This is a genomic window from Blautia sp. An81 (genome assembly GCF_002161285.1).
In the GTDB taxonomy this organism is placed as follows: Bacteria; Bacillota; Clostridia; order Lachnospirales; family Lachnospiraceae; genus Blautia; species Blautia ornithocaccae.
Genome location: NZ_NFHH01000025.1, coordinates 1 through 55,467, shown reverse-complemented (window position 1 = coordinate 55,467; position 55,467 = coordinate 1). Strand labels below are relative to the sequence as shown.

The window sequence follows — 55,467 nt, the reverse complement described above, 5'->3', positions numbered from 1 at the left end:
CAGAGCGCGCTTCTCTCTCTTTATTTGTTTGACTATACATCAAGTAACTATTATTTAAGTAATTAGGGGATACTTTTCTATCCCTCACAGGGACAGGTTTCTTTCCCTCATAAGTATCATTTTCTTTCCCTTTGAGGGACACTTTTCTTTCCTTCACAGGGAAACTTTTCTTTCCCTCTGCCGGAATTCTGACATACAGCAGATTCGGTTTTGAAAATCCCTGCTTTTTTCTTACCAGAAGTCCGGCTTCTTCCAGTTCATTCAATGCCTTTTTTACAGTCATGGGACTCTTTCTAAGATCGTCAGCCAGATAAGCAATGGGATAAACCACAAAAATGTGGCCTTCCTCATCCTTCCACCCTGTCTTCCTAGAAAGACTCGCCCGATCCAGCAATAGAGCATACAGGACCTTGGCTGTCTGAGTCAGATCCATCCCCAGCAGAAACCGTGGGTAAGGAAGATATACCGGAATCTGGGTCTGATCCGTCATGTATGCCATCTGATCTTTATTCTTAACATCCATCCTTTTGTTTCTGTCTGATCTTCCGCCGACGGCTTCGCTTGGATTCATAGCAGGGGCAACAGACAATCACCGTCCGGAAACTCTGCTTGCAGTCTCCAACACATTTCCGGCAGGTGTCATTGTGGGCAATGCGCCTTCTTTCATTGAGAAAAAAAGCCAATTCCTGTTTTCTTTTCTTGCTCATTCTCGGCACAGACATTCCTCCTTCCTGCCATCCTGTCAGTACCTGATACAGGACAGCGAAATATGGTCACGTTTCGGTATCATTTTTTGCATTTTTTGCCCTTTACGACAGGCTTTTTTGACCTCAAATATATTTGCCTGGGGTTTCTCCTGTCTAGCAGTCAAAAATGCAGTTTGGTCGTGTTTCGGTATCATTTTAGAACAATTTGTCTGGACTACTTTACCTGCGACGATAATCCCGTTCAAAATCCCCTGCCATCTTCAACACTTCTTCCCTGAGTGCAAACAATTCCGCAATGCAGTGACGGATTTCATCTTCCATAGCCAGCGAACGCTCCCCGCCCGTATTGAAGTACCGTGCGATCTGATTCAGGTTCACACCGATCTTTCCATATGCCCCCACCAGACTTCTCAGTTCTTCCATATCGGCGACCACTTCTACCCGATGCACAATCTCCTTTTCCACCAGCAATTTCCGCAGGCATTCGGATCTGGACACCCCCAGAATCTCCGCCTTCCTGTCCAGAAGTTCCAGCTCAATATCCGAAAGCCGGACTCCGACAAAATGCGGATGGTTCAGTTCTTGTTCCATTCTCTTTTTTCTCATGACTTCATCTCCTTTTTTCTTTCAGTTACTTCAGTAACACCACAAAGGGGAGAACCGGCAGTCCTGCCGGAATCTTCCTTTTGTGCTGCGTCCCACTTTCCAGTGGACGCCAATATCTGCCAGATCGGCAGATCATCGAGGGTATGGGGAATCGAAATCCCAGGCAAGAGCCCTACACAGGAAAACACGATAGTGTATTACGGGGTGGATCTTGCTCTGGAAAAATCCCCATCAAGAGCTCAACCTGTAAGTTAGAGGACTGCCAGGAATGGCATAACCGCTTAACACGGGTGGATCTTGCTCTATAATATCTACCCCCTCACTTAACGTAACCGGGAGCGGCTATTATACAGGGTCAAAAAGAAATAAATTTTATTCTTATCAACTAGATCCACTCTTATCTTTTTTATTCTTTAAAGATCCCCTCACTTAACCCAATTGTCAGAGGCAGAAATACAAGGAGATTCGAAAAATCTTTTAATTTTCTGCTTCAAAAAATATTTCCCCTCACTTATAGAAAGGAAATTCGAGGATTATACAGTGTTTGGAGATAGGATATTTAAAAAAGGCAAAAAAAACGCACCCAGTTTCAAACTGAATGCGTATCGGCCATATTCGACTTATGATTGAAAATACATTTTATTATATTGCATCTTCTCCGTATTTTTCCCGGATTCTTTGACATAGATCTTCCCAGCCAGCATCTAATTCTTCCGGGGAAGATTCTGGTATATCTATATCTGCATATTTCTCGTTTACTTCATCTTCTATTTTCTGGGCGTAAACAGACAGAAAGTCCGGATACTCAAGTAACATCCTATAAAACAAATCATCAGCAGCCGTTCCCAGTTCCATGCAACAATCCAGGATAGAATCATAAATCTCTTGTGTCATGGGAATTTGACAATCTATCGCTGCTAATTGTTCATCTGTGAATTCAAATATCTCAATAAAAAATTTACATAGTCTCTTATTTATTTTTTCCCCTTCATGCATAATAGGATCCTCCCGTTCACATATCTATTATATAGTATTGTGAATATCTCCACAATACTGTTTTCCAACGGTAGCCCCTATAATTGAATTATCTTTAAACGGAAAGGGGTGTTCAATATGATAGATTTTAGTCCACTATGGGAAACCATGGAACAAAAAGGGATCACTCAGTACCAGCTTTTAAAAAGCGGTATCGATAATAAAACCTTGGATTCTCTGAAAAAGAATAAGAACATTACACTGAACACCCTGGAGAAACTTTCAAGAATTTTGGAATGTGATGATTTGAATAAAATCGTGAGATTTCATAATTAAATTAACAGCTACTAAATAATATATTCAAAATCCTTTTCTATATTCTCCATTCAATAATTCGCTAACTTAATGGATTTTTCTTGTTCATTTTACCAATTGCCTATGAATAAACATCACGACATTATTGCAAAAAACTTTTCTTTCTCTTTTTAGGATCTATCCATTCCCTATTTTTACTCAAAACTTTCTCAAGGTATTCAATTTCAATATTGTACCCATCTCATTTTTCTGCACTCCTCATTAAATTTGCTTCATATTTTATCGGTTTAGCAATTAATTTGCTTAAATTCTTTAATGAGAATATACATGCCTGGGGCAATTCAGGAAAATTTTGTTCTGATAATAATTCATAATACTTAAACGGTGCAAACCAAAAAATAAAATCCGCACTCACCCGTTTTATAACTTCTACAAAAGCCTGATCAGCAAACCAATAATGTGGGTACCCTTTAATCACATGCTGATTTATAAGAGATTCAGATTCAATATAGCCACTCGACTCATCAAAAACCAAAAATATCGTCTTGTATCCCGGATGGTTTTTACGATACAAACCAATGCTTTCATTGTGTTGCATAACTACACGTCTAAAGTTGTTTAAGTAAAAACTATAATTATGATCTTCATTTGTAGGTAAATCAGTTATAGCATTCACCATTATAGATTTTACATTTGGAAAAACATCAAGTATTCCACTCTGTTTAATTTCTTTTTGTATTCTACTTTCCCGCATATTTGTAGGATTAATAATCTTACCGTCTTTATTTACAAATGCGTGATCATCTATCCTCATCACATCCATCATAAATCCTAATCTATCATTATAAAAATCAGGTGGCGGATCAGACTTTCCAGAAGAATTAATCCAATCTTTCCATTTGTCACTATTATATATTGACTGAAAAACTTCCGCTTCTTCGTCACTGGATGTTGCAAGTAAAACTGATTCTGTTTCTAAATTTTGTACTTTCTCTATTATTTTTAACTCATCATCAAAATAATTCATAATACTGGTCTCCTATACTCCAGTTCTTTCGAAAACTCTACTGACTTGTCAATCGCTGCCTACTTCTCTATCTCAATTTCCTAAACTTCCTCTTTCACAGTAACTTAAATAAACAAAGAATACACAGAACTTTGGGATTATACCAGTAATCCTTACAATTCCTTTTTTATCTTTTCAATTAATCCCACATCTGCTGGCAACCACTCTACACTGTACAACTTCTCTTTTGTCAGCCATTTAGCTGCTTCATGCTCTTTCAACTCCAATCCACCTTTCACAATATCACACCAAAAGCAGTCCATAGACAGATGAAAGTTCGGATAGTCGTATTCGATTGTATCAATCAGTTCTCCCACATTGATATCGGTATCCAACTCTTCTTTGATTTCTCTGGCAAGGGCCTGTTCAGGTGATTCTCCAGCCTCAATCTTTCCTCCAGGGAATTCCCATCCATCCTTGAATTCTCCATATCCTCTTTGGGTGGCAAAAATTTTATCATCTTTTCTAATTACCGCTGCTACTACACGTACAGTCTTCATCACATTTCTCCATTCTGTTTCTTTTAGTTATTCTTACGTTTTCTACCATCAATCACTCACAATATAATCATAGATATCACTTCTTACCGGCACGTCTAATCGATAGTCTATCTCAAAGGCATTGTCCTTTGTTTTTTCCATGTAAATCTGTCTCGGAGTTCCCTCTGCAAAGATTTCCCCCAGAAAATAGAACTCTTTTGCTTCATTATCATCCTTATTTTTTCTGACAAACAGAAAAATCCGATTATTTTTATCCTCTTCAGACTGCTTGTAAATATGAACAGCATCGCTGGATGTAATTTTTCTTGGATGTTTGGAAAGTGCAATTAAATGACTTTCCGATACAAAACGATCTTCATAAGCAATTGCATCTTCTGTTTTGTAGTAATTAATAAATACAGGAAGCGTCTTCGTATCACTATCATAATAATAGCCTCCAATATTCTGAGCATTTAAGTTTTTGTTCCAGTTAAGCAAACGACATACATCTTCATATGTATATTTTTGATATAATGTGAAATTGGTATCTCTATAAATTTGTCCATACTTTTCCTTCCACTGTTCTATACCAAAATCCAACAATTCCAAGATCATCTGCCTAAAGTTTTTATTCAAGAGTGCCTTCTGAAATTTTGAGGAAAGAGAATAGCTTCCATCTGTATTTTTTTCTACAAGATCACAGTCCGAATATTTACGCCGCTCTTCTTCTTTCGGAAATTCATTTTTCAGATTGCGGATCACCGATCTCTCTACCTGTTCATTCATGCCAACATGATATTTTTCCTGCAGGAGCTTCCGATATTGCAAAAGACGATTTTCCCTACTGATCAGCATTCTCAGCATTTCCAGCTCATGAATTCTTTTGTAAGCTATCAGTTTCTTTGAAAAATATTCTATTATAATTTCTTCCTGATTCGTCAGATGCACCTGATATTCTGTTTCATATTTTTTCAAAAAGTTATGATAAGATCCGCACTTTTCAAAAATTTTTGTCACGTCTACAGATCCGAATTTTTTAAAATCCCCTATTGTTGGAATCCTTCCCAACTTATATTTCAAAGTTTTATAAGATTCTCTAAGCAGCTTCATATCATTGGTTCTTGCTGTATCAATAGACGCATAGATTCTCTTTTTTGATATTTCATCAAAGTGAATAGTAGAACTTCCCGGAATAACTCTGGCTCCTTCTCTGATGTAACGGCGCATTGCGTCTTTGTTATAGCTTCTGTCCCCAGACAAAGCGATAGGAATCATAAAGTTGTTCATATAATTCCCAATGAAATCAAGAATCACTACATATTCTTTTCCTTCATATTTTCTGAGTCCTCGGCCTAACTGCTGTATAAACACTACCGGAGATTGAGTCGGTCTTAGCATAATAACCTGATTGATTTCCGGGATATCGACACCTTCATTAAAAATGTCTACGGTAAAAATGTAATCCAGCTGATCCTCACCATCTTCATCATTTGTCAGTCTGGCAATCACACTTTCACGTCGTTCCTGAGTATCTTCTCCAGTCAGAACCTCCGTTCTCAATCCACGCTCATTAAACTTTTTCGACAATTCTTTTGCCTCATCTTTTCGGCTGCAGAAAATCAGCCCTTTTACTCGGTCTCCGCTAAATCCATAATAATTTGCCTTGTCAATCACATAATCGACTCGGGCATCAGAAATCAGATTCGAAAAGTTCTTTACGCCCGCATTATCATCAAATACTTCTCCATTTATTTCCAAATCTGTAATTCCAAAATAATGGAAAGGGCATAGTAAATCTTCCTCAAGAGCCTGCTGAAGACGTATTTCATAGGCAATATGATGATCAAAAATCGAATAGATATCATACTGATTGGTATCCGGACTAGCAGTCATTCCCAGCCAGAACTTTGGCTTGAAATACTGCATAATCTTCTGGTAGCTCTCTGCACCCACATGATGACATTCGTCCAGAATAATAACATCAAAGTCCTCTGGACTATAATGAGACCTAATTTCTTCTTTCGACATCATCTGCATAGTGGCAAATAAAAATTCTGCCCCCAACTCTCTGCTATTTCCTGATAAAAGTCCGTAAGTTCTTGATGATCCAAAAACTCTTTTGTAACTTTTCAATGTCTGCTTGGCAATCTGCTCTCTGTGAACAATAAACAGAGCCCTTCTTGTCCCCATCTCCCGCAGCATAAATGCGGAAGCCAGGGATTTTCCTGTCCCTGTACTACTTAAAAGAAGGGCTTTATCTATGTTCTGTGCTCTCATTTCCATTACATTTTTCACAAAAGCGACCTGCATCTTATTGGGCTTTAACCGATAATTTTCAAGCTCTACGACCTGCTCTGATACCGCCTGCTGCTTCTGCTTACGAATCATTTTTTCATTCAGATACTCTTGACGGTAAGCATCAATAAAATCTTCAAATGCTAAGGAATGCTCATCCCGCCATAACTCATCGAATTCCTGTAAAACTGACTGCGTCAACTCACCCTGTTCTGTAGAGACAATTTTGGTATTCCACTCTTTGTTCTTTGTAATGGCACTGAGTGTCATATTGGAACTTCCGATAATAATCCGATAAATTTCTTCTTCACGAAAAATATATCCCTTTGTATGAAATCCGCCGGTTTCTGCACCAGTAACAAACATTTTCAATTCGATGTTTTTTAATCCTGCCAGCTTTTCCAGGGCCTCTGGTTCACTGAACATAAGATAATTTGTCGTCAGGATTTTCCCCGGAATATTTCTTTGTTCCAGATCTTTTAAAGTCTGAAGAAGTGGCGTAATTCCGCTCTTGGTAATAAAAGCGACACTGATAAAAAATTCTTCACATCTTTGTAATTCTTCTTCAATTGAAACAAGAACTTTTTTCCCAAGCTTATAATTATTTGAAATAAATTCCGGTCGATATGCCAGATTAGAATTTATAGTATGATCCAGATATGCTGTCTGGATTGCTGTCTGCAATGTTGTTATTTTATCATTATGTAACTGCATTACCAGTAACCTCCTCGAGGTTTTATAGTTGTATATATTGTATCACAATTTACCTTTTCTCACTAATGATATAAATTCTGCTCTTGCATAGCTTGTTTTATCTCATTAATCAGTGTTTGTTCCAATGGAATATAATGCAACTCTATATCAAATTGCCTGATTGCCTCTGCCACAAATGAATTTCCACTCAACTGAGTGTATTCCTCAATATCGCAAACGACAATCATTTTTCTATATTGTTCTCCATTATGACACTTCTCAAAAAGAAGCATTTTTAAAATATCGCCTTCTATTTTATGTAATTGCGCAGACTTTAATTTCCCAAGATGGGTATGAATCTCACCTATTATATGTTTTTCCTCTGAATAAAAATCGGGACAAATCCATATACTATTCTCCTTTGAAATCAGTATTCTTACATTACTCTGTAAATCATTACATTTTAACTTGCTTTTTAAATTTTCAAATATTATTTCTTCCGCTTCTCTTTGAACTTTTGAATCTGACAAGTACCTTTTCTCCATAAATCCCTCACTATACCTCTGTGTCACATCTTCAACAACAGATTTACTAAAATAATGATTTCGCCCATTCTTCAGAAATACGATTTTCTTTTAAGACAAGTTCCTGCCAGATCCCGGCATAATAAATACCTTCATCAATACCCTTCTCAGAATTCTTTCGATTGCTTTCGATGTTATCAGTATCATATGCTTTGCAATATTTCCAGGTCGCTTTTGATTTTCCAGGCATCGTCAGCACACGTTTTTTATCATACAGAAATGTACCTGCACCCGGCATTTCGGGAGCAAAGGAAAGTTGTTTGCTTGCTGTAAAAATCACATTATTCTTCTCTTCATAAATACGTTTATCACAGGCATGTGGATGCCAAAACAATTTCTTTTGCTCGTCAGGATCAGTGATAATGCCCCCAACCTGTAAATATCCCCATACGACCTGCAGCGGCATTCCCAGATAAGTATCCTCTGTTTTATCCGTTCTTCGAACATATTCATACTTTCCATGATTCTGCTTTATATGACGAAAATTGCCAAAGAAAAGAAATAGATCTCCTTCAGAAATATGTTGATTCTTTAGATAAGTTGCAGCTTGATTAATCTGTCCAAAAGCCGGTGTCCACTCACGAATTGATTCCCGCCTTCTGTCTTTCACCAGATCGGGATCCAAATGGCAATGCTCTACTCCCCGATACCCAAGCGCATTCAAAATTGTTTTCATACATATTCCATCACAAAACAATTCGTCATACCGAATGTTGTCCTTCTCCATATCTTTACTTGGGATAGGGAATGAAACCATTGTCCCATCTTCAAAAATAGGACTCATGATACCGCCATTAGCGCTATCAAATCCTTTACGACTTAAAACTACTTTCATTGCTCTCACCGCTTATCATTAAGAGTTATTTCTTCTCAATCTTAAAACCACATTCAGCCACCGAAATCCCCGTCTCCCGCTTACATCTTCGGTATACCACAGCTGCTCCAGCTGCAATTGTTTATTTACCGTCAGGATTTTCTCTACCAGCTGTTCAGTAAACTCAAGAAAAAAACGTCCGTCCTCCACTTCTCCTGTGGAAATTCCACTTTTCCCGGAAACATATACAATTCCATTGTCATTCAGATACATGTCAATCTTCTTAAAAAAGCAAAGTATTTCTTCTTCCTGCAGATGAATCAATGACGCACACGCCCAGATCCCATCGTACCGTTCCGTCGTCTGATAACTCTGGATATCCGAACATACAATTTCTCCAGAAAACACTTTCCGGATTTCTCTGCCTAGATTCTTCGACGGTTCCAATGCAGTCACCTGATATCCTTGTTTCTGGAAATAACATGCATCACGTCCGCTCCCGCTTCCCACATCCAGAATCTTTGCTCCTTTTTTTAACAGAGGCAGAACGCTTTGATACTGTTCTGACATATCAGCGTAAATTGTTTCTGCCGCGTAGTGTTCTGCATTGCTTTCGTAGTAATTACACATCATCTTATGTCCTCAAGCTCCAACTGGAAAATCCCATACTTTTTGCCGACTGATAGACCGGAAACATAACCTCCTCCAAACGCCCAGAAAACTCCCTTTCCGACAGACCACTCTGATAAAGTTTATGCCTGATCTCCTGATTGTTCAGATGCTCCTTCGCACATTTGTCAAAGGCTTTATGTACTTCCGGATATTCCCACATCAATTCATAGGACAGATATTCCATTTTACATAATAATGGGAAATACATATTCCAGTCCGGAAGGCTATTGCTTTTACTGCTGTTGATACTCCGGGTTGTAGGCGTCAGATTCCACAATTCATCATGTGCCACATACGACCAGGGTACAAAATGATCAATGGAAATATTCTTTTCATTGAGTGGATTTTCCCCATAGATTTCGCAGACAGGTTTTATGGAAACAAGCATTTTCCAATACTTTTTCACCTTTTCCAGGTTCCGCTCTTTCGGTGGATAAAGCTTGTCCACGATTCCCGGGACGCTGGGGTTCCTTCTCTGAAGATACTGGATCAGATTTAATTCCACCCATCCCTGTATAATTTCATAATTACGGTCAATATAATCCACCCATTCTTCCTGTATCTGGATTTGAGTGTTCAGGCCACTGAATTGCAAAAAATAATACATCAGCCTTTGTTCCTGATTAATTCTTTCCGCAAGATTTTCCCCGGATCTGTTCCATTCTTTTCCTTTCATAGATTCCATAAAAGGCGCCTGTAAACGATACGGAACATTGTAAGATAACGTCCGTTTCATGGCTAAAACTTCTTTATCTTTACATGTCTTCACATACTCCAGAACAACGTCTTTCTTCTCACAGGATTTCATATTACTGATCTCACCCAGCCGGTGGACCACCCGTTCCAGTGCATCATTAGGGCCAAGATTCAACCGGTACTCCAAAACCATATACCAGGCATCTGCTATCATTTCATCAATCAACGTTTCAAATGTAATTGTTTTCTGTCCTTCTTTTATTTTCCGTGCAATCGCCTGAAACCAAAATAATTTGTAACACTCGCTTTTGTTATCAAACAATCTGGAAAAATGGGCAATATCCAATATATCAGAATGTGGCAGCTGCATGTCATTCTCCCAGCTCCGTATATTTTTCTTTATGTCCGTATGCTTTTTCTACCGGATACTTTTCAGCGTTTTTCTTCACCTTTTCCTGAATGATCTCGTCCAGATCCAACCCGCAGGTATCTGCCATTAAGATACAATAATTCAGTACATCCGCCAGTTCTTCCCTGACCTTGTCTTTTTTCTCATCACACCAGACATCATCTGCACTCCATTGAAATACTTCCAACAGTTCGGCCGCCTCCAGACTGATGGAAATTGCCAAATCTTTCGGGTTATGAAACTGTTTCCAGTTCCTATCGTCTCTAAACTTCAATACTTCATCTATTGTCTCCTGTTTCATATAGACCTCCCCTTTTTTCTTACTGTACATCTATATACTGTGAAAAATATTCTCTCAAATCAGGATCACATATATAAAGATATGTGCCTTGAATTCCTCTGGTCATCAGTACATAATAAATATGTTGAATATACTCTAATAGTTCTCCATAATCTGCTGTTTTTTTACCGTTTTGATCAAAATACTCTTGTGGTCGAATGATGATACGTTTTTTATCTGTATCATAGCCTATTTCATTTCCCATAATTATAAAGCCATAATTCAAATCGTATCCCTGAGTAGAATGTATACAGCCCACTTCATCAACGGCTTCTTTCGAAAGGACCCATCCCTCTGTACAATGATTCCATTGTTTTTTTATTCCCTGAATTTCAATATCGTATAATGACTTATTTTTTTTACTGATCCAATCCCAGGCATATCCTGCCGCCATTCTTACTAACTGAACTTCTTTTTCTTTCTGATACATCAGCTGATTAAATTTTTTAAAGTCTGTCACTATTTTCAGATCATAATTTGAGAAATTCTTCTTCTCTTTCACAGTTCCAGATAATAATTCTTTGACATAAGAAATATAGTCATTTCCACATCTTACTCTCATCTGGGTAAGGAGATTAAAATACGTTAAAATACGTTTTGATTGATCATTCTTCATCTTCCTACGAAATCTTTGTACATCAATTCCCGATGGTCCTACCACTTGCATTTCGTCATAAAATAGTATGGGACATTTGCATTGGTGCAGAATCCAGTCTAATTCGTCACTTTCTGTAGTTAATCCTATGCGCTCACAACATGCCTTAAAGGGGCCCATATATGAAATATTCTTATATTGATGAAGCCTATGCGCTTCATCCACAAGCAAAATATCGTAATTCTGTTTTGTTACATCCGACGGAGATAAGATATCTGATGCTTTTAGTCCATAAATGCTTTTAAAAATCCCTTTCAATGTTTTTCTTAATGAAGTCTGAGGTACTACAAAACCAATTTTTTTATCTCTAAACTCATCACTGTCTCTCAAATATTTCATTAAAAAAATTGCAACGATTGTCTTTCCACTTCCAGGCATCCCATTTACAACAATTGTTTGATTATCTTCCTTTTTTAAGGAATCCATAATTTTATCCACCGCTGCTCTCTGATCATTATTCAGCTCCTTGAACGGTGAATATTTAAACAAATCAGAATTTTCAAGTTCTTCCAAAGAATGCTTAACTAATTTTGAGCGCTGAAGACTTCGCCACAAAACATGGAATTTTTCATCATATTCTTTTTTTCCGTAATATTCTTTATCAGCCATCCCAGCATTTTTATTACGAACCTCATATAGTTCATCCGCAACAATATACTGAATGAGTTTCGATTCATAATCGAACGTAACTGATTGATTAAATTTCGAAGAATAGATGAAATGTACTTTATCAAAAATACGCTTATCTATAGAATGATAATGTTGAGACATGCGATTTATCACATGATTAGATTGCCCGATATATGCCTGTTTGCCATTTTCTAATATGTAAAGCATTGGCCAGTTTGACAGATAACTTTCTTCTCCATATTTTTGTTTTTTAAAATCACCTTCTGTTATCTTAAACATACTTACCACCTTGTTCCAGTATCATCTTTCGTTAAAAAAATAATAACTCTCTTGTAATATTTTCTCCGAGAGAGCCTCCTATTCTACGTGAATATATATCTTAAATTTTATCATAATAACCATTATTTTTCTATATAACTGAATGCTATATTATATACTTTATACACGGTAAATAGTAGGTACCGCAATACCTGCTATTTACCGTGTACTTTATTTTTTCAAAAAGATGAAAGATAAATGGAATCAGGATAACTACAGAGGAAAAGCCCCGGATCAAGCCGGGGCCTTTATCTACGGTCTGCGATTCTAATGAATATTCTATTGTCTTTGACGAACCTGATATTTCGTTTCGATATTATTAGTTGCATAACCTCTTTCTCTTAATCCATTAGTTATCTCTGAATAAATATCATTACCATTTGAATCTTTTATGGTAATAATTAAAACAAATTCTTGCGATGGTACATACAGCCCATTTCGTGGAGTTAAGTCAACTCTAAGTTTCCATCCGTCCTCTAGGCGTATTCCTCTGCTTAGTTTTCTGTAATAGGATTTTATAGGACTCCATTTAAACCCGTGTTCTACTCGCGCTGCTTCAAATTTTTCATCCCACTTTGTTTCAAGAGGAACTTGTCCTTTATAATCAGTTTTTCCGCCATCTATGTATGAATATGTTCCAAAACTAACATCAATATTAGTTCTACAATATTCACGACCATATTTCGGGTCAAGAGGCGGTAAGTAGGCAAGGGTCATTCCTATTTCACCAATATATTTGTTGTTTTTGATAAGAGACTTTGGATATGGGAAATCATACATTTCCAGATGTGAACCCTGAGATATTTTTTGTTTGAAAACAAGCGTTACGCAATCTTTACTGCATTGTAAAATATCTTGTGTATCAGCAGAAGGAATCCCAAATCCATAATATTTAATATTGTCAGGATGTTCATCCAACAACTCACGAGAGTTCATTCTGGCAGAATGTATTAACATTGCTTTAGCAAGGAGTAAATCAGGCTCGATCATTTCTTCATATATAGAGGCATATTTCTGTAACGATCGAGGAGTTGAATAACTTGTACCATTACCCTCAACTATTTTTCCGCCAGAATCTAATCCTTTTACTCCTAAACCATCAATTTTGTATGATGTAGAACAATTACCACCATAATCAACAATGTCAGGCTTAACAATATAGTTGGCGCCAGGTCCTCTTCGGCTAAAAGGTGAAGGCTCATTAAATTTAACAATCGAATCTGCGGAATCAAATAAGGCAACAGAACCTACTGTTATAGCACGAATAGAATCAGCTGGTGATATAAGGCGGTCATGCTCTCCAATACCTTTTTGAGGTGGCCAATTTCTAAGGGGCAGGCTATTTACATTTCCACTAGAAACAAAGACTTGTACATGGTATGTGTCTTGAATATAATCTAAAAACACTCCTAAATCAGACATTGAACCATCACAAGGTTTATTTTCAATGCCTAGAGATAAATTCCATATTTTAGTAGTAGACGAATATTTCTCCATTACTTCTTCAATAATCTCCATCAGATCATCTTCTGTAATGGAATCAGTTAATCCAAAATCTTTATCACTATTTGGAATGGCAACAATATCTACAAATTTAAAACGGTAAGCTGTGGATGCAGAAATATTATTTAAAACATTTCCATATTGTATAGTCGATGCAATAAATGTGGCATGTTGTGGATTTTGATAAACTTTATTTACATATTCTTCACGTGCAACAACATAAGGCTTTAAAAATGGATTATCGTCACTTATTCCACCATCAATAATTCCGATGGTAACATCGCTATCCCTGTACTCAGAATCCAATAAGGTTTGTAATTCAGTCGTCGAAAAATCACTCAGAGGAAGAGAGTACTCTTGAAAAAAACTAACAGTTTTTACTCCGTTAATAGAAGCCAGTTTAATAATATCATCATAAGAAGTAACTTCCATTTTCAAAAATTTAATCTGATCACCATATGAAATAATTTCATATTTATCTTCAAAATGGAGTAAACATAATTTTCGTGTCACATAGTCCCAAATTTGTGCATTATCAAAGTCATCATCAAAATCAAAGACTTTAAGTTTAATAACTTTTTTAATAGAGTTAAAATCTTCCTGTGCAATAGACTGGAGTGTTGGTGAAATTTTTTCTTCTGGCGTAATAGGTTGAATATCAACTATCGCGGTCATGTTGGCTTGAAATTTTTGTGATGGTGGGTTTTTTACCATCTCTATTGTTTCCTGAATGTTTTTTCTATTGACCTTAATATAGAGTTCATCTAAATCTTCGCTACCGATAATTGGACAATTCCTACACAGATCAGATGGTTTATGTGATTTTGCAATAGCTTCAGGTTTTACCGTTATTTTCCCCACAGCGGGAATTGCTTCATTCTCATTAAAAACATCTGAATAAAAAGATAGCAAAGTTTCAAATTTGTTAGTTATTTCTTTTTTCAACTCCGGAGTTACTTCTCCAAAAAATTTTATTTTTCCGCCCCCAGTATTCGGAACAATATCTGTTGTTTTGGGAAGAACTAACTTTATTGGTAGATTGTTTTCGCTCATAATTAAACCTCCTTCACAAGTTTTTGAATAGTTGTTTTTGAACTACCTAAGATGTCAGCGATTGTCTGTAAACTAAAAACTTTTGAATCTTTGTTTCGTAAATATTTTGCCTTGATTTTTAATAATTCTCGTGAATCATTACAGTTTTGAGGAATAATATTTTGGGTAATAAACAGTTCTTCATAAATACTAGATACGCTAAAAGGAGAGTTATGGATAACAGAATTTCTTATGGATTTGGTTATAATCTCTTCTATATCAGAACCACTTTGTCCATCCAGTAAAGTTGAAATTTCTAAAATTTCCTTTTGGCTAAATTCGTATATACCATTGGAAAATAAAGTGACTAATTCTACAATAGCGTCTTTATCAGGCAATTCTATTTCCAATTTATAGTCAAATCTTCTCCATATTGCAGGATCAAGTAACTGCTGATGATTGGTAGCTGCTAAAATTAAGCTGTCTTTGCTCATTGTATCGATATTCTGTAAAAGACTATTAACAACGCGTTTCAATTCTCCAAGCTCGTTGTTATCATCTCTAGCCTTGGCAATAGCGTCAAATTCATCTAAAAATAATACACAAGGCATTTTTTGTGCAAACTCAAACAGGCTACGAATATTTTTAGCAGTAGTACCGAGGTATGAAGAAATTAAACTATCTAACCTAGCAACAACGAGTGGCAAATTTAATTGTTTAGCAATTAAGTAGGCACATTTAGTTTTTCCACATCCAGGCGGTCCATATAACAGCAGTGAGTTAGATACATTTATTCCAAGAGAATTAAGTTTATCAGCATTTTGATAACTTAAAATAAATGAGTCTAATTTTTCCTCATTCCGTTTTGAGAGAATAACCTCAATATCATTTTGATATGGGTAAATAATATCAGCAAGGTTCATCCTTGATTCAGTATCTACAGGAATAGAAATAGGATTAGAAGTATTCATAGGAGTCAAGGCTGTCTCGGCTTGAGCAGATAATAAACGCTGAAATTTAGTTGCAGAGCGGGAATCATTATCCTTTTCCAATTTTGATACTAATTGTTTTGTATAATTAATAACTTTGGTTTGATCGTGCTTTAATGCACCTTCTATAATCTTGCCAATTTCAATAGAATATTTCATTATTACACCTCCCATCTTATTATAAAGGAACGAAACAGAAATGTAAAGAACGAATGATAGTAATTTCGGAACGAATTCAAATATGCATGTACTTTATATTGTATTCCAGGAACGTTTTCGAATAATGCATAGGCAAAATCCCTCTATAGTGGTCTGCCCGCTGAGAGGCATACAGAGGCAACAGAAAAGGGATACTGCTATAAAACAACATCCCTTATCCTGTCCAATATTCAATTTAAGCAAAATCCCTGTCTGTTGCTGTCCGCAATGCCTTGTTTTTACTGTTCTTTACGACTATCCTTATCAAAATCTTGCTAACTAAGACTTCATGGCTCTAATACGGTGGGACAAAACCACTCTAAACAATCCAAAATTCAACTACATTCCCCCACCACTGGATTTTACTCCAGTAGCGAGGCTTCTTTCTAAAATGGAAGAGATGTTCTCATTAAAAATTCTTGATCATCAGAAACTGACTCCACATTAAAATAAGGATTCTTATGATAAAAAACAGCTTTTTCTCGTTGAACATAGAACATACATGAGGTTCCCTGCACATTTTTATCCTTGATATACTTACGATAATGAAGCAGGCAATCATCTCCGATTTCTTCATCAGAAATATACCTACCAAGGACATTTATATTTGTATCTCCAGTTACAAGAATCGTGTTAAACGGGCTCTCATGCGCAAATACATCCTCTCCATTATCATTTACTAAAAGAACATAGATTTCATCCGGCATAGCATCGAATGTAGTTTCAGCACTAATATATGCATAGGATAAATCTTGACCTGGTCGATCTTTCAATTTTTGTTGACGTACCCCCGTGATGTTGTGTCGTCTGTTTTCTGTATAAATATCCTTTACATACTCAGCTTTAAATACATTCAGAAAATCTTTCCATGAATCCTTAAGAAACTTGAATGAGGCTTGCAATTGGTCATTTAGTTCCTTTTTTTCATGCGACTCACCCTTACGGAAAAATGAGCCAATTTGTGTTGTATTAGGGCTTCCTAGAATACCCATCGATAATTTATTTGCTATATCAGCTGTATGTTTAGTTCTATTGTTAATTGCTTCAATATACCGGAACTCTGTCGAATTACTTATATTATCTAGCCATGTGTGCATCTGTGGAAATGATGTGCTATATGTTTGCTGGTCAAAACATTTGATCATCATTTGGATATCACATGAATCTACTTTTTTACCTCGATTAGCAAGAAGTCCTGCATTAATTATTTGACTTATAGAATCAAAGCTATTCATGATGTACTGAAAAAAATCTCGTAAAAGCTTATCAAACAAAAACCAAGGGTCAACCTTTTCACCGGCTACTCTTACTTCATATGTAGGTGAATTTTCAGTTGTTACAGATAATCGCTTTACTGGTTTCCCTTCCTCAGTCACGTCATCCACAAGATCCGCTGAAATATCCTGTTGCCAACGAACAGTCTTCATAGTCATTTTCTTAATTAAACTATCGATAGTATTTGCACAGTACTCTACAGTAGCTATATTTTTTTCAGTGTATTCCATAAACTGCCATGCAGAGAATATTTTATGTTCTATTAGCTCTCTTTTTAATACATCATCAATCATGCTTAGTCCTCCTTCTTCATATCTTCCATTTTCATCCTCTAGCTACTACATCTTATCAAGCATGCGCTGCAAATGTCTTGATTGCATAGACTAGTACAACTGCTGTTGGTATTGAAATCAAAGTAGCTGCTGCTGGCCATCCATCAAGGGAAATAGAAAGCGAAGAATTCTTTGCAACCTCTGATGCACTTTGTGACCAATTTTCATATGTCCTTTCATTCATGTTATCTCACTCCTTCTACAGTCCTGTAATCTTGTCTTCTGTATTATTCAAAATAACCAAAATATGCCTGATGGCATCCATCGCCTCTTCATCTGACCTTTCTAATAATTTTGCAAATTTAGCAACTGCCTCTAACCGATCTTCCATAGGGAATCGATTGTCTGACGCATTTGGTGCTGCAACTTCTGTATATACCAACAATCTCTTTCCTACTACATACTGGTCATAACGTCCGTTACATCTCTTAAGCAAATAATTTGCTACACCCTTAAGATGTGGCCCAATTGAGAATGACTCAACTCTATCTTCCGGTATTTTCATCTCTACTACAACCTTATCCTCACCATAAATCATCGGTGTTTGGATTTGTACATCATGACGAGAATAAAGATTTAAAGATGCACTTCTTACTCCTTCTCGAATATCATGAATAGCATCGATAGCCTTCATTGAGGAATCTGCAAATTCTATCTGTATGTTTTTTGAAACTAGCATGTTAGTCTCCTTTCTATAATATTTATTACCAGTTCCGATAATCTTTCTACGCTCAGTATATCACCACGCCGCATAAGTGTCAATATCTTTTATTACCATCACTTGTAAAAATATTATTGATATTTTGTAACCAAAATAATATCAGCCAAAATCGACGTCTTAAGGGCTATACAACATTAAATTATATTAAACAGCAAGTCTTAATTTCCAATATTTTAATTTCTTTTCTTCCTTTTAGTTGATTTACCACAATTTCAGGCACAAGCAGAGACACCTCATGTGAATATAGAACTCAGCAGATTTTCCCATGCGTTAACGGCAAAAACACTGATCAGATTTTATATATACCCCAAAAACATCATAACCCTGCCATTCATCGGAATGTCTTTAATTAATAAGATGGATTAAATTACTAATGACTTTTGCCTACAACTCGACACTGTCACGTAGCATAGAAAACTCCATCTAAAAGGTATCAAAGATACCCTACAACACTTTCTTATCGTTTGGGTAATCAAACGGCTGAACGCTGACAGTGGATCTTTTACATCCTGTAAACTGAAATCATTTACTTTTGGATTTTATCAATATCTGATTGATTTAGGTTTCCATGCTTATTACTGCCCATTTTACTACACCATTTACTACACCATTTTAGCAAAAAATGACGAATTTTGACGCTCTCAGACAAAAAGTAAGAACCCGCAAAAACCTTGTAAAATAAGGCTTTACGGGCTCTGACACCACAGGACAAAACCACCCCAAACGAGCCAAGAGATGAGTGCTAATTGCAAATAGCCATTTTCCGCGGCCAGCAGGGCCGCATTTCCCGGCCAGACAGGGCCATATTAAACGGCCAGTTTTAGAGAGTGGTACAGGGGTGCAGGGCAGAGAGGGACTCCACCCTGCTAGCCTGTAGTGATTGTTGTTCCAGAAGGCTATGCCTTCTCAATCAGTACGGTAAAGCCTGTAGTCAGCCTGCGCCGTATTCCGTCAAGTTTGCCGTAGCACTCCTTCTCGTCACTCAGCTGGTTTCCCCACTCATCTGGTGAATACTGACAGGTGAAGAGGGTGGAGGTTCCAAGGTCATCCCGAAGTTTTATGAGATGGTATAGGATCTTGATCCCTTCCTCGGAATACCGGCTGATAGCAAAGTCATCAATGAACAGCAGCTGGATCCGCGCATAGTACCGGATCCTCTTACGGTACTTGTTCAGGTCTTCCTGCCGGTTGAGGACGATCAGTTCGTCCAACAGATCGCTATAGTCTACAAACTTACAACGGTAATTACGCCTGCACGCTTCTACACAACAGGCAGACAGGAAATAGGACTTACCAGCACCGGTGACTCCATAGACTCCCACATTCTGCCGGTTTTCAGCAAAGTGGAATGTCAGGACCTGTTCAACAGTGGCATCATTATAAATGCGTCCGTTACCGGTTTTCAGGTTCTCGGCTACCGCTCCTTTGTTGATCAGGCTGCTGAGTCGCAGATTGGTTTCAAACCGCTTATTGAGGGTTTCTATGTATTGAGGCTCCAGGACTTCACGGATGAACTGCAAAGCGGTATAGCTGCCCAATTCGGGGCTTTCAGACAGCTCCACAAAGCGCTGGGCAGCCACCGGCAGGGATAGTGTGTCCAACATCTCATAGATATCGGTAGTCTCATTCTTCATTGCCGGCCTCCGTTTCCTGACGCTTCAGCAGGTTTTTAAGGGAATACTTGCTGTCATCATCTTTGTAGGCGCCGGAAACGGCCGCAGCAGCCTCTTCTTTAGTTTTGCTCTGTGGTACCGTATTCTGCGCTGGCTCCTTATGGTAGGTTGAGATTGTGTTACAGATATAAGAGTAGTTGCATCTCCCAGCCAAGACAGCGTCTTTACAGCAGCGTTCGAGAGCTTCCGGTGAGTACTTTTCCGCATATCGCAAAATACCAAAGCAGCTTCGGAATGACTGTACCGGATAGGCATATTTCTGAATGACTGTATCGATCAAAGCCCGGGTTCTGGGGCCGATAGCAGATGCTTTCTGCTGGAAATAAGGGACTGTCCAATAGCCATAGTCTTTGTATTCGGCGGGCATATCCGAGGGGATGATCACCCAGTCTTTCGGCGTGTAGCTGCGCTTATGCGTCCGAATGAGATCTCCGTGTTTATTATAGACATAGATCTCTTTTTCCCCTGCCCGGATCTCAAGTTCCTGTCGCAGATATTTCCGCGGCATGCTATAATGGACCTTGTCGAAGGTGAAGGAGAAATCCTGTGCTACTTTAACAGTCTTTCGTTCAAGGTATTCGAATCGGCTGGGCGGAAGTGGCAGGAGAGACTCCTTCTCTTCTGTTGTAAAGAGATCGTACCGGGAATAGGTGAGGCCATCAAAGGGCTTCCGGTTCTCAGCATCCACCCTTTCCATCAGGACACGGTTTAAATCATCCAGCGAATAAAAGACCATATCCTCCATGTCCACGAGGATGTGCATGGTAATGATCTTTACGTGGCCTTCCACGACTGGTTTCCAGCGGGGTGATTTTACTTTGGCCGGGGTTAATACCGTATTGTTATGCTCTGCCCATGCCTGGAAATCTTTATTCAGGACAGGGCTGATCCAGTCCTTGTTCCGGGCAACTGCTACTTTACAATTATCCGGGGTGACTGTCGGCGTCACGCCGCCAAAATAGGCCAGCGCATTATTGTTGACCCGGATCCAGTTCCGGATATCACATTCGGTCATTCCCTCAGCGTAAAAGTAATCACTGTAGGTGAGGGCTGCGATAAAAATGGTTACCTTTGTGGTCTCTTCCGGGTTCCGGCGGCTATGCAGATAGAGCTGTTTTCCCGCATAATCCAGTTCGAGATTGACGCCGGGATAACGCTGGATGTGGAAGGTCAGCTGTTTGGAATCCGCCCATTCGCTGTAACGTCTGCAGTACTGGCGGTAGCTCATTGGCTTCTTTCCATCTACGACACCTACAGCATTGTATTTCTGCCACAGATGCTTCAGGGTTTCTCCTTTGCGGGCCAGAGCCTTATAGACAGCTTCCTTGTTGAAATCCCGGTAAAGGAGCTGATCCGCCGATACACCAGGCTTTTTATAAAGCATGTTTCCGATGTATTCATTCGTGACATCTGCCGGTAAAGGGTATGAGAGTTCCGGATTCTCTCTGAACCGCTTCAGGAACTCGTTGACAGTTGTTTTGCTGCAGTCGCCGCAGCTTTCGGCGATTTCGCGGCTGCTGAGATGATTCATAAAGTGAAGCCTAAGTACTTTTTTGTAGTCCATAATTGAACCTCCAGTTATGATATTTCCCCTTGAGCAGGAGATGCTTATATTATAACTGGAATTTTGGCCGTTTAATGTGTCCCTGGCTGGCCGCCATTTAAGTCACAGAGTGGCCGCCGAATATGGCACAGGTGGCCGTTTTGGCTGGCAATCTGCACTAATTTTTTTAAGATTTTTTTAGAAAGCCTGAAAAAAGCTTGATTTTACGGGCTTTCTGAGCATTTACAACTTTTTAATTTGCTTCAAAAATGACTTACTACACCATTTTTACACCATTTTTTTAAAACGTGGAATTTAACTCTGCACTGGAATTTAAAATTTCAAGTTAGCTATTGTTCTAATAAACATGTTCATCAGCTTTTAAAAACTTTTAGATTTGATTGTCGCTAATGCAGCCTTATCTTCTTTCGTCAGCCTAACTTGGGTAGTTTTTTCAGCACCTTAGGCGGTATCCCAGCACATCCTCTGTATTGCGATAGAGGTTGATGCGAAATCCATTCTCGATATCACGGAACTCCGGCTCACGCAGTCCATATTTTCTCATGGCTTCCATCAGCTTCGGAATGCCGCTGCCCCTCAATCAAATTCATATAGGAGAATGCATGCGCAAGCACGCTATTTTGTATCTTAGAATATCCCTCTTTTATTATGTCCAGCGTCATGCTGGGCATAATACCACCAGGAGAGGTGATTTCCACCCTCCCATGGTCATTTCACTACACCATTTCCGTAAAAAACCACACCATTTGACGCTCCCAGACAAAAAGTCAGAACCCGAAGAAACCTTGTAAAATAAGGCTCCACGGGCTCTGACACCACAGGACAAAACCACACGGCAAAAAAACAGTGCTTTTTTATAAATTGATATCCTCTTATTCCCGTTCAATACGAATCAAATTGTGAAAAACATCAGCACAATCTTGAGTTTTCTTTATTATTTAATGGTCTGATTCTATCATTAATATATATGAGACCCATCCGCTCTCCACACCCTAATCCTATATTGATCATAATCGTAAACATAAGATAATAGGTATTTTAGACATTGCTCTGCTTCACAAAAACAATGATCTCTGCCCTGTTTAGTTGCCTTTCAGATAAAGCGGTGTTTTTCATCTTATCTTGGGATAAATTTCGCTCTGACCAAATACTTGTAATCACAATAATTCGACTTCTCAAACATTTCATCCAATTGTAGCTGTATATGATAATTTTTTCTCAAACACCATAATACTACTTGTTCACATTTTTATGCCTCCTGTTTTAATTTCTTGTTTAAATAATTCCTAAACTTCTCAATTACACAAGCAAATTTCCTCGATTTTATAAGCTTTTTTCAGCATTACTTGTGTAAATGCTTGTGTAAATCTTATTTTTCTTGTTTAAATTTTGATACTAAAATCCAAGAAGAAACCTGCTTATTACTTGAATCCGTAGTAATAATATTTTTTCTACGCATAGAAGAAAGTAAATTTCGTATTTTATCTTCCTTTTGTTTATCTTCCATTACTTCCGGAAGTTTATCCCAAAGTAGTGTCCTGATATCTCTTTTTTTTGCCTTCCCATATTGTTCAAGATATTTTACTATTAAATCCTTGTAATACTTATCATCAAATGCCTTATTTTTTACATACTGGGTTTTTTCGCCAATTGTCTCTGAAATAGTAGCTGAAAGAAAAATATTGGGCATTTTCCCTTCTATAACCTTTAATTTTCTCAAATGTTTTACCGCCGACTTGTCAATCTTAATTCCTTTTTGCACACAGTCGATCAAAAACACTGTTTCTAAATCAAAATCAGGATTTTTAAATAATATTTGTGAATAATTTTCATCAAGTATTTTCCCATATACACGAACCCTTACCTGCTGTTTATTAGATAAATCATAATCGGGAAGCGGAAAATACCGTTCCTTTTGAATCCGAAACACCCTTCTGATGCCAGTTGATTGAGAATCTATCATATTGAGCTTTACCATTGTCTCTGCCAACAATTGGTTTCTATAAAAAGGTGGGTTATACGCCGGATCCAAAATTGGTTCAATTTTTCCAGGTAAAAAAGAACCAGGATTAGTCAGAATTATTTTATCTTCATATTCATTTAGATATATTCTCCCTCCGTAAGTATATTCTGAATGAGCGATACAGTTGTTCAGTAATTCTCTAAGGATCCACATATCATACTGTTTTGTCTCCGTTGGAAATAAGGTAAGTTGATTTGGCATATATCTATATGTCAGGTTCCTGATCTTGCCGAAAAGTCTTTCACTTAAAGTAATATATGGGATTTTAAAAATCTCATAATCACTTACCTCATTTCTGGAATCAAATACTCTCCATGAAGCTTCAGGAACAGTTTTAAACAGATAATCATAATCTTCATTCCCTAGAAGTAACATCGCAGCATTAGTAATTTTACCGTTAATTATTAATTTCAACTTTGTTAAAAACTGCTCATCTGTCATCCTATCGACTTCTTCACTTATATAGGATTTATTCATTTTCTTCTTATAATTCTCTCTAGCAAGAAGAATGGCTTGTTTATTTAAATGTTCAAGTTTTGCTTTAGGAATCGTCTGCTTAGACCAGTCCTTTTTTTCCTGTCCACGGATTCGGTCTATTTCTTCAACCGACAAGGCGCCTAATGATTCCCCATTTCGTCCATAAAAGTGATCGTACCATCCAGTCGGCGTGGCTGTAGTAGCTGCAGGAATTTGAAATAATATAACCCGTTTCTTCTCCCCCTTGACAATCGGAAAAACTTCATATATTTCAATAAAAGAAATTCCTCCAGTAGTTCCTATTGATATTTCCTGTTTTAAAGCATCTAACCCCTTACTGATCCTGTATTCCGATCCAACAATTGCCTTATCCTTATTTCTTACTCCGAACACCAGCCAACCATGCTGCAAACTTTTAAGATTGGCTTCATTACTAATTGCCGAAAAATACTGTCCGATTTTATTTTTATCATAATCTTTTCCTGCTTCTTTAAACTCTACCACTTCTGTTTCCCAATTCTTTATAAGTCTATCAAGAACTGTACAAAGTTCAGAATTACTAGGTTTGCTTTCCAGCCACAAATCCATCTTTACATCTCCCCTTCTATGATTACTAACTCTTTATCTTTTTCCCTCAATAGCAATACTTTATAATTCACTTATCTTTTCTGTATCTCATAAAGAAATCACCTGCAAAGCATAATCCTACATTTAATTTTATCAGAACTACTGTCTTACGCCAACAAATATTTCTATTTCAAGTCAGCTTCAATTCAACTTTAATTTTTCAGGATTTCTTTCTCTCGCACTACACCATTTACTACACCATTTTCTTTAAAATTGATGATTTTTGACACTCCCAGACAAAAAGACAGAGCCCGCAGAAACCTTGTAAAATAAGGCTCCACGGACTCTGACGACACAGGACAAAACCACCCGCCACACGGCAAGAGGTGAGTACTAATTTTTTCATGTTTGTAGGGCCCCATTAAATGAAATACTTATTTCTACCTTTTTATCTTACGAAAGAGTCTTATACAATCATAGCCAGCCAATATTCTTATATTTTTCCGAATTTCAGGTGGATTTTTTTCTTATAGATAAGTAAAAATAATGCCGCCAATGTTACCACTTACTTACCGATCCGCTTTACTTATTCCGTAAATATGTTTGATTTATAGCTTGGCCTGTTTTTCCACACCTAGTTAGCTGTAGCTCCCATTTATCCAGCAGCTTCTCCCCCTTACCAGCTGCATCTTCCGCAGTTCGTACATGGGATACAGCTTTTCTTTTTGATTTTCGCTTCCCAGGGCAGGATTTCCACCAAAGACGCTTCTGATCTATGGATTGTCCACTGCTGATTTCGCACCTGAAAACAGATTTCCTCTCCGTCAATTCTGATCTGTACCGGATCAATATGGATTTTTTCCGGATGCATGCAGCTTTGATAAAAAACAGGTGAAATTTCCATTTTTCCGTTTCTGATCCGGAACGTATGAGAAGCAGTGATAATTAAAAGTTTTCCGTCTTTTTCTTCTCTGATTTCCGGCGGCGGCACACAAGGATAGGGATACTCCATATCTACTTTAATCATTCCAAGCTCTGTCTGCCTTTCCACTGCTTTTCTTCCGGTTCCCGTCTTTTCGCCATCTGATAAATTATCTTTACCTTTCATTGTCAGGATTTCCTTTCAGCTTTTCATTTCTTTTTCCTATTATATCTTATTCCTATAGGGTAAACCACTAATTTTCTCTGTATATAAGATAACCTTAAAATGAATAATTAAATTTAAAGTAAAAAAGGGAACTGCCCCATTAAACATGTATCAGAAATATTTCCGATTTTGCTTAATGTAGCAGCTCCGCTCTTTATTTTATACTTATTCGGGAAGGATTATCACTCAATAGCGATTGTCTTTTTCTCCTCCACAGCTTTTGCGTCCTTTTTAGGAATGCTGATCCTCAGGATGCCATCTTCATATTTTGCCTTCACATCCTCCTGGGTGATGCCGTCTCCTACATAAAAGCTTCTCTGCATAGCTCCGGCGTAACGTTCTTTCCGGATATATTTACCTTTCTTATCTTCCTCGTCTTTATCCAGACCCTTAGAGGCTGAAATCGTCAGATATCCATTTTCCAGACCGATATGAATCTCATCTTTCTTAAATCCCGGAAGATCCACATCCAGTTCTTATCCTTTATCATGTTCCCGAACATCTGTCTTCATCATGTTCTTAGCATTCTTACCATACAATGGATTCCTTTTTCCCCAGAAAGCTTTATCAAAATCATCCATCCAATCATCAAATAAGTTTTCTCCAAAAATACTAGGCATTAACATAAGTCATATCTCCTTTCAACAGACATATAAAATATATATCAGCACTTCGGAAAACCTCAGTGTAGTTTTCTAAACTCCGGAAGCTCTCTTTTTTATCTCTCTTCCTTTGTTCTAGTTGTAATATAACACATATTATTAGCACTGTCAACCCCTGAGTGCTAATAATTTTTTTATTTTTTTGCAAACCCAGTAAAATCAATGGTTTGCAAGTATTTTCCACTCTTGAAATTGTCATTTTTCTTAGGTTTGACACCAATTTGACACCAATTTTTTCTTTTCTGGTGTCAGAAGTTCACTGCCATACTATCCAGCTTTGCTATCTCGTTTTCAATCCTTGCCCTGTCGCCCAAGTGGTTATACACTTCCATAGTCACATCAAAATGAGCGTGTCCCATAATGTACTGCAATACCTTAATGTCCATACGGCACTCTGCCATTCTCGTGCAGGCTGTGTGTCGCATAACATGAGCGGAAACCTTTGGAAGCAGTTCTGCTTTCCTGTGTTCTTTCTTTGCTTTTTGGACTTCCGCTTTGTTATAAGCGTCCACAATGTTATACAATACACTGTTTACACCATAAGGCATAAGCGGTCTGCCGGATTTAGCAGTGAAAACAAAACCAGAATATCCGTCCGCCTCAAAAGACTTATCTTTCGCCAGCATGAAGTTGATTTTCCTCTGTTCTTCAAATGCTTTCTGTACTTCCTGCGTCATAGGTATCACACGAATACCAGAGTCTGTCTTTGGAGTAGAAATATGGAAGCGACAGCCGTCTCCATAATTCTTGTAAATAAGCTGGTGGTCTACATTCAAGCGTCTTGCTCTCGTGTCCACGTCTTTCCATGTAAGACCGATCAGCTCTCCACACCTTAACCCTGTGCCTATCATAATCGTAAGCATAGGATAATAGGTATTGTAGACATTGCTCTGCTTCACAAAATCAATGAGCTTTTCCTGTTGTGAGATTGTTAACGCCACACGTTCCTCTGCTGGTCTGCCATAATCACTGATAGAACCTTTTGCTGGATTTTTACGGATAATATCATCATCAACCGCCATTTCCAACGCAGGAAAAATCATGTTGTTAATATACTTGATAGTAGAATGAGCATATCCAGCTTTGGACAATTTTGAATAGTAGGCTTTAATGTGAGAGGGTAACATCTGGACAACTTTAATGTTGCCGATTTCATCTTTCACCCGATTATTCCATACACGAATGTAATTCACTCGTGTAGGCTCTTTCAGTTCACGGGTCGCCATGTATCGCTCGAACAAGGTGTTTAACGTCATTTTCTTGATTGCACTGTCTGTCAGAATGTTATCGTCCATATCCTTTGCAATCTTTTTTTCTTTCTCTCTAAGCTCTGGTAAATCCTGTGCGTAGATTGTACGACGTTTTCCTGTCCTTATATCTGTAAAACGATAACTGTATCTGCCGTCATTACGCCAGCTTTCGCCCTCTCTTAATTTTCTCCCTTTCGGGTCTTTTCTGCTAACTGCCATGAGAACCATTCCTTTCTTGTAGCCCTCTTTTCATGTTCTCACAGCGTGGTTTGCCTATAAGTAATTATACCATATTTCCGCAAGAACATAAATAGAATACTGTACTATTCTGCAAGGTAAAGCAGATATTTTTTGACCCTTTCCACGGAGTAAAGAACCCTGCGACCTATGACAATTTTTGCTTCTGCCTGCTCACCGATTTTCCTTGCCGTAGCATGACCGCATGAGAGCATAGCAGAAAGCCCCTCTATATCAACAGTAATCGGCTGGCTGGTTTTTCGCTCTTTTGTCTTGTTCATATATCAGCAAAATAAGCATATCAGTATCACTTATTTTGCAACACCCCCTTTCCTGTATTTTTGGAAGCAGACAGACGGCTCTGGAAAAGCTCCGCTGGTATCTCAACCAATCTCATTCCTATGAGCAAAACCACCTCTGGGACGTATCATTATCCTGTGAATACAGGTCATGGCGGGGCGACTTTTCCAAAGGTCGCTCTCGGATCACTGCGTGGATCGCTCGCTCTCTTTTGGAAAGGTCATGGCGTACAGTCCCCGTGGCTCGCTATATCACAAACGTATCTGTCTGCTTTATTCAGTTTTCAAAGACCACAACGGCTTATACGCCTGTCAAAACCTATATGAAGTCATATGGGTTTTGATAGATATACAAACCACAGAGAGGACGCAGGAAAGGGGATAATGCGTCACTCTGCAATAGGACGTTGGTTTATGCTACTTTGAAATTAAGTACCTGCTCAATCAGTTTTGCTTCCAGACGGCTACGCATATCCTCGTCAACGCTGGTGTGAGGATTGCCGTATTCGTCAATGCTTGTTCGCATGGACAAGCGGGCAATGTATGGCTCATAATGGCATAACACAACATTCATAGCCAGAATATCGCCCTGTGAAGCGGTAACGATAACAGGGTAAGGCAATAAGCCATTGCCTTTATGTACCGCTTTATTCTTCTTCATACTGTTTTTCCTCCATTCTTTTTCTGACTTTTTCAAATCCTCTTTGACGCTTATAGTTCACTGTACGGCGTACAATTTTCAGCAGGTCGGCAATCTCGCCGTCGTTGAAGCCTAAACCGTAGAGCAACAAAATAAAGCGTTCTTCCTCAGAAAGTTCCTGCAACGCTTCACTCAACAGCTCATTCTTGATTTTCACGTCGTAGCCCATGACTTTGTAAAGGTCATAGTCCGTGGAATAATCATCATAAGTCGAGAGTTCCGCAAGCTGTTCTGGCGTGAGTTCTGAAAAGGAAATCTGCAAATCGTTCATACGCTGGTAGTGCTTCTGAATATTGATTGTTTCATTCTTCAAAATCTTCTTGCAGTAACAGTCAAAGACTTTCTGAACATCTTCCGGAGAAGTGGGTCTTTTCACATTTTCACCTCCTTTCGTTTGTCAAAAGGCGGTGATTGTAACCGTTCCTTCCCCCTTTCCGTCATTAATACAAATGAGAGGATATGAACTGGCAAAGTTTGAAAAAGAAATCCAGAAAAAGTAAAAAAGCCCAAGAAGTTTTGATAACCTCGTTGAGCTTTAGCGAATATAATCGACAAATATTGAGGAAATTCTACACGGAAATAGCTGTAAACTCCCTTAACATGGATTAAAATTTTTTTGATGATTTTCTTTTATGCACTCCTGTCATTCGTAATCCTCCCTTGAAGAAACCGCCTTGCCAAAATAAGGCAAATTTCAACAGAATAAGCATAAAAGATAAATCCGTCCTAATTCCGTCCAAGTTCCTGTTTTTTGGCAGGAACTAAAAAAGGCTATCACACACAGCAAAAATGCCGTAATTGCGATAACCCTGTGTATCAGATAATCTCTGTATTTTCTTTAATGAGCTGACGAATATCGTCCTGCTTTGCTGGCGGTACTTGACTGATGAAGTCTGCCAGCCATTTATCTCTCTGTTCATAGACGTTTTCATCATCATAATAGGCTGGATAGTCTTGCAGAATGTCAAATTCCCTGTCAGCCCGTTCCGCTTCATTGCACGCCAAGTCCAAATGTTCACCAATCAATTCCTGTGTATAGGAAGTATAGCCCAGAGCCATAGTAATATAGGTGATACGTTCAAGATCTGTCTGTGTCATGGCTTCCTTGCCCGTCAGTAAGTTGTAGTCATGCTGTCCGCATACGGACAGAAACACTTCCTTTTGCTTCTCCGCTTGTCCCATAATAGCCACTCCTAAATCATTAAAATTTTAGCTGTCTGCTGGCAACACAGATAAATTCCTCTGGTGTAGGTGTACTGTTGCCAAACAGACGCTTAAACTGTGCCTGCTGTTCTGGGTCGTCACTGTTCATTGCGTCTATGATTTTCCCCTGTATCTGTTCACGGACTTCTGAAGCAGATAGCCCATGCAGGCGAGCCATTTCTTTTATCATTTTCCTGCTGTCCCTTTTACTGAATTTCATCATACGTTCAGAACACCTCTTTTCTCAAAATTGATGATATATTTCAAAAAAATCCATCAAAAAATATAGTGCGCAAATGTTTCATCTATACAGACTATTATATTACACTCTGTGAATAGTTACAATAATGAAAAGCAAGAAAGGAGAGGGAAACTGTGGAAATAGACTATAAAGCAATCGGACAGCGTATCAAGATAGCACGAATTAAGAAAGGAATAACACAGGAAGCCGTCGCAGACCTTATAGATATTACCCCAGCCCACATGAGCAACGTGGAGACAGGGAAAACGAAAGTCAGCCTGCCGACATTGATTGAGATTGCCAATGCTCTTTCCGTATCAGTTGATGTTCTCCTATGTGATAATGTACTTGCTTCACAAAATATTTTCAAGGGAGAATCAAAAGAGATTTTTGAGGATTGCGACGAATACGAAACCCGATTTTTAGTTGACCTGCTGAAATGTGCAAAATCCGCCATGCGTAGGGATAAGGAAGTAAGAAATCAGTTCAATAGATAAAACCGTAGCGTGCAGATCACAATGAATTGTGAAATACAGCTACGGTTTTTCTTCTCCACTGAATTTATATCCCACACCCCAGACAGTAATGATATATCGTGGATTGTCTGGGTGTGGTTCTATTTTCAGTCTTAGCTTTCTAATAAATGAGGAAAGGTTGCTTGCGTCTGGTGTATTGTCATAGCCCCACACATTTTCGTAAATCTGTTCTTTTGTGAATACCTGTCCTTTGTGGCTGGAAAGGAAATATAATAAGTCAAATTCTTTAGCGGTCAAATGTATTTTATTTCCGTTGGTGTCAGTAACAGTACGAGTAAAACAATCTAAATCTAAACCTTTACATTTCTTGCTTAGAGAAACAGGTGCAGTACACAAAGTATTAGACAGCCATTCTACCAACTGATTAAAAACAGCTTCTTCTTTCTCTGTAAATTCTGCAACTAATATTTTCCCATGTATATCACTCCGCTACATTTTTTTAAGAATTGCCTTTATTCTAAATCTCCAATTCTATTTTTGCAGGACATAATAATCAGTATAAGTCTTTTTATCATGTCCACCTATCAATTTTTCTTCAGAAGCAACGAAACCTAACCGGACTATTGCCAATTTTCTTTCAGAAGCAAAATGAGGAACTTTTGTTGCAATTATCTGGCAATTAAATAATTCAAACACTGAGGGCACGATAAGCGATAATATTTCAAAAATACTTTCTTCCTGTTCATAATCGCTTCTCAAATCAAGTCTTAATAACCCACAGTTATTAAAATAATCATCAGCTTTCCGATTAAATACTTCAATCGTTCCTATTGCTTTGTTATCTGTTTTTGATACAATAGTCCAGCGAACAAAACCTTGTCTGCCATACTCCCACAGCCAATATTCAATTGCTTGTTCCATTCTGGTTTCAGTAGTATAATGAAAGTCATCTCCCCCGCAATTATCACTATTGAAAAATGGTACAGCTTTTTCATCAGAATATACTTTTAATAAATCTTCCTTGTCCTTTTTACTTACCATTCTTAACATATAGTTTTCATTCTCATATTTAGGACATCTTTCATATGGGTTCAACATAAATGCACCTCCGTTTTTATTAACACTATATCACGGTATATATGACAACAGTATGTCATAGTTATTTGTATAAAGAAACAATTTTTGAAGCTACTTTAAAAAGGCGTTTACGTATTTCTTTTGGTGCAATTACCTCAACATCATCACCTAATGACAATAGCGTACCAAGCCAGAACTGCTCATTTTCCACCACGGTCAATTTCATGAACGTGTTTCCATTCGGAAGGTTCTCAATTACGCTCCCTTTCAGATATTCTTGAACCCGCGACCGTGCCTTTTCTTTACATTTTACAACAACATCTATATATTGACGACAATCTGTTTTATCAGACTTTTTCAAAATACTTTCTGGAGCGTCATGTTCTTTTGTAAACGGGATATCCGTAATTTTTAAATCCCTCATCCTTACCAATTTATAGGTACGATAATCGTTTTTTATTTTAGAGTAAGCAAGAAGATACCAAGCGTACCACCTGTATAAGACTGCAATCGGCTCTACACTGTGTACACGAGTTTCATTGTTATTATTCGTATATATAAAATCTACCATACGTTTTTGAACTATGGCAGTTTGCAATGTTTGCAGAGTAGCTTGCTCACCTTCTCGTAAGACAGAAAAATCTAATATAATATTCATATTGTTTTGATTAAATATGTGAGATATTTTTTCTAATGTATGTTTTGCATTTTGATCATTTGTAGCCGAAACCAATCCTTTAAGCGCAGTCAAAATATAAGAATAATCATTTGAAGTGGCAAGATGTTTATCAAGTTTAAACTGCGAGGATATTTCATAACCACCTGTTGCCCCAGTTACTGAAATAATCGGAATTCCGGCAAGACATAATGAGTCAATATCTCTCTGGATAGTTCGCACGGAAACTTCAAAATATTTAGCTAATTCATTCGCAGATGTTCTTCCATGATTGAGAAGATAGACGGTTATCGCATAAAGACGTTCTATTTTCATTTACTCATTCCTCCTAATTTCTAAAATGTATTATATCTTAATGAGCCTTTGTAGTTCAATAAACAGCCAATATAATCTGTTATATCTTGTTATGAGATTTCTTATTCCTATCTTTGTTCTTATAAGCAGTTAGTAAAATATACTTGTGCAAACTTTATAAACGGATAAGGTGAACACATTCAAAGGATTTAATTAAAATACTGTAACCACTGTTAATAGACAATAATTTTACAAAAAGATATACTTTAAAAAAACAGGCTTGCTTATCAATGTATTCCACGAAGCAAGCCTGTTTTACTTATCCTTGAATTTTCCAGTTACTATCCTTATGAAGCGTCAGCTCATATTGTGATACCTGTGTCGCCTTTGTCTGATTATCAATGAATTTTACAGCTACTTTGACTTTCACATTATCGCCGTCAGCCGTAAATACAGGATTGACAAGCTCGGAATAGAGGTAGTCACCGTTTATCGGTTCAAGAGCATTTCCCTCTACATAGTAGGCAAGCTCCTTGTCCGTTGCGGTAGGGTACAGCTTGAAGAACGTTTCCAAAAATGCCGTAGCGTCATTGACGGTGTCAGCGTCCACGCTGTTGTCTGCTTCCTGTGCTTTTGGTTCATAATCGGATTTTTCCATAGTTGAGGCAAGGGTCGGGTTCTGGATAATCACCATATCCCCGTCAGCGTCCACATGAACAATCACGGTATAGGTTTCTGATACATTCCTTGTCTGGTCGCCCTCTTTTATCTGCTGATCTACTTCGTAGGTAACAGTAAAAGCGTCCTCCCCAGACTGTTCCACGTCCCAGATAAATACGTCCGTGACCGTGGAGCTGGTCGGTATATCCGTTCTCACCGTATCAACATTCAAATCCTGCAATTCCTGTGTCAGATAAGCACTGATAGACTGTGTCCTTGCTTCGATAGCTTCCTTGCTGTTGCTCCATGTGTAATAGGACTTCGCAAAGTTCTTGATAAAATTTTCTATGCCGTTGGTGTCATTCAAACGGAGCTGTATGGTTTCTATCTCATGCGTGGTGTGCTGGTCGATAGCCGTAAAATTCTTATACACCCCAAAGCTCACGCTTGCGATAAGCACCACCCAGAGGGCAATGACGGACTTCTTATGCGTCCCCACTTTCATAGTGCGGATTTTCTTTTCCTTTATCGGTTTTTCTTTCTTCTTGAACATGATATTTCCATTCCTTTCTTTCTATTGCTTAATTCTGCCAGCCCCGATAAGGTGCTGTTGCCAGTAGCTATTGTTCAAATCAGCGTAGCCTATCGGGTCGCCAGCGTGATACATCTGATTGTTTCCCACATAGATACCGACGTGGGTTACATAGCTTCCTGCGTCATAGGTGCTGTGGAAGAACACCAAATCCCCAGCCTGTGCCTGTGAAAGCGGGATATGCTGGGTAACGTCATACTGTTCCTGTGCCGTTCTCGGTAAGGAAATGCCCGCCTTGCCGTAACACCATTGAACCAGCCCCGAACAGTCAAAAGAAGTGTTAGGGTTGTTCCCGCCATAGACATAATCCCAATTCTTATATTTTAGGGCTTCGTCCATGATTTTTTGAACGGTCGCATTATCAAATTTTGTAATCGTTAGATACTGGCTGACAAGCTCCACATAGAACATATTCCCGTAGGCATATCGCCAGCCACCATTGCGGGCAACAGCGATAGGGTTCGTGTAGGTGACTTTCTTCCCGCCAGACTTGTCACGAGCGAAATTCTCTGCCAGCGTGAAACTGTGCTTTTTTCCATTGGAAGCCACATAGCCGATATAGCCACCGCCATAGTTATAGGACTGTACCACCACGTTTATATCCTCTATGCCTTGATTTTCTGCTGAAGAAAGCAGGGACGCAAAATACTTACACCCCTGCTTGATTGAGCTTTCCGTATCAAGGGAGTTAGGCGGTAAGCCCATGCTCTCGGAACTCTGCATAACGTCCTCGGCTGTCCCGCCACTTTCCACCTGTATGATTGCGAGCAGATAGGGGACGTACTCAGAAATGCCGTACTCTTTAGCGTATTTCTCCACCATAGGCTGATGTTTCAAGACCTCTGCGGACAGGTTCATGCCCGTTACCCATGAGGAAGAACCACTGCTCCCGTCGTCGTCCTCGGCACTGATAATCACACCAAAGAAAAGCACTATCGCAAGAAGAAAGGAAAACAGACTGCCGATAAGGGCGAGATGTTTTAGCTTCATTTCTTACGTCCTTTCTTTCCTGTCATGTTTAAGGTCGCTTTCTTGATGTTTCGCTCTTTTCTGGTGGTCTGCTGGTTCAGCTCCACACCATTGAGCCTTGTTCCATGTTTCTGCAATACAGGTTCAGAAGATTTTGAAGCAAGCGGACGCTCCTTGACAGGTTGTGCTTTCGTTGGCTCGGTATGTACCTTATCCGTGGTGACAGGACGCTTGACTTCCTGCGTTTTTCCTGTATCGGTCTTAGAAGCAGGAGAAGCGGTCACAGATCTGTCATGGGGACGGGTAGCTCCTGTTGTCGCTGATCCGCCCGTCGTTCTGCCAACCTGTTTTGCTTCCTGTGCCTTTTGAAGCTCCATACGCTTATCAGCAATATTCTGTCTGTGCTGTTGGAGCTTTTCAGCACGCTCGCTCTGTCTGGTTTCCTGTCCCTGCACAATGCCACGTTTGAAGTCGGACACATTTGCTTTTGCCTTTTCCTTTGCGGAGTGTACGGCATAGGCGGTCTGGGTCGGCATATCCTTGATATTCTCCTTGACAGCCGTTGCCTTGTCCTTGACCTTGTTTTTCGTATCAAGCACCGCACCTACGGCTGAACCCGCTCGGCTACTTATGGACTGATTGCTCCTGTTCCCTCTTGAAGCGGAAGTACGGTTTTTGTTTCCTGCACCCGTAACGGCACTTCCCGCCACAGCTCCCGCCATGCTTCCAGCCGTGACCGCACCAGCGATACGTCGTTCCATACGCCTAGCCCTGTGTCGCATGAACAGATAAGGACGACGGAATATCCTGCGTCCCATGCTCTGGCTGTCCCCAGCATTTAAGCTAAACATACTCATAAGGTCGCCCAGCTTCATGTAGATACCCACAAAGCACACTATCTGTAAGAACGCAATCATAAAGAACGGGTAATCGGTGGAGATATTGTAGAACATACTGGAAATACTAAAAGCCACCGTAACAATAAGGGTAATGCCCGCCCTTGTCATAATCGTATTGAACACTCGCACGATTGCCTGTTTCGCCATGTTCTCATAGCTGGGTATCATACTTAAAAGAAAGCTGATAGGCAGGAACATAGCGAAGATGATAAAAAGTATCTGGGAGAATATCATCATGCCTGTGAGCAGGAAAACAAATATCGTTATCCCCAGATTGAAGATGAGCAGGAAGAATACCATTCCCAGACGGTTGATGACCTGCGGTATCGTCAGATTGTCGTTGTCGTTATCCTCGATTTCCGTTTTCACCACGTCCTCACGGGTCGCCCCGTCGTCGGCAGAGGGACTAGCCGATACCAGAGCTTCCACACGGTCAGCCCCGATTTCCTCTATATCACTGTTGCCGAATTGCAGGAGTAGCCACGGCTGTTGTACCTGTATGGAAAACAGGCTGTCCCTTATCAAGTCCACGCTGTCTTTTCCCTTACTGTCGCTGTCGGGAAGCATGATTTTTGTTCCCAAATCCAGCGAAGCCGTGGAAATGTCCGAAGAAAAGTCATTGATTTTCTTGATATAGTCGGGAGCGTAGGCGATAAAGGAAGCGGACAGCACGAACACTACAATGAAATTGATAACGGCGTGTAGTGCCTTGCTAGTTTCTCGCTTGATAAGCCCTGTGTAGGCAACATAGATACCCACGATAAGGATAATGAGAAGCAGGAAGCCTACATAGAAGCCCGTACTTCCGAAGCCGTTTTCCGTCACGCCCGCCAAGGTCTGTATGCTTTTCCCGATACTGTCTGCCATGTCGTTAATGAAGTCCAGCTTATACGCCTGCTGGACGACGTACCCCGTGGCGTTGCTTAGATACAGGCTTATCGTCCAGATAAAGTTGGTGATACAGTAAAGCCCATATTGTACGGACTTCCCGATACCGTCCAGCCAGTTCCACGGAAGCCAGCCCCAGCTATTGTCCACATAGAAGTCAAGCTGGTAGTTTTCCAAAGGGTACTGTGAATACAGGTTATCCGCATTGACCGTATCATCAACCAGCCCCGTGGCATGAGCTACCGTACCGAACAGGGAGAGGAACACAATAGAGGTAAAAATGACTATCAGAGCAATCTTGAAAAAACGAAAGAGCTTCTTTTTTGTCAGAAGCCCCTTTATCCTATCTTTCATCACTCCACCTCGCTTTTCACGGGCGGTCTGGTATCAAAGGCGTGCAGTAATTCTTCAAAGACAGGGTGTATCTGCACCACGCCCACACGCCCGTACAAATCTTGAAGCAGGCATTGTCCGTTCTCCAAGTCACGAAGTCGTTTCTGGTTGTTCTCATCGTCCTTGTCGATACCGAAAAATTCAAGGGTCTGCTTTATCTCATTGATGTCGGTACTTCTAAAGGCAAACTTCAAACCGATATTGTTTTTCAAGCTCTCCTTTGACACGTCGCCAGAGGATTGTGTGACGAAGTACACGCCCGCCTGCATAGCACGTCCCGCACGCACCAGCTTATTTGAGAGCGTTTCTCCCTGTGCCACGTTGAGGAAAGCCCACGCTTCATCTAAATCCACGATTTTAAAAATGCTTCTGTCACTGTGGATAAAGTCAAGGGCAAAGGTACTAATGACAATCAGCATAGCCACAGACAGCAGTTCAATGGTCGTGTATCCCTCAAAGGTGGTGTCCTTGTCGGGCAGTACCAAATCTGCCACCTGTATGATATTGAGCTGGTTGTCCAAGCTGATAGCGTTCTTAACCGTTCCGTCGGAGAACAGCAGATGTGCAAAGTCATAGTCCGTAAAGCTGTCGATATGGTCGGCAATGTTGCGGGCTATCGCCGTGTCCTCTCTGCGTAGCTCGTCTATCACATGGAGAAGCCCTCGCTGATCGCTCTGGGTCACGGCTCGCACCGCTTTTCTAAGGACAGGGAATTTCTCACCGTCCCTAGAGGAAATCCCCGTAAGGAATGTGAGAATGTCTATCGCCAGACTTTCAGCGTCCTTTACATTCTTCATAATCACGAACGGGTCAAGAAGCCCAGCGTTCTCCTTATCGCTGGTAAGGTTGACGATATTGATTTCATGGGCTATCTCTGGGAGCGTTTCTTTCCAGTTGCCACGCTCTGATTTAGGGTCAAGGATAACTGCCTGTCCCCCAAAGAGAACGGAATAATAAACGATAAGGTTATTGCAGAATGATTTTCCACCGCCAAGGCTTCCCACAAAGGCAGACGCCAAAGCGTTGGTAACTGTCCCTTTCACGCCTTGACTGGCAAGGGACGGCTGTAAATAAACATTTCTTCCTGTGTCCACGGAATATCCGATATAGATACCTGTGTTTTCTCCTAACTGCTGGGTCGCCCCGAAGCCAAGACCAGCCAAGAAGTCGGATTTCACATACTGCACATAGTCATTGATGTAACGCTTGCTGGCGGGGAGAAATTCAGAGTGAAGCCCCAGCATATCCCCAGCGGGACGGACTAATTTTACATTGAGGTCGTCGTAAAAATCCTTGACCTCATCACAGCGTCGTTTCAGCTCGTCAAGGTCGGGAGCTGATACCCTTATCACATAGGAAAGTTTATACATACTTTCCTTGCTCTGGTCTAAATCGGTTTCCAGCTCGTCCACGCTGTCTAATGCGTCCACCACGTTTGAGCTGGTTTCGCTTCCAGACTGATAGGCGTGGTTGTCCAAATCTTTCAGCTCTTTCTTTTTGTTTCTTACCGTGGAAAGTGCCTTGCGGTTGCCGACGATTTCCACGTTCATAGAAGTGTCAACAGGAAAGGTGAACTGCTGTTGCTGGAAATAGAAGATTTCCGACGACGGAAAATCCAGCTCGCCCACAATCGCATTGACGGTAAAGTAGGACACGAAGCTCTCGCTGTCCTCATGTTCCAGCCTTATGTATCGCTGGCTTTCCTCTATCAGACAGCGGGTCGGACGGATAAGGTCGTACTGCTTGATGAGCGTTGCCTTTTTCAGCTTCTTCTTTGGAAGCGAATACTCGTAGTACTCATACGCCACACCGTCCCTGCCGTAGATATGCTCGATAAGATACCCGAAGTCGTTCTTATCCAAGCGTCGGAACTTGAAACGGCGGGAGATTTTATTTTCCAGCAGTTTTTCCATTTTCATGTAGCGGTTGATTTCATCATCTGGCATGGAGATAAAGTCGTTCATCAGCGTATGGTTGACCTCATTCAAGAACTCTTTGAACGTCATAAACGCCGATTTTTTCATGCTGTCAAGGCTCACTTTTTCCTCTGTCACAATGAGCTTGAAGCCGATAAAAAAGCGGTAGTCCACTTGATTGTCCCCAATCATGGAAACAAGGGCTTCCGTCTGTTCGTCTATCTTCTGTATCGCCACATCACGAAGTCGCCCTGTCACCAGCTTTTTTGACTGCTCCTGTATGCTTCTTATGGAGCTTTCCGTCGCTATCTGCAAGGCGTGTATCTTTCCCTCACGGGACTGTGCGATAAGCTGACGGAAGCTGTCATGGACGATAAATTTCTGCTCCGCTGACAGAAAAGAATAGTTATACGGTATCAGTTCATAGTAGGCGAATACCTCATTGTCCTTGTTCCAGACAAGGTTGTTGTCGATATATTTAATCGGGAACATACATCACACTCCTAACCGCCGTGACGGGTTTGCTGAACACTTCCTTTTCCAGCTTCACGGCTTTTCCTGCATAAGTTACTTTTGGTCGGACGGCATAGGTCAGCATGGACTTTAAAAAGCTGTAAGGCTTCTTGCCGTCAAAGGTTTTTTGACTCATAAACCATGTGAGGGCAACGGGAATACCGAAGTATTTCAGAAATGCCCCCTCGATCAGTGATAACGGCGGTAAGTCCCCTAAGAGAATGACGGCAAACTCCGTAATGACAAACCACGTTATCTGGGTAAAGGTAACGGGAAACGGGAGAGTAAAGTCATTGATTGCGTATAAGACTTTCTCCACGTTCCAGATACCCGTGTAGCTCTTAATCTTCTTCAATTCGTTTCAGCTCCTTTCGTTGTAATGGAAAAGGACAGCCATTTTTCAGACTGTCCTTGATAGAAAAAGCTGACAGTAGCGATCTTTCCTGTCGCTGATCTGCCAGCACTAATATGGTATCTCGCACATACCTCGGCTTGTTTCAATAAATGTTCCCTCAAAGGATAAATCCCTGCCGTATGCTTCATAGTCGATATAATTCTGCAACGGTAGCGGTATCTCGCCCAACATCTGCAATTCATCAATGAAGTAATAGGCAAGGTCGGTCATATCCTCACAGTCTGGATAGAAATATATCTCGTCCTTATGTTCGTAGACTTCTTCCAGACTTCCATAGTGGGAAACAAACTCGTCCAGAGCGTCGGTGATATAATCGGGAAGCTCACAGATCATCTCGTACATCTCATTGAGTTCTTGAATAGAGATATACTCCCCGATTTCAATAGGGAAGTTATCCGTATCATGGACAGCGTATTCCTCATAATAGCTGTTCAGCCCGATACGCTCCGCAACATCTTCCTCGTCGATAGGGAAAGAGAACCAGTCCCCCACAAGGTAGCCCTCATTGTATTTGCCAAGATTAGCGATATACACTCTCATGTCATCAACCACAGGCACACACCTCTTTTCTATGGAAGTTCATAGATACCATGATCGGTTTCCACAAATCGTCCGTTGCCGTCAAGGTACTGTCCGTAGGCTTCAAAATCGAAATAGCAGATAACACTCTCACTAAGGGAAGTGAAAACTGGGTCATTGTTCAGAACGTGTCGGGCAACGTCCGTCATGTTCTTGCACCACGAATAATGAATGATGTCGTTTCTGTATCTGTGCAGTTCATCAAGATCAGAGAAGTAGCACATCAGCTCCGTATAGTCCTCTTTCAAGTAAGACGGTAAGTTTTCATAGGTATGGTACAGGTCATTGAGCTTTTCGACAGTGGTATCTTCCTGCACTTCATCAGCAAAGGGAAGCTCCTTGCCCGTGATATAGTAATAGTCTGTATCTACATCAATCCCCAGCAGTTCTTCCACCTGTTCCGTGTCGATAGGCAGGGTGAACCAAAAGGCTCGTATCTCGCCGTCTGTCGGCTCTCTGGCTTCAATCTGCACACGCATTTCTTCCATGTTTCATCACGTCCTCTCTTGTCAACGCTTCCTGTATGACGGCGTAGGGTACACCGAATACATAGCGTGCAAAATCTTCTAACTGTTTCTTAGGATAGTCAGACAGGCAAAGGCGTTTCATTTCAAACCAGACCGCACGCTTGTAATAGGGCAGGTCGGAGAGCCTGCATATCCGTAAAAATGTCTTTCAATCAATCACTCCAATCTGAAATTTGAGTATAGAAAAAGCGGTTGATCTCCAATGGAGTAACCGCTTTGTTTGTGGAATATGAAATTTTAAATAGAGTTTACTGCATTTTCACAATACTTACTATTGGCATTCATTCCGCAGAAAAACCTTTAACCATTTGATATAAGTCATACAAGTGTTTCAATGACATATCTAATATCGGTTCAAACATAAATGAATTCAAATGTATATTTTCTGGTGTAATCATTGCAACTAATTCTAATGTATTCATTACCCCATCATTAATATGTTTTCGATATGCTTTAATCATCCAAGCACTTTGATTTTTCTTTGAATAGATATCATTAATAATGCTGGTTCCATTAGGTACGTCTGAGAGAATTTTTTCTTTCATATACTTTTCGGCTCTTAATCGAATTGCCATTGATAAAATTAATTTATTTTCAATTTCTAGTTTTTCAACATCCACGATTTTATTAGCTTCTTCCATAATTATATCATAAATCAATTCTGTCTCATGACCATTAGCAAAACCTACATTATTATTTTTACACCAATATGAATTAAAGATATCCTGTATATCTTTGAGCGATATTGTTTGAGTATCATCCTTGTAATGCAAAACACTCGTAAGAGTTAAATAATCCGGATTGGTATCGCCATCTGTATATTCAATTAAATTGCGTACAAATGGAATAGATGCCACTACAATATTATTACAATTAGCCCTACCTAAACGTTCTTTATAATTTGTAAATATATTTTTAGTATACTGTCCTTTTTCAAAATGAATTTTACCATTGTCAGAGAAAGCTATATATGAATTACCTCTTTTGGTTATTCGTGATGCCACTGTTCTATAAAAGTCAAAATTGTGCGTTAGAAGTAAAATTTTAAAGCTCTTTTCTCCATTAGGATTTGTATATTCAGCTATATCACTAATATATTCAATAATTGCATATTTGTTTTTGTAGTCAAATGATTCTGATATATCATCTAATACAATTAATTTTTCTCTGTGTTCTTTTTGAGCAACTAAAATTTGAAAAATCATATTAAGAATATAATACGCTCTTTTTTCTCCTGTACTAAGCACCTCTAGCAAATTATCCTTTGTTACTTCTTTTTCTCCACGATTATCAGAGAAAATGTATTTAAAACTTGGCAAATCTTGATTTAAAATTACGTCGTCTTGATTTGCCGGTTCAATAACAAATGGAACATAAAATCTTTCTTTAAATAAATCCAAAGCAAGTTTCCAATCGGTTATTTCATTTTTGGCCTTATCCCTTAAATTCTTCAAATCTTCTTGTGCCTTTTTATACTCTGTCAATAGTTCATGAAGCATTGACTCATAACAAGCAAATACTTTAATCCAAACTTTCTTTTTGAATTTATCAATATCTTTATATTCTACGATAATATCTTGATGTTTCTGTAGAAAAGCATTAAACGCTAGCGTATCTTTATTCTTAGTAATTGCTTTATTTATCTTTTCAAATAAATCTTTAATCTCCTTAGTATTTAATACCTGCTCCTTTTCTGCCTTAATTAAATCATCTAATTCCTTTTGACTCTTCAATACTACAGCATTACTTCCATCTTTGGCATTTAATGTTATTTCATTATTTGCTACGAAGAATCCATTGTTACTTAATGAATTACTAATATTTCCATAGTTATTGTGATCTATAACTCCCCTCTGCATATATAGAGACTTATCTATCAATTCATTATACTTTTTTTCATATTCTTCAATTAATTCTGATGTTTTTCCATTTGTAATCATCGAATATACTTTATCATTAAACAAAGCATTATAATCTAACTCATCCTCATCTAAAGAACACGCCCACTCTGAGTTATGTAGTAGCCCAAGTATTTCTTCTAAACACTGATATTCTTCTTTTGCCGATTTGTTCCAATCTTTCAGCATTACACTTTTAACCTCGAAGCTACTGCGTGAAGAGTATTTGAGTTTTTGTTTAATTTGAGTATATAAATTTTGTTTCCTTTCTTCTATAGTTTTATGAATTGTCATGTATTCTTTTCTTAATTCATCGTTTGCCATTAACATCCCTTGATTTTCATATGCATTTTCATCAAAAGGATTAATAACTATAATATCTCCAGGTAAAATACTGGTGTTATTTTCATCAACTATGCTGTATGTACTTCTAAATCCAAACACTCTTTCTTCTACAGGTTTGTTATCTCGTATTGCTTCAAATGTTTTTGCCAATGATGATTTCATTGTTCCATTCGGTGCATAAATTATCGATACATTATTTTTTGAGTAATCTATAGAAATATTCATTTCCTGAATTCCATAGCAATTACTTAACTCTAATTTTAATTCTTTCATTATGAATATCTCCTCATCAAATGCTTTTATCTAATCTGATATAATTATAACAGCTATATCTTAGTCATTCAACGAAATTCATAGCGTGACTATCTTTTATCTGTGTACCATTCCGTCACCCCCCTTTCATTCCCCCTATGCCCGAACTCCCATAGGGGGACAGGTAAGTTTGCGTGATCGCAAACTATTGATTGTTACGCACCAATGATACGGTTGAACAGCTCTAACAGCACGTCCTTGACACCGCCGGCATTGAATACCAGCCCGACAGCGATTAAGGCAATCACAAGGAAGCCGATAAGTTTTGAAAACTCTCTCTTAAATCCTAAGTAGATACCGATTACCACGATAGCCATAAGCACCAAGCTCTGGGCGTTGCTTAAAAACCAGTTGTATAAGTTCTGTCCGAAATTCATTCTTTATCAATCCTTTCTTTTTTGATTTCTTCCATTTGTTCGTCAGCCATTTTGCTGACCTGTGCGATACACATAAGGACGACGCCGATACCCATTCCCAGCGATACCAGCACCAAGTCCTTGACAAGTTCTGCCATAGTCAAAATTCTCCTTTACTCTGTGATAAGCTCCTCTGTGTCCGCTGTCTGCTGTTTGATTATCTGCAAGTGCTTTTCCGTCAGCTTTGCGTTGTCCTCAATCTCTTTCAGATAGCTTGTGCTGTTGCCAGCGTCTATCTTTTTCAGCATTTTCAGCGTAGGGGCGACCTGTCGGCTTATCCAGCCCAGCGTCCTTTCCAGCGTGTAAGGCTCTGGGTCTGTTGTCAGCTTGATAGGCGGGCGGTCTTTCCCGATAAACCACGCCCAGCGGTCATTGAGCTTCCAGTCTGTCTTTCGCTTCTCCGGCTCTCTGTCCACGAAGCGGATATAGTGATTGATGATAGAAAATGCCGTCTGTTCTGCGTCATAATGGGTCAGCAGTTCACGGACGGCATAATAAGCTCTTTCATCTTTCAATCGTATCTCGAAGCGGTTCTTTATGAGTGCTTCTTCAAGCGGTATTCCCAGCTTTGCGTACTGTTCGTAGTTCTTCTCGTAACAGCAGAAGTAGACTTCTGATTTCAGAGAGCCGATATACAGCGTGTGTCCCATTCCCGCCTTGTCCTGCTCGTTGTGTTTCACCAGCTCGCCGGAAGCATAGGACTTGAAAGAACGGAACAGGGAAACACATTCCTCACGGTTGCATTTGGAGGTCAGATCTGGAATATCCAGTATGCCCGCTCTGTCGTTAATCGCAAGGTCAAGGCGTTTCATCACACCGCCCTCAACCAGAGCGTCCATGAGGAAGTCATACCAGCTTCGCTCCTGTGCCAGCAGATAGCTTTCAAACTGGCGACAGCCTTTTCCTTTCAGCTCCAGAAGCGTGCCTTTTTCCTCGTCCTGTGAGGTGTAGACGAACACATCACCCAGATAGTAATGCTCGGTGTATTTATAGTGTCCGTAGTCCTCATGGAGCATATAGTCCATGTTGAGCTTCAATATATCTTTGATAACGTGCTGTATATTCAGCGTGGGGAAACGGATACGCACATAGTCGAACAGCAGGAACATGGGAGCGTCGGGATTGAATTTCTCGACCGCTTCCATGAGCTTGTCCTGCATATCGTCCGTGAGCTTGACCTTTCCCGCTTCGATACGGTTCAGGTGTTCACGGCTGATACCAGCCATGATTGCAAGCCTTGTCTGGGACACGCCGTAAGATTGACGTTTCTCTTTCAAGGCGTTAATAAAGGTGCTTTCATTCAGCCTGCATACCCCCTTTTAGAAATCTGTGATATTTTCCGCCGATTGTCACAGTCAGCTATGAGTGAGAGAAAACCCTTATACCAAGCGGGATTTCCAGACTTTTTGACCGTAGTTTCCAGCGGAATTGTGCCCCTCTGTTAGATACCGAGGGGCTTCTTTCGTGGAGCAGGGCAAGCCCTGCTCCACAGGACGGCTTACACGGTCTGGGTCGCTCCGCTGACCGTTCCAGCCGTCAAGTGGTTCAGCCTATCCTTGTCATGCCCGTATAAACTACGATACAGTCGGTATCTCTTGAAAGGCATTTTCTGGCGATATCCTTGTCAATCTCGTATTCACGGCATACCTGTCTGAAATGCTCCCTGTCCATGACAAGAAACGTGTAGCGGAAAAGACAGCCCAGCAGGTTTGCCATGTGTGCGGGAAGCTCCACGGAAAACAGCAACGGCATTTCCAGATAATCCTCTGCCAAATCTTCCAGCAGTTCCGACATTCTCTCATGGAAAAGTGTTTCTGGATAGTCGTCGTCCTGTTTATATTCACTGTCTGCCGTAAAAGCCAAATCGGACAGGAATTTTCCATACCCCAATCCGATACAGGTAAGTACACTGTCGGTACATTCTGGTTCATAATGGATTTTCAAATATCCCATAGTCATTCAATCTCCTTTTGTTTCTCTGGTACGGCTTGCCTTGCCAGTGCAAGTGAGCCGATAGTCTGCAAAAAATCATGCCCCTTTGGAACAAGGGGAGTGTAAAACTCCGATATGACGCTCGTACCCACGTCACAATAGCCACGTCCTTTGATACGCTTCTGGAAGAACTGTTTCTTTACGTCGCTTCCAAAGAGCATACCGTAGCCAAGCTCGCTGATACGTCCCAAGCCCACACGGAAGTTGAAATTATCTCTGATACCGTCTGAAAAATACTTTGCGTCGGGACGCTGGCACGCAACGATAAGGAAATAGCCTGCCTGTCTGCCAAGCATGACGATTTTCTTTAGCTGGCTTAAAAGGCTTATGCTTTCCTTTGTCCCCAGCATTTCCAAGAACGCCACATACTCGTCAAAGATAAGGAAGTAGGGCGGTAAGCCCAGATAGGCATAGTTCTCGCCCGTCTTGTAATCAGGGTGTTGCTTCATTTCTTCGCTCCTTGCCACCATGCCCTCATAGAACGCATTGACACATTCAATCATATCTTCTTTGGTGTGATACACGTTATCCATGACCGTACCCAAGTCCGCAAGGTCAGCGTTCTTAGGGTCTAAGATGTAAAGCTGGGCGTTGGTCTGCAAGAGGGCTTCAATGATTGTCAGCAGGAAATAGGTCTTTCCACCGCCAGTCCCGCCACAGATAAGGGCATGAGGGAGTGCGTCGTATTCCCATATGAGGTTCTTCATCAGACGCAAGCCCCCGTTTTCAGCCTTTACCTCGTCAATCGTGATACGGTTCGCTATCATGTCATAGAGCAGGGTGTACTCGATATAGCCGTCATGGAGCGTCTTGTCGGTCAGCTCACAGTAAAGTCCGCTTTCCAGCTTATCTTCCAGTCGCAAAAGCTGGTCTTGATACTTTCCTAAAGAGATTTCACAGCGGATATGGAGCAGTCCCGTGTCCATTTGATAATAGATTTTAGGAAACCAGATGATTTTTTCCCTTGATCTGCTCTGCAGGTCAGTGAAAAAACCGCTGTCCTGTACGGTCTGTGCTTCATACCACTTATTGTCCAGTATCATGCGGGAGAGCTTTTGACGGTGCAATAGCTTCTTGAAGCTGTCATGGAAGAAGCGGTAATAAAGAAAAGCGACCAATGCACAAACACCAGTCGCTATCCCTATGGTTATGAAGTTGTATGTAGAAAGTGTCACGTCATTATCAAGCAGGCTGAAATGCTCCCAATCAGTACGCATGAGCTGTCCCATGTTCAGTAGCAGGAGAACCGCCACGAATAGGAGCAGGAGCGTACCCACACAGAAGCGGTACACAAGGTTCTTGTCGCTGGCTCTGATACGCTTTCCCTTGTATTTGTATAGGCTCATAAACACCCCTTTCTGGATATGGAAAAAGCGGTCAATCGTATAGACTAACCGCTTTGTATAACTTTATCTTTCAAAATGAGAAATCCTGCCATATGTTGCGTATGAATATTTAAGTAATTGATAAATATCATTTCTAAGAATATATTGATATGTTCCTGAGATCGTTTCATACGCTGGAAGTGAACTTGCTCTTGATGAAGAATCCCTTTTTGACTGTATCAATTCTTGCTTAGCAGGCTTTGATACTGTTTTATGAACCCATTCAGAATTTAATAAGCAATCTCCACAATAAATACTAGAACTGTAGTACGGTTTATTCCCATTTTTTATGAATTGAAGTAATATTTTATAATCATTTGAAGATAAACTGTCTATTTCTGTCCAAATCCACTCTAAATCTTCTTGTAATTCACTAGCTTTCCGTTGTTTACTGCGTTCTTCAATGCCTTTCGAGTAATTGTGATACTGTATTTTCTCTATTAACCATATTACAAATTTTATGCAAAGAAACCATACGCAGAATAAAAAAACGCTATAACCCCAAATGGTAAACTTTAATAATAACCTATTATCCGTGGGTGTAAAGTAATAAGTGATAAAAGAAAGCACTATTGCAATAACCGTTGGCACTAAATATTTCTCAAGAAATATTCTTAATAAGTCTAATAATTTCTCGCTCATGTATTCACATCCCTTAATTAAAAATCATACATGAACATTATACGATTTCTTAATATTAGAGACAATCAAAATTTATTTTATATGATAATTATTTTTTCTGCTGTCCCTGCGGAGCGTGGTTCTGTGGATTTCCTGTGGGCTGACTGCCTTTATTTTTCAGCACAATATCGTCTGCCTTGATGTACCATTCCACGTCTGCACCTCGGTAGTGGCGTTTGCCACTGTATCGGCAACAGGATTGATAAGCTCCACCTCGGCATTATACGGGTAGTCCTTGACAGGGATTTCCGCTGGGATAGATACCTGTATCGTGCGTTCCTGCTGACTGCACTTCAAGTCATAGGTTCTACGCTTGATTTCCTCGCTGGTCGTCCCGTCCTCATTTTCTACACGCACCTCATGTCTTAATGCGGAGAATTTCAGCACTCCAAACGTCTTTTCCTTATCTAACACAATTCCATTCGCTAATCTCATAATCTGATACCCCCTTTACTTGCTTTCCTCGGCTGGGAGCATATCATCAGCCGTTAAGATATAGTTGGTGTAGCCACGACCTCGCACGTTCTTTCCCTCGGCGGTAATCTTAGGATTGACGAGCTTGACTTTCTGCTCATACTTGAAACGCTTCTCCCCAGCCTTTGTGGGAAGCACCACGATAATGTCGTCGGCTCTCTGAATGTCGGAATACAGGTTGTAGCTTCTCGTCACGGGAACAAAGCGACCATTCACACGCTGTTGTTCCACGTCATTTTCTCCTGCAAACTCCAAGTTCCCAAAAGTCTGTGCCATGTCAGGCACGATATATTTCAATTTCATGTGTTCATACCTCATTTCTTTCTGTTGTTGATATGTGGGGAGCTACACTCCCCACGCCCCTAGTGGACTGTTCTTTTCCGTCAATCCGCAAGCAGATTAACAGAAAAGGAACAGTTTAAATTTTCATTCCCTGTTATAAGTACATACGGCGGGGAACGTGATTTCTTCATCATAAGCAGACCGTCCGATTATGAACGTCTACGCTTGATGAAGTATGTTCCTGCCACGCCTGCACCAGAGAGAACAAGAAGCCCTAAGAATAAGGCAATGTTTGTGTTGTCGCCTGTCTTTGGAGCGTCCGTTGTCTTGCTCGGTGTATCTGGTGTGGTCGGCTGTTCTGGCTCTGTTGGTTCTTCTGGCGTTTCTGGTACTTCTGTGATTGTCACCGTCTGCCCGTCGTCCTCAATGTCCTTATGCTCTGTAACCTTTGTCGGTTCGTCTGGATTGCTCAAATCGTATAATTCCTCAAAGGTCACAAGCTCTTTCCCGCCCAGCTCGGAAGCGTCGAATGTAAAGGAAATCTGGACTTCCATGCTTTCACTGTCGGCAGTAAAGGTATAGTCATTCTCGACACGTTCACCATTGATGATAAGTTCTGCGTTTTCGTCCTTAATCATCTGCCAACCTACAAGCTGATACTTTGTGCCAATTTCCAATCCGTCAAGGGTAACGGTATCAATGATTGTCACGTCTTTTCCAGCTTCAATCTCTTTCTTTCCGTCCTCGCTAGTCGCTGTGGTATGGATAGAGATGATACGCTCTGTGATAAGCACCGTCTGTCCCTCGTCGTCAATGTCCTTGTGTTCAGCCACCTTTACAGGCTCGTCCTTGTTGGAAAGGTCGTAAAGTTCCTCAAAGGTAACAAGGTTCTTACCACCTAAATCAGACGCATTGAATGTATAGGAAATTTCCACTTTCATTTCTTCATCATCAGCAGTAAAGGTATAGCTGTTCTCTACGCGCTGTCCGTCGATAAGAAGCTCGGCATTTTCTTCTTTCAATATCTGCCAGCCTTTCAACTGATACTTTGTGCCTTTTTCCAGCCCGTCAAGCGTAACCGTGTCAACGATTGTTACCTCTTTGCCAGCCACGATAGACTTTTCTCCGTCCTTGCCTGTGGCTGTGGTATGGATAGAGATTTCTTTCTCGTATTCATCAGTAAGTGTCCCTAAGTCAACGGTCACATTGTTTCTGGACACCACGATTTCAAACGGTGGGATAAGCTCAAAGCCTTTGTTGCCCTCACAGCGTAATTCCTCAATGATATAGGTATCGTAAATCAAAGCACCCTTGCTGTCGTCCGGCTCGCTTGTTCCAAACCAGATACCGTCCTCGCTGGTCTTTCCTGCGTTAGTGTTGTTCTTATGGGAAGCCCAGTCAGAAGAAGTGGAGAACTGCCCGTTATCATCAGTTACGATAATATGGCTCTCACCTGTGGTCTTGCTTGTGATCCTAAACGGAACTCCCGCAAGATGCTGGTGTGTGCCAGCACCAATCTTGACACCCTCTAGGTCGCCACGCTTCACTTGATTGTAAATGGAAGTGTCCGCACCTGTAAGGTCAACGATTTTTCCGTCCTCTGTGATTTCAAATTCAATCGGTTTCGCACCGTCCGTCAGATAGCCCTCTGGAGCTTTGCTTTCTTCGATACGGTATTTTCCGTAAGGTAACAGGTCGGCAGAAGTAGAAGCCACGCCCTCAATGTCGGTAAGGATTGTCTTTACCACTTCATTCTTATTGTAGAGCTTGCCCTCAACAAGTACGGCGTTGTCATTTAGAGAGATGATTTCAAATTCAGCGTCTTTCAAAGTCGCACTTCCTTGACCTTTGGTATCGCTGGTTTCCAAATCTCTTTTCTGGATTTTCACACCGCCACGGATAACCTTGTCTGATACATGGTACTGATTGCTTCCAGACAATACGGCAATGTCGCCGTCCTCGGTAATCTGTGTAAGGTACATTCCCTTAATCTGTTCCTCGCTTCCGTCAGCCTGCATATATGCACCGTCAAGAAGATAGCCGTCAGGAGCTTTCGTTTCCTCAACAGTCAGCGTTCCTAAAGGAAGTACGTTCTTTCCGTCCTGTGTATAGAAGCTGTCCCCAGATACCTTGTATTCATCAGAAAGGCGGGAAACATAATGGATAGTGCCGTCGCTGTCCTTTTCAGCGATTGTCTTTGTCACCCATGTCTTTGTAGGCTCGCTAGGGAGATTGTCAGCGGTATAGTGTCCCGCATAAAATTTCCATGTGAACTCCGCACCCTCTAGGGAAGCGTCGCCCTGTGGAGCGTCTTTCTGTGTTTCCATGTCAATCTTGAAAAGCTCAATCAAGGTGTCTGTGACCTTTGGCGTATCTGATACATTGAGTGTCACTGTCTTGCCAGCTTCCACATTTAAAGAATAGACAGTGCTGTCTACCTTATAGCCAACAGGAGCAGAAAGCTCTTTGATGTAGACTGTGCCAGCCTTTACTTCCACGGTATCCGTGTTTCCGCTGTTATCAGTCGTAAGGGTGGCAAGCTGTTTCGTACAGTCCTTATCAGAATAGACACCATATGTCGCACCAGCGATAGAGTAAAGCCCGTTCCCGTCAGTAATGCTGGCATTACTGGAAGTCTTTTTAAGGGTGGCATTTCCTACGGCAAGTTTCGCCCAGAACTGTCCAATGTCCTGTCCCTCGCCAGAATAGATGTAACCGCCACATTCATAGCGTCCCTTGTTCTCGCTGGCAAAGGCTTTCGCCCCAGCGTAAACCTCGTCCTGTATAGCTTTAGGGATTTCATCATAGGAAGCTCTGACGTTATCGCATTGCCAGCCAAGATGAACGCTCAATCTCTGCCATACGACGCACTGTTTCAAAAGATAGATATGCTGACTGCTCAATCCGCTGTGGCTCTGCACATACTGATTAACATACTCGATTGAGAGTGCAACATCTGAAATCTGGTCGTAGCTCATGCGTGTGCTTGCGTCGGCTCTGGTCTTGTAGCCGTTGCGGAAGTTGGTGTTAATATCCACGCAGAAAGCGTCCTCGCCCTCAACGGTCATGTGTCCCTCGTTGAATGTCGAACCGATAGAACCGTCATTCATTACTTTTTCAACGATACCGACACGCTCGGCACTTTCTGTCCAGTATTGCTTCTCGGAAGCGTGGACTGCCGTTGTCGGCAAAGCGGTAACGATAGTCGCAAAGGCAAGGAAGCCTGTGGCTAATCGCTTCAATATCTTTTTCATAGCTTTTAAAATTCTCCTTTCGTTTGGATATAGAAAAAGCCGTCCATTTCTGAACGGCTGGAAATAGAAAAGGAACGTCAATATCGGCGTTCCATAATCTACTTGCGATATTCAATTTTTCAATTTGTGATACTGATATACTGTGGCAAGAAAAGGTATCTCTCCGCTGATTGACACCAATTTTGACACCAAATTTTTATAAAATGACGATTTCTGACGAGTTAAGACAAAATCATAAAATCCGAGAAATGCCCATAAATAGGCACTTACGGCACTCTATGAAGTTAGACAAAAGCCACACTGCGATAACAAGAGGTGAGTGCTAATTTTTTAAATATTTTTTTTGGAAAACCTCAAAAAAGCTTGATTTTACGGGCTTTTTCGGGCTTTCCAATTTTATGATTTTTTCAAAAAATGGCTTACTACACCATTTTTACACCATTTCTACACCAATTTCAGAATCGGGGATCTCCAAAATCCCCTGTAAATTCAAGGAAATCTGAGTTAATTTACTACACCATCAAAAGCAGAAAAATCCGATTTTTTTTCATGTTTTTCACCATCATGCCCCTAAAAACTCCAATGCCGGGACAGAAATTTCCATCACATAATCTGCACCAAATCCATCTTTGCGATTTCTCTTTCGATCCTGGACCGGTCTGTGATATGGTTATAAACTTCCATCGTGACACTGATGTTGGCATGTCCCATCACGTACTGAACGACCTTCATATCCAGATCTGTCTCTGCCATCCGGGTACAGGCCGTATGTCTGAGAATATGGGCGGAAATATGAGGCAGCTCTTCCGGCTTTCTCCTCTCCCGCTTTGCCCGCTCATTTTCTTCCTCGTTATACGCCTTCACAATATCCCGGAGAATAAAGTTCACAGTAGTCGGCATCATAGGGCGTCCGCTCCTGCTCATGAATACGAAATTCGAAAGCCCTTCGATCTTCACATCCCTGGGAATTCCCATCTGAAAATTCAGCCGTCTCTGAGTCTCAAAGGCTTTTGCCACCATCTTGCTCATTGGAATCTCCCGGATCCCGGCTTCTGTCTTGGGCATGGTCACATGAAAATCACACCCGTCTCCATAGTTCTTATAGATCAGCTGATGATTCACATATACGGTCCGGGTCTTCAGATCTACGTCCTTCCAGGTGAGCCCGATCAGTTCGCCACAGCGGAGCCCGGTTCCGATCATCACCTGCAAAAGCGGCAGATAGATATGGAATACCTCGCTGTTCTTAACATAGTTCAACAGATTTTTCTGCTGATCAAAGGACAGGGCGATGCGTTTCTTTTCCGGTTCCCCATAGTCTCCCAGCGTTCTCTTGGCCGGATTCTTTCGGATGATATCATCATCTACAGCCACCTCAAAGCTCGGTAAGATCATATTATGGAGAAACTTGATGGTACTGTGGGAATATTTCTGTTTGCTCAGCCGGGAATAAAACAGGCGTACATGAGATGGTCTAACCTGTACCACTTTCATCTGTCCGAGTTCGTTCCTCACAAGACTGTTCCACATCCTTCTGTAATTGGCCTGTGTACTCTCTGCCAGCTTTCTGGTATCCATGTGGATCTCAAACAGGTCATTGAGAGTCATGTTCTTGCATTGGGTATCGGTCATAATTCCTTCGCTCTGGTCTTTCTCAATCTCTTTTTCTTTTTTCCTGAGTTCAGCCAGATCCGGAGAATAAACGGCCAGGCGTCTGCCAGTCCGTTCATCTTTATACCGGTACATATAGAGTCCATCCTTGCGCTGGGATTCCCCGGTCCTCAGATTTCTTCCTCTATTGTCTTTTCTTGCCACAAAACCATTCCTTTCTGGAACAGTTCAGCCATCATTCGTACGTAGCGCGGTTTTGCGAATGGCGCGTGCTGAACTGTTGCTTCTGTAATCTTCACACCTCCCTGTTGTGGGGAATGGTCTTGTCCTGTCTATGAAAAGTATAGCACAAAACCAACCCCACGCACATCCGTGTTCCTCTATTCTGCTATTGCTTCCAGGTATTTCTCCACTTTCTGTACGGAGTACAATACCCGGCGGCCGATGGTGATCCGGGCTCCCGCATCTTCCGCAATCTTCCTTGCAGTCATCTGTCCGCAGGAAAGCATAGCGGCCAGCCCTTCAATATCCACTGCCAGACGGCAGTTGCTCTCTCTTTCTTTTGTCTGTCTCATTTACCTCATCTCCTCCTTTACTCTTTTCTGCATCCGCCCCAGCTTTTCCTGAGCCGTACGTTTTCGGAAACTCTCCCCTTTAAACTGAACCGGCACGCACATCTCCAGCAACCGGTCATAAATCCTGGCATGCGCTGTATCCTGCGGATTCTTTAACTCCTGCAGTGTCAGATTGGTCGTCGCGATCAGGGGTTTCTCGCTCCGATATCTGCCATCGATCACCGCATAGATCTGTTCCAGTCCATACTCTGTCCCCCTCTCCATTCCAAAATCATCCAGAATCAGCAGCGGAACTCTGCACAAATTTTTTATATATGTATTCTTCTCTGAAAAATTAGCAGAAAGATCATTCAGCACTTCCGCGAAATTGTTCATACGTACTTCTATCTCCTGTTCCAACAGTGCATTGGCAATACAGCCCGCCAGAAAACTTTTCCCGGTTCCCACTGCTCCCCAGAAGAGGTAGCCTGTATTTTCCGCCTTCATTGTTTCCCAGTCTTTCACATACAGCTTTGCAAGCACTGTATTTCCGGAAAGTCCCTTATCATTCTTAAATGTCCATTCCTTCATGGATCTATCCGAGAAACAATGTTCCTTCAATTCTCTGACTACAGCTTCATGGCGCTGCTGTTCCCGGTACTGTTCCTCCTCTTTTCTCTTTTGCCTCCGGCACTCACATTCACGCGGATGTTTTTTTATTCCCAAAACTCCGATTTTCTCCTGATCGAAATAAGCCTCCTTCGGTTCATGGCATTGTCCACAATACAGGAGCCCGTCTTCTCCGATGTAATCCTCCCTGGTTTTTCTCCCGGCTGCATCATGTTCTTTACTGTTTCTTCTACCACCTTGTTCATAGACTTTCCTCCTCACTGCAGGTATAATCCGGAATGTTTTTTACCGGAGCTGACCGTTCTGCCCATCTTCTCAAGGTAACAGCATGATCAGCATATTGCTTTCCACTGGAACGCATATAACTGGACAGTTCCTCGATCAGCCTGTCTAATTCCCGGATCTCCTGTTT

The 55,467-nt window shown here is 40.5% G+C and carries 54 protein-coding genes and 3 pseudogenes; 2 read left to right on the top strand and 55 right to left on the bottom strand.

The window, feature by feature from the left end; translation table 11 throughout:
• The 4 genes from B5G33_RS16990 to B5G33_RS16975 form a co-directional block, all read right to left on the bottom strand.
• A partial coding sequence (locus B5G33_RS16990) for a replication initiator protein A (RefSeq protein ID WP_087418479.1) occupies positions 1-523 on the bottom strand: 523 nt, incomplete at its 3' end.
• Positions 513-707: a hypothetical protein gene (locus tag B5G33_RS16985; RefSeq protein ID WP_442856617.1), complete on the bottom strand. Its 195-nt coding sequence runs from the start codon at positions 705-707 to the stop codon at positions 513-515. The genes B5G33_RS16985 and B5G33_RS16990, both read right to left, overlap by 11 nt.
• A 219-nt stretch (positions 708-926) precedes the next feature.
• On the bottom strand, positions 927-1,313 hold the full coding sequence (locus B5G33_RS16980; RefSeq protein ID WP_087418477.1) for a plasmid mobilization protein: 387 nt from the start codon (positions 1,311-1,313) through the stop codon (positions 927-929).
• A gap of 642 nt (positions 1,314-1,955) precedes the next feature.
• Positions 1,956-2,309, bottom strand: a complete 354-nt coding sequence (locus tag B5G33_RS16975; RefSeq protein WP_087418476.1) for a hypothetical protein — start codon at positions 2,307-2,309, stop codon at positions 1,956-1,958.
• A gap of 117 nt (positions 2,310-2,426) precedes the next feature.
• Between B5G33_RS16975 and B5G33_RS16970 the strand changes: the two genes are divergently transcribed.
• The gene (locus B5G33_RS16970; protein ID WP_087418475.1) at positions 2,427-2,624 is read left to right on the top strand and encodes a helix-turn-helix domain-containing protein; all 198 of its coding nucleotides are present in this window, start codon (positions 2,427-2,429) and stop codon (positions 2,622-2,624) included.
• 220 nt (positions 2,625-2,844) lie between these two features.
• Here B5G33_RS16970 and B5G33_RS16965 read toward each other — a convergent pair whose 3' ends face one another.
• The 27 genes and pseudogenes from B5G33_RS16965 to B5G33_RS16835 all read right to left on the bottom strand — a co-directional run bounded on the left by B5G33_RS16965 (position 2,845) and on the right by B5G33_RS16835 (position 30,329).
• On the bottom strand, positions 2,845-3,630 hold the full coding sequence (locus tag B5G33_RS16965) for a hypothetical protein (protein ID WP_087418474.1): 786 nt from the start codon (positions 3,628-3,630) through the stop codon (positions 2,845-2,847).
• A 152-nt stretch (positions 3,631-3,782) separates the two neighbouring features.
• Positions 3,783-4,169 (bottom strand): (deoxy)nucleoside triphosphate pyrophosphohydrolase, encoded by a 387-nt coding sequence (locus tag B5G33_RS16960; RefSeq protein WP_087418473.1) that lies wholly within the window; start codon positions 4,167-4,169, stop codon positions 3,783-3,785.
• 48 nt (positions 4,170-4,217) lie between these two features.
• Entirely contained in the window at positions 4,218-7,157 is a 2,940-nt protein-coding gene (locus B5G33_RS16955) for a DUF3427 domain-containing protein (protein ID WP_087418472.1), read from the bottom strand.
• Between the two features lie 62 nt (positions 7,158-7,219).
• The gene (locus tag B5G33_RS16950; protein WP_143276550.1) at positions 7,220-7,666 is read right to left on the bottom strand and encodes a hypothetical protein; all 447 of its coding nucleotides are present in this window, start codon (positions 7,664-7,666) and stop codon (positions 7,220-7,222) included.
• Positions 7,667-7,727: 61 nt separating this feature from the next.
• Positions 7,728-8,555, bottom strand: a complete 828-nt coding sequence (locus B5G33_RS16945; RefSeq protein WP_087418470.1) for a hypothetical protein — start codon at positions 8,553-8,555, stop codon at positions 7,728-7,730.
• An 18-nt stretch (positions 8,556-8,573) separates the two neighbouring features.
• Positions 8,574-9,164, bottom strand: a complete 591-nt coding sequence (locus B5G33_RS16940) for a class I SAM-dependent methyltransferase (RefSeq protein ID WP_275532835.1) — start codon at positions 9,162-9,164, stop codon at positions 8,574-8,576.
• Positions 9,165-9,168: 4 nt separating this feature from the next.
• Complete coding sequence (locus B5G33_RS16935) at positions 9,169-10,272, bottom strand: HNH endonuclease domain-containing protein (protein WP_242974744.1); 1,104 nt, start codon at positions 10,270-10,272, stop codon at positions 9,169-9,171.
• 1 nt (position 10,273) lies between these two features.
• Positions 10,274-10,612 carry a nucleotide pyrophosphohydrolase gene (locus tag B5G33_RS16930; protein WP_087418468.1) on the bottom strand — a complete coding sequence of 113 codons (339 nt, stop codon included), beginning with the start codon at positions 10,610-10,612 and terminating at the stop codon, positions 10,274-10,276.
• Between the two features lie 19 nt (positions 10,613-10,631).
• On the bottom strand, positions 10,632-12,215 hold the full coding sequence (locus B5G33_RS16925; RefSeq protein WP_087418467.1) for a DUF2075 domain-containing protein: 1,584 nt from the start codon (positions 12,213-12,215) through the stop codon (positions 10,632-10,634).
• Positions 12,216-12,533: 318 nt separating this feature from the next.
• Positions 12,534-14,810 (bottom strand): S8 family peptidase, encoded by a 2,277-nt coding sequence (locus tag B5G33_RS16920; RefSeq protein ID WP_087418466.1) that lies wholly within the window; start codon positions 14,808-14,810, stop codon positions 12,534-12,536.
• Between the two features lie 2 nt (positions 14,811-14,812).
• Positions 14,813-15,937, bottom strand: coding sequence for an anti-phage ATPase IteA (gene iteA / locus B5G33_RS16915; protein WP_242974743.1), 1,125 nt, complete (start codon positions 15,935-15,937; stop codon positions 14,813-14,815).
• A 425-nt stretch (positions 15,938-16,362) separates the two neighbouring features.
• Entirely contained in the window at positions 16,363-17,544 is a 1,182-nt protein-coding gene (locus B5G33_RS16910; protein ID WP_087418465.1) for a hypothetical protein, read from the bottom strand.
• Positions 17,545-17,599: 55 nt separating this feature from the next.
• Positions 17,600-17,767, bottom strand: a complete 168-nt coding sequence (locus B5G33_RS21435) for a hypothetical protein (RefSeq protein ID WP_158229642.1) — start codon at positions 17,765-17,767, stop codon at positions 17,600-17,602.
• Between the two features lie 15 nt (positions 17,768-17,782).
• Positions 17,783-18,262, bottom strand: a complete 480-nt coding sequence (locus tag B5G33_RS16905) for a hypothetical protein (protein ID WP_087418464.1) — start codon at positions 18,260-18,262, stop codon at positions 17,783-17,785.
• 938 nt (positions 18,263-19,200) lie between these two features.
• Positions 19,201-19,938: an ATP-binding protein gene (locus tag B5G33_RS16900; protein ID WP_087418463.1), complete on the bottom strand. Its 738-nt coding sequence runs from the start codon at positions 19,936-19,938 to the stop codon at positions 19,201-19,203.
• Positions 19,928-21,541 (bottom strand): IS21 family transposase, encoded by a 1,614-nt coding sequence (gene istA / locus B5G33_RS16895; protein WP_087418462.1) that lies wholly within the window; start codon positions 21,539-21,541, stop codon positions 19,928-19,930. The genes B5G33_RS16900 and istA overlap by 11 nt, the downstream gene beginning before the upstream one ends.
• A 433-nt stretch (positions 21,542-21,974) precedes the next feature.
• Positions 21,975-22,203: pseudogene (locus B5G33_RS16890) on the bottom strand (ATP-binding protein).
• A gap of 707 nt (positions 22,204-22,910) precedes the next feature.
• Positions 22,911-24,629, bottom strand: a complete 1,719-nt coding sequence (locus B5G33_RS16885; RefSeq protein WP_087418461.1) for an ATP-binding protein — start codon at positions 24,627-24,629, stop codon at positions 22,911-22,913.
• A gap of 191 nt (positions 24,630-24,820) precedes the next feature.
• Positions 24,821-24,964: a hypothetical protein gene (locus B5G33_RS21430; protein WP_158229641.1), complete on the bottom strand. Its 144-nt coding sequence runs from the start codon at positions 24,962-24,964 to the stop codon at positions 24,821-24,823.
• Positions 24,965-25,284: 320 nt separating this feature from the next.
• Positions 25,285-25,716, bottom strand: coding sequence for a hypothetical protein (locus B5G33_RS16880; RefSeq protein ID WP_087418460.1), 432 nt, complete (start codon positions 25,714-25,716; stop codon positions 25,285-25,287).
• A gap of 221 nt (positions 25,717-25,937) precedes the next feature.
• A pseudogene (locus B5G33_RS22650) lies at positions 25,938-26,381 on the bottom strand (Hsp20/alpha crystallin family protein).
• A 284-nt stretch (positions 26,382-26,665) separates the two neighbouring features.
• Positions 26,666-27,886, bottom strand: a complete 1,221-nt coding sequence (locus B5G33_RS16865; RefSeq protein ID WP_087418458.1) for a tyrosine-type recombinase/integrase — start codon at positions 27,884-27,886, stop codon at positions 26,666-26,668.
• A 104-nt stretch (positions 27,887-27,990) separates the two neighbouring features.
• Entirely contained in the window at positions 27,991-28,185 is a 195-nt protein-coding gene (locus B5G33_RS16860) for a hypothetical protein (protein WP_058692537.1), read from the bottom strand.
• A 430-nt stretch (positions 28,186-28,615) separates the two neighbouring features.
• Positions 28,616-28,864 (bottom strand): helix-turn-helix domain-containing protein, encoded by a 249-nt coding sequence (locus tag B5G33_RS16850; protein WP_087418456.1) that lies wholly within the window; start codon positions 28,862-28,864, stop codon positions 28,616-28,618.
• Positions 28,851-29,279, bottom strand: a complete 429-nt coding sequence (locus B5G33_RS16845) for an RNA polymerase sigma factor (protein WP_087418455.1) — start codon at positions 29,277-29,279, stop codon at positions 28,851-28,853. The genes B5G33_RS16850 and B5G33_RS16845 overlap by 14 nt, the downstream gene beginning before the upstream one ends.
• 440 nt (positions 29,280-29,719) lie before the next feature.
• Positions 29,720-30,085 (bottom strand): hypothetical protein, encoded by a 366-nt coding sequence (locus B5G33_RS16840; protein ID WP_087157911.1) that lies wholly within the window; start codon positions 30,083-30,085, stop codon positions 29,720-29,722.
• Positions 30,086-30,104: 19 nt separating this feature from the next.
• Positions 30,105-30,329, bottom strand: coding sequence for a hypothetical protein (locus B5G33_RS16835; RefSeq protein ID WP_087157910.1), 225 nt, complete (start codon positions 30,327-30,329; stop codon positions 30,105-30,107).
• A 152-nt stretch (positions 30,330-30,481) separates the two neighbouring features.
• On the opposite strand from B5G33_RS16835, the gene B5G33_RS16830 reads away from it, so the two are divergent.
• Positions 30,482-30,844 carry a helix-turn-helix domain-containing protein gene (locus B5G33_RS16830; protein ID WP_087418454.1) on the top strand — a complete coding sequence of 121 codons (363 nt, stop codon included), beginning with the start codon at positions 30,482-30,484 and terminating at the stop codon, positions 30,842-30,844.
• Positions 30,845-30,883: 39 nt separating this feature from the next.
• On the opposite strand, the gene B5G33_RS16825 is transcribed toward B5G33_RS16830, so the two are convergent.
• The 24 genes and pseudogenes from B5G33_RS16825 to B5G33_RS16710 form a co-directional block, all read right to left on the bottom strand.
• On the bottom strand, positions 30,884-31,243 hold the full coding sequence (locus B5G33_RS16825) for a winged helix-turn-helix domain-containing protein (protein WP_242955870.1): 360 nt from the start codon (positions 31,241-31,243) through the stop codon (positions 30,884-30,886).
• A gap of 111 nt (positions 31,244-31,354) precedes the next feature.
• On the bottom strand, positions 31,355-31,921 hold the full coding sequence (locus tag B5G33_RS16820; RefSeq protein WP_087157907.1) for a GNAT family N-acetyltransferase: 567 nt from the start codon (positions 31,919-31,921) through the stop codon (positions 31,355-31,357).
• 61 nt (positions 31,922-31,982) lie between these two features.
• Positions 31,983-32,891, bottom strand: coding sequence for a helix-turn-helix transcriptional regulator (locus B5G33_RS16815; protein ID WP_087157906.1), 909 nt, complete (start codon positions 32,889-32,891; stop codon positions 31,983-31,985).
• A 298-nt stretch (positions 32,892-33,189) separates the two neighbouring features.
• The gene (locus tag B5G33_RS16810) at positions 33,190-34,083 is read right to left on the bottom strand and encodes a conjugal transfer protein (RefSeq protein ID WP_087418453.1); all 894 of its coding nucleotides are present in this window, start codon (positions 34,081-34,083) and stop codon (positions 33,190-33,192) included.
• Between the two features lie 21 nt (positions 34,084-34,104).
• Positions 34,105-35,112, bottom strand: a complete 1,008-nt coding sequence (locus B5G33_RS16805; protein WP_087418452.1) for a bifunctional lytic transglycosylase/C40 family peptidase — start codon at positions 35,110-35,112, stop codon at positions 34,105-34,107.
• The gene (locus B5G33_RS16800; protein ID WP_087418451.1) at positions 35,109-37,232 is read right to left on the bottom strand and encodes a CD3337/EF1877 family mobilome membrane protein; all 2,124 of its coding nucleotides are present in this window, start codon (positions 37,230-37,232) and stop codon (positions 35,109-35,111) included. The genes B5G33_RS16805 and B5G33_RS16800 overlap by 4 nt, the downstream gene beginning before the upstream one ends.
• Positions 37,232-39,679: an ATP-binding protein gene (locus B5G33_RS16795; protein WP_087418450.1), complete on the bottom strand. Its 2,448-nt coding sequence runs from the start codon at positions 39,677-39,679 to the stop codon at positions 37,232-37,234. The genes B5G33_RS16800 and B5G33_RS16795 overlap by 1 nt, the downstream gene beginning before the upstream one ends.
• Entirely contained in the window at positions 39,666-40,055 is a 390-nt protein-coding gene (locus B5G33_RS16790; RefSeq protein ID WP_087418449.1) for a conjugal transfer protein, read from the bottom strand. The genes B5G33_RS16795 and B5G33_RS16790 overlap by 14 nt, the downstream gene beginning before the upstream one ends.
• 108 nt (positions 40,056-40,163) lie before the next feature.
• Positions 40,164-40,667, bottom strand: a complete 504-nt coding sequence (locus tag B5G33_RS16785; protein ID WP_087418448.1) for an antirestriction protein ArdA — start codon at positions 40,665-40,667, stop codon at positions 40,164-40,166.
• Between the two features lie 17 nt (positions 40,668-40,684).
• Positions 40,685-41,182, bottom strand: coding sequence for an antirestriction protein ArdA (locus B5G33_RS16780; RefSeq protein ID WP_087418447.1), 498 nt, complete (start codon positions 41,180-41,182; stop codon positions 40,685-40,687).
• On the bottom strand, positions 41,157-41,303 hold the full coding sequence (locus tag B5G33_RS21765; protein ID WP_242974742.1) for a hypothetical protein: 147 nt from the start codon (positions 41,301-41,303) through the stop codon (positions 41,157-41,159). The genes B5G33_RS16780 and B5G33_RS21765 overlap by 26 nt, the downstream gene beginning before the upstream one ends.
• A gap of 199 nt (positions 41,304-41,502) precedes the next feature.
• The gene (locus tag B5G33_RS16770) at positions 41,503-43,737 is read right to left on the bottom strand and encodes a hypothetical protein (RefSeq protein ID WP_087418446.1); all 2,235 of its coding nucleotides are present in this window, start codon (positions 43,735-43,737) and stop codon (positions 41,503-41,505) included.
• Between the two features lie 194 nt (positions 43,738-43,931).
• Positions 43,932-44,153 carry a hypothetical protein gene (locus B5G33_RS16765; RefSeq protein WP_010817890.1) on the bottom strand — a complete coding sequence of 74 codons (222 nt, stop codon included), beginning with the start codon at positions 44,151-44,153 and terminating at the stop codon, positions 43,932-43,934.
• Positions 44,150-44,290: a DUF3789 domain-containing protein gene (locus B5G33_RS16760; protein WP_021374764.1), complete on the bottom strand. Its 141-nt coding sequence runs from the start codon at positions 44,288-44,290 to the stop codon at positions 44,150-44,152. The genes B5G33_RS16765 and B5G33_RS16760 overlap by 4 nt, the downstream gene beginning before the upstream one ends.
• A gap of 15 nt (positions 44,291-44,305) precedes the next feature.
• Entirely contained in the window at positions 44,306-45,496 is a 1,191-nt protein-coding gene (gene mobT, locus B5G33_RS16755) for a MobT family relaxase (RefSeq protein WP_087418445.1), read from the bottom strand.
• A 241-nt stretch (positions 45,497-45,737) separates the two neighbouring features.
• Complete coding sequence (locus B5G33_RS16750; RefSeq protein WP_242974741.1) at positions 45,738-46,145, bottom strand: hypothetical protein; 408 nt, start codon at positions 46,143-46,145, stop codon at positions 45,738-45,740.
• 2 nt (positions 46,146-46,147) lie between these two features.
• Positions 46,148-47,530, bottom strand: a complete 1,383-nt coding sequence (locus B5G33_RS16745; RefSeq protein ID WP_087418443.1) for an FtsK/SpoIIIE domain-containing protein — start codon at positions 47,528-47,530, stop codon at positions 46,148-46,150.
• 63 nt (positions 47,531-47,593) lie between these two features.
• A complete protein-coding gene (locus B5G33_RS16740) occupies positions 47,594-48,211 on the bottom strand; it encodes a hypothetical protein (RefSeq protein WP_087418442.1) in 618 nt (205 codons plus the stop codon).
• Positions 48,212-48,299: 88 nt separating this feature from the next.
• Positions 48,300-48,685, bottom strand: a pseudogene (locus tag B5G33_RS16735) (YdcP family protein).
• 15 nt (positions 48,686-48,700) lie between these two features.
• The gene (locus tag B5G33_RS16730) at positions 48,701-49,027 is read right to left on the bottom strand and encodes a YdcP family protein (RefSeq protein WP_087418441.1); all 327 of its coding nucleotides are present in this window, start codon (positions 49,025-49,027) and stop codon (positions 48,701-48,703) included.
• 188 nt (positions 49,028-49,215) lie between these two features.
• A complete protein-coding gene (locus tag B5G33_RS16725) occupies positions 49,216-52,260 on the bottom strand; it encodes an SrtB-anchored collagen-binding adhesin (protein WP_087418440.1) in 3,045 nt (1,014 codons plus the stop codon).
• A 603-nt stretch (positions 52,261-52,863) separates the two neighbouring features.
• A complete protein-coding gene (locus B5G33_RS16720; protein ID WP_087418439.1) occupies positions 52,864-54,075 on the bottom strand; it encodes a site-specific integrase in 1,212 nt (403 codons plus the stop codon).
• A gap of 176 nt (positions 54,076-54,251) precedes the next feature.
• The gene (locus B5G33_RS16715) at positions 54,252-54,446 is read right to left on the bottom strand and encodes a DUF6462 family protein (RefSeq protein WP_004605493.1); all 195 of its coding nucleotides are present in this window, start codon (positions 54,444-54,446) and stop codon (positions 54,252-54,254) included.
• On the bottom strand, positions 54,447-55,316 hold the full coding sequence (locus B5G33_RS16710) for an ATP-binding protein (protein ID WP_143276549.1): 870 nt from the start codon (positions 55,314-55,316) through the stop codon (positions 54,447-54,449). It lies immediately after the preceding gene.
• Positions 55,317-55,467 lie beyond the last annotated feature (151 nt).

Excerpts from the sequence above, each read along its gene's own strand:
- B5G33_RS16985 (WP_442856617.1), bottom strand. The coding sequence starts at position 707 with ATGAGCAAGAAAAGAAAACAGGAATTGGCTTTTTTTCTCAATGAAAGA.
- B5G33_RS16980 (WP_087418477.1), bottom strand. The coding sequence starts at position 1,313 with ATGAGAAAAAAGAGAATGGAACAAGAACTGAACCATCCGCATTTTGTC.
- B5G33_RS16975 (WP_087418476.1), bottom strand. The coding sequence starts at position 2,309 with ATGCATGAAGGGGAAAAAATAAATAAGAGACTATGTAAATTTTTTATT.
- B5G33_RS16970 (WP_087418475.1), top strand. The coding sequence starts at position 2,427 with ATGATAGATTTTAGTCCACTATGGGAAACCATGGAACAAAAAGGGATC.
- B5G33_RS16965 (WP_087418474.1), bottom strand. The coding sequence starts at position 3,630 with ATGAATTATTTTGATGATGAGTTAAAAATAATAGAGAAAGTACAAAAT.
- B5G33_RS16960 (WP_087418473.1), bottom strand. The coding sequence starts at position 4,169 with ATGAAGACTGTACGTGTAGTAGCAGCGGTAATTAGAAAAGATGATAAA.
- B5G33_RS16955 (WP_087418472.1), bottom strand. The coding sequence starts at position 7,157 with ATGCAGTTACATAATGATAAAATAACAACATTGCAGACAGCAATCCAG.
- B5G33_RS16945 (WP_087418470.1), bottom strand. The coding sequence starts at position 8,555 with ATGAAAGTAGTTTTAAGTCGTAAAGGATTTGATAGCGCTAATGGCGGT.
- B5G33_RS16940 (WP_275532835.1), bottom strand. The coding sequence starts at position 9,164 with ATGTGTAATTACTACGAAAGCAATGCAGAACACTACGCGGCAGAAACA.
- B5G33_RS16935 (WP_242974744.1), bottom strand. The coding sequence starts at position 10,272 with ATGCAGCTGCCACATTCTGATATATTGGATATTGCCCATTTTTCCAGA.
- B5G33_RS16930 (WP_087418468.1), bottom strand. The coding sequence starts at position 10,612 with ATGAAACAGGAGACAATAGATGAAGTATTGAAGTTTAGAGACGATAGG.
- B5G33_RS16925 (WP_087418467.1), bottom strand. The coding sequence starts at position 12,215 with ATGTTTAAGATAACAGAAGGTGATTTTAAAAAACAAAAATATGGAGAA.
- B5G33_RS16920 (WP_087418466.1), bottom strand. The coding sequence starts at position 14,810 with ATGAGCGAAAACAATCTACCAATAAAGTTAGTTCTTCCCAAAACAACA.
- iteA (WP_242974743.1), bottom strand. The coding sequence starts at position 15,937 with ATGAAATATTCTATTGAAATTGGCAAGATTATAGAAGGTGCATTAAAG.
- B5G33_RS16910 (WP_087418465.1), bottom strand. The coding sequence starts at position 17,544 with ATGATTGATGATGTATTAAAAAGAGAGCTAATAGAACATAAAATATTC.
- B5G33_RS21435 (WP_158229642.1), bottom strand. The coding sequence starts at position 17,767 with ATGAATGAAAGGACATATGAAAATTGGTCACAAAGTGCATCAGAGGTT.
- B5G33_RS16905 (WP_087418464.1), bottom strand. The coding sequence starts at position 18,262 with ATGCTAGTTTCAAAAAACATACAGATAGAATTTGCAGATTCCTCAATG.
- B5G33_RS16900 (WP_087418463.1), bottom strand. The coding sequence starts at position 19,938 with ATGAAGAATGAGACTACCGATATCTATGAGATGTTGGACACACTATCC.
- istA (WP_087418462.1), bottom strand. The coding sequence starts at position 21,541 with ATGGACTACAAAAAAGTACTTAGGCTTCACTTTATGAATCATCTCAGC.
- B5G33_RS16885 (WP_087418461.1), bottom strand. The coding sequence starts at position 24,629 with ATGGATTTGTGGCTGGAAAGCAAACCTAGTAATTCTGAACTTTGTACA.
- B5G33_RS16880 (WP_087418460.1), bottom strand. The coding sequence starts at position 25,716 with ATGAAAGGTAAAGATAATTTATCAGATGGCGAAAAGACGGGAACCGGA.
- B5G33_RS16865 (WP_087418458.1), bottom strand. The coding sequence starts at position 27,886 with ATGGCAGTTAGCAGAAAAGACCCGAAAGGGAGAAAATTAAGAGAGGGC.
- B5G33_RS16860 (WP_058692537.1), bottom strand. The coding sequence starts at position 28,185 with ATGAACAAGACAAAAGAGCGAAAAACCAGCCAGCCGATTACTGTTGAT.
- B5G33_RS16850 (WP_087418456.1), bottom strand. The coding sequence starts at position 28,864 with ATGAAGAAGAATAAAGCGGTACATAAAGGCAATGGCTTATTGCCTTAC.
- B5G33_RS16840 (WP_087157911.1), bottom strand. The coding sequence starts at position 30,085 with ATGGGACAAGCGGAGAAGCAAAAGGAAGTGTTTCTGTCCGTATGCGGA.
- B5G33_RS16835 (WP_087157910.1), bottom strand. The coding sequence starts at position 30,329 with ATGATGAAATTCAGTAAAAGGGACAGCAGGAAAATGATAAAAGAAATG.
- B5G33_RS16820 (WP_087157907.1), bottom strand. The coding sequence starts at position 31,921 with ATGTTGAACCCATATGAAAGATGTCCTAAATATGAGAATGAAAACTAT.
- B5G33_RS16815 (WP_087157906.1), bottom strand. The coding sequence starts at position 32,891 with ATGAAAATAGAACGTCTTTATGCGATAACCGTCTATCTTCTCAATCAT.
- B5G33_RS16810 (WP_087418453.1), bottom strand. The coding sequence starts at position 34,083 with ATGTTCAAGAAGAAAGAAAAACCGATAAAGGAAAAGAAAATCCGCACT.
- B5G33_RS16805 (WP_087418452.1), bottom strand. The coding sequence starts at position 35,112 with ATGAAGCTAAAACATCTCGCCCTTATCGGCAGTCTGTTTTCCTTTCTT.
- B5G33_RS16800 (WP_087418451.1), bottom strand. The coding sequence starts at position 37,232 with ATGAAAGATAGGATAAAGGGGCTTCTGACAAAAAAGAAGCTCTTTCGT.
- B5G33_RS16795 (WP_087418450.1), bottom strand. The coding sequence starts at position 39,679 with ATGTTCCCGATTAAATATATCGACAACAACCTTGTCTGGAACAAGGAC.
- B5G33_RS16780 (WP_087418447.1), bottom strand. The coding sequence starts at position 41,182 with ATGGAAGAAATGCGTGTGCAGATTGAAGCCAGAGAGCCGACAGACGGC.
- B5G33_RS21765 (WP_242974742.1), bottom strand. The coding sequence starts at position 41,303 with ATGAAACGCCTTTGCCTGTCTGACTATCCTAAGAAACAGTTAGAAGAT.
- B5G33_RS16770 (WP_087418446.1), bottom strand. The coding sequence starts at position 43,737 with ATGAAAGAATTAAAATTAGAGTTAAGTAATTGCTATGGAATTCAGGAA.
- B5G33_RS16765 (WP_010817890.1), bottom strand. The coding sequence starts at position 44,153 with ATGAATTTCGGACAGAACTTATACAACTGGTTTTTAAGCAACGCCCAG.
- B5G33_RS16760 (WP_021374764.1), bottom strand. The coding sequence starts at position 44,290 with ATGGCAGAACTTGTCAAGGACTTGGTGCTGGTATCGCTGGGAATGGGT.
- B5G33_RS16750 (WP_242974741.1), bottom strand. The coding sequence starts at position 46,145 with ATGGGATATTTGAAAATCCATTATGAACCAGAATGTACCGACAGTGTA.
- B5G33_RS16745 (WP_087418443.1), bottom strand. The coding sequence starts at position 47,530 with ATGAGCCTATACAAATACAAGGGAAAGCGTATCAGAGCCAGCGACAAG.
- B5G33_RS16740 (WP_087418442.1), bottom strand. The coding sequence starts at position 48,211 with ATGAGCGAGAAATTATTAGACTTATTAAGAATATTTCTTGAGAAATAT.
- B5G33_RS16730 (WP_087418441.1), bottom strand. The coding sequence starts at position 49,027 with ATGAAATTGAAATATATCGTGCCTGACATGGCACAGACTTTTGGGAAC.
- B5G33_RS16725 (WP_087418440.1), bottom strand. The coding sequence starts at position 52,260 with ATGAAAAAGATATTGAAGCGATTAGCCACAGGCTTCCTTGCCTTTGCG.
- B5G33_RS16715 (WP_004605493.1), bottom strand. The coding sequence starts at position 54,446 with ATGAGACAGACAAAAGAAAGAGAGAGCAACTGCCGTCTGGCAGTGGAT.